Below are 57,671 nucleotides of genomic sequence, written 5' to 3'. Positions count from 1 at the left end.
TGGGCGATTCATCAAAGTTGTTGCTGTTAGTGCGCGTGATAAAGGTCGCAATCGTGGAATTGATCTTAGTGGTATAAAATGGTTTGATTCACCTGTGGAGTTGGCTGCTTCTGATGAGATTGATGTTTTTGTAGAGTTAATTGGTGGTGAATTGGATGTGGTGTATACCGCTGTTAAGAGAGCGCTTGAGGCGGGACATCATGTTGTAACAGCCAATAAAGCTCTTCTTGCTCGACATGGAGTAGAGCTGGCTATAATTGCAGAAAAAAAAGGTGTTTTTCTTCATTTTGAAGCAGCTGTTGCAGGGGGGATTCCTGTCATCAAAGCGATGAGAGAATCACTTGTTAGTAATCGCATATCGCGAATTTATGGTATTCTCAATGGAACCTGTAATTATATATTAACACGCATGTTTACGGAAGGTCTTTCATTTAAAGATTGTTTAGCAGATGCACAGAGACTTGGGTATGCTGAAGCAGATCCAAGTTTTGATATTGAGGGAAATGATACTGCTCATAAATTAGCTTTGTTGACAAGCTTGGCATTTGGAACTGCTGTTTCGTTAGATGATGTTTATGTTGAAGGAATTCATAATATTTCGCAAATTGATATTCGAGCAGCTGATGAATTGGGGTATCGGATTAAGCTTTTAGGGGTTGCATTAAAAACGGATTCTGGAATAGAGCAACGCGTTCATCCAACAATGGTACCAACATCCTCAATGATTGCACAGATAAATGGTGTAACCAATGCTCTTTCTATTCAAAGTGATTTATTAGGTGAATTACTGTTTTCTGGTCCTGGCGCCGGAGGAAAGGCAACAGCATCAGCCGTTATTGGTGATTTGGCTGATATAGCAAAAGCACGTTCTGGTTTTCAGTATGCACCTGTTTTAAGACGCCCAGCATTAGAACTTGCTCCTCATAAAAAAGCACGTATTTCGCATCATGCAGGTGGTTATTTTATTCGTTTAAATGTTCATGATCGTACTGGTGTTTTTGCCGCGGTCGCAAGGCATATGGCTGATAATCACATCTCATTGGAGTCGATTGTTCAAAGATCTTTTGTAGAAGATCAAATTGAAAAAACAATTATTTTAATTACGCATGAAACAACAGAGGTGAATGTACGACAGGCACTTGCAGAAATTGAAAAAGATGGACATCTTGTTGCAAAATCTCAATTTATTCGTATTGAACCTATGACAGAGAATTGATAACTTTCTTGATAATGACAAAAAGGAACGCTTGAGTTCTTTTATCTCTTGTGGAAAATTTTCATCTTTGCCAAAAAACTTTATTCTTAGTATTTAATAAGGACTCATATTTTTTCTGGTATTCATTCGGTAGGATTTTTTCATATGCCCACAACTCAGAAGATTTTAAATGGACTTGATCGTATTTTGACGCTTGAATTGGTACGTGTTACTGAACGTGCTGCTGTTGCTGCTGCACGCTGGCGCGGACGTGGCGATGAAAAGGCAGCGGATCAAGCTGCTGTAGATGCAATGCGGCAGGAACTTAATCGATTGCCTATTGATGGTACAGTGGTGATTGGTGAAGGTGAGCGGGATGAAGCGCCTATGCTTTATATTGGAGAAAAAGTAGGTCTTCAAAGTGGATTGGCGATCGATATTGCACTTGATCCACTAGAGGGTACAACACTTTGTGCTAAAAATATTGCCAATTCTTTGGCAGTAGTTGCAATTGCTGAAAAGGGTAATCTCCTTTATGCTCCTGATGTTTATATGAACAAAATTGCTATTGGTCCTGGTTATCCAAAGGGAGTAGTCGATATAGATGCTTGTCCTACCGATAATATACATGCTCTTGCGAAGGCTAAAGGAGTGACTGTTAATCAGATTGTTGTTTGTATTATGGATAGAGCTCGTCATGAAAAAATGGTTAATGAAGTACGAGCGACAGGGGCGTCGATTCGCTTGATTGGGGATGGAGATGTGGCTGCTGTTATTGATACAACTGATCCAGAAGAAACAGGTATTGATATCTATATGGGGATTGGTGGAGCACCTGAAGGTGTCTTAGCTTCTGCTGCTTTGCGCTGCATTGGAGGACAGATGCAAGGTCGTTTGCTGCTTGATACAGAAGAGAAAATTGCTCGTGCAGCTAAAATGGGGATTAGTGATCCCAATAAGGTTTATACAATGGAAGAAATGGCAAAGGGTGATGTTTTGTTTTCAGCAACAGGGGTGACAGATGGCAATATGCTTTCTGGTGTTAAATTTACATCTCGTTACATTCAAACGGAAACTCTCGTAATGCGCTCCCATACGGGTACAGTCCGTAATATTAAAGCAAAGCATAGAAATCATTCGAAATTTGATTAATGCTTTCTTTTTTGTCACTAAAAATAGAGGGAGTTTTTCTAGGAAAAACGCTTCCATGAATCTACTTTCATGGAAGCGTTTATAGATATGAGAATACCTTAAATATTATGAGAGCTGGACAGAATGTACCCAGCCATTTTTATCTTCTATGTTCCCTTTTTGAATGCCAACCAATTGTGTACGAAGCTGCTTTGTAGCTTCTCCAACTGTTTCATTTCCAATAATAAATTCTCCCCCTTTATATCTAAAACGACCAATTGATGTGACAACGGCAGCTGTACCACAAGCAAAGGCTTCTTTAAGGTGTCCACTCTTTGCATCATCTTGAAGCGCTGCAAAAGAATAAGGACGCTCTTCTATTTTTAATCCCATTTGTTGAGCTAACCTTAAGATTGAATCACGGGTTATCCCTGGAAGGATAGTTCCATTAAGTGGGGGGGTTACAAGTGTATTATTGTTCATAATAAAGCAGACATTCATACCACCAAGTTCTTCAATCCATTTATGTTCAATCATATCAAGGAAGAGTACTTGGCTACAATTATTTTCAGTTGCAGTTTTTTGTGCCAGTAAGCTTGCTGCATAGTTTCCACCACATTTGGCAGCCCCTGTTCCTCTTGGACCGGCACGACTATAATCTGTTTCAATCCAGACGCTGACAGATTTTTCTTCTCCTTTGAAATAGGATTCAACTGGAGAGGCTATGACACAAAAAAGATATTCTTGAGAAGGGCGGACTCCCAAAAAGTTTTCATTGCCAAACATAAATGGACGGATATAGAGGCTAGCGTTGGGCTGATCAGAAACCCATTTTTGATCAATCTTTACTAATTGATAAACGGCATCCAGAAAAATATCTTTTGGCAATTCTGGCATAGCTAAACGTTGTGCTGATTCTATAAAGCGTTGTGCATTGGCATCAGGACGGAAGAGCAAGATGCGTCCATCTTTTGCACGATATGCTTTTAAACCCTCAAAAATTTCCTGTCCGTAATGTAAAACGGTACTTGCAGGGTTAATTTCTAAAGCTTTGTATTGAGAAATGACGGCATTGTGCCAGCCTTTGTCTTCAGTCCATTGAATAGTACACATGTGGTCTGTAAAAAATTGACCAAAACCGGGACTTTTTAAAATTTCTTCATATTTTTCTTCTGACAGAGGAGATGGGTGTTTTTCTATTTTAAAGGGAAGCGATGATATGGGAGATTTCATAAAAAACCTTTTGAGTATGTTTCATTTTTATTAATAAAAATAATGAAATATTTTGATTATAACTCTATTATTAACAAAACCTTTGTGTCAATGTTTTATTATAGAATACAAAGGGGTTTATTATAGAATTCAAAGGCTAGAGTAGGGTAGATATTTTAATTCTATCCTCGCTTCTTTTTCTCAACTTTATGAAGTAAGCTGGAACTTTTGTCTATAATTATCGTTTTCTCACAATAAGTATCTGAATAATTTCATATATGCATATTTTCTAGAAATTTAAAGGTAAGGGAATTGAGAAAAGGAATCCACTATGATTGATAAAAATTATCACACATATGAAGAACGTATGGCCGCAGAAAGAAGAGGTCGTGAACAACCTGTTTCAATCGCTAAGGGTATTTTTGCTATTCTTCTTGCGATGGTTATTATCTGGTTTATTTTTGGTTTTTTAGGATCTTTTTTTGCAAAATCTCCTGAACATAGTTCGCGTTATAATACCCCAGAAACAAGCCAAAGTGTAACAACGCCCAAAAAAGATTTAAATTCGCTTCCTCCTGTACCTTATACCTATAAGGGTACGGAGTAATTTTTTCGTAAATATAATCTTTTAGATAGGGCGAAAATCGACGTAGATTAAGGAATAAAGTCAGCACAAAGACATAAAAAAGAGAGGAATGATTTTAATTTCTGAAGTTTTTGATAAGTAATTAAATGGTATGGAAATAAATAATGCAACGGTTGTTAAAACCGTTGCATTATTGGTTTAGCGTGTGATGAAGCAGCTTCCACCAGAACTTTTAATGGATTCACAAAGGATTATGGCTTCATTACGGTCTTGCGCTTGAATCCGAACACGGTAATAAGTACCTTTTCCTGGTATAAAAGCGGATTGAATATTTAAAGAACGGGCACCGATAAGGAATCCAAATTTAGATTTCATATTTTTTAAAGAATTTCTAGCGAGCTCATACGTTGGTTGAGATGCAAGTTGTACGTAATAACTTTCTGAATTTTGTGCTGCGACTCTGTTTGGTGATATGGGGCGAGACGCGGCTGGTGTTTCAACTTGTGTATTTCTTTCTGCATGAGAAGGGATAGGGATAAATTTTTCTTCAATATTTGAGCTAGAATTATTTTCTGCGATTATTTTATCAATATTATTTTTGAGATCATGATCTCTTTCTTGGTCGTTTATATCTGAATCATGCGACAAAACAAGGGACGAATCTTGAAGTTCATTAGAAGTTTGATCAATGCTTTCTTCAGATTGAGCAGCAGTTTTGCTGTTTGTTTGATGCGCAGGGGCTAGTGTAACTGTACCATCTTGATTGACAATAACAGTTTGTACTTCTCGCATTGGAATAGTATGATTTATGGCTTCTGTGACTGCATCTTCAACATCAGATTCATTTAAAGACGATGAGGAAACGCTTGAAGATTCTTCAGGGTTTAATTCTTTTAAATTTTCAGGTTGTTCAGAGTTATCAATAAGAAATTGTTGTGTATTTTCTTGTTTCTCATTTTGTTCAGTTGTTTGTTTATAGATATCTAAATTATGTGCAACATCATTTTTCGTTTCAGTTGTTTCTGGTTTGAATTTAAAAGGCGTATTATCAGCGTGGATAATGACCGTTTCTTCATTTTTTTGTGATGGCATAAAAAAATGAGAATAACCAGCAAACCCAAGTCCTATTAAAATAAGTATAAAAAAAACTTTAATGAAAGTTTTACCAAAAATAAAACTTTTTAAGGGAGGAGGAGCTGATGGAGGTGTGGGAACCTCATCTGAGTTTGTGTATGATGAATTCTCGCTAAAAGAGGGAAAATTATATTCCATATTGGCAGAAGAAAAATAGTCGGAATTTTGTTCTTTAGAGTTTATATAAACACCTTCTTTTGAATTTTGCATAGACTGATGAAAAACTTCACTAAAAACCTCGTTTTTCTGTTTTTTTTGAGAAAAATTATCCGTTGGGACATTCCCTACATTGAGTACATCAGCAAATTCTTCTTCTAAACCACCATTAGTTGGCACATCATATTCTGGCGCTTCATACGGGACTTCTGGAACCATAATAGGACCAGTTTTTTCTACGATTTCCTCTGAAAATTTATAAGTATCAACATTGGGAGGGGGAGTATCTCTGTGCGTATAGTTATGGGCAAAAAAGCCATCCGTTTGTTTTGTATTTAAAGAGGGGGATGAGGAAAGAAACTCATCTAAATTATTTTCATTATATGAAATTTCTCTATTTGGGTTAGAGGCACCTTCGGCGTTATTGATGTATTGGGCTCGAGCCTCATCATATATCGGAACTTTTTCGCCATAAGTTTCTTGTTGTGAGGGGTTTTCTGCAAAAAAATGGGGATAATTGGTTGTATGATCTTCTTGTGAAGCCCCCTTTAAATAAGATTGTCTATCAACTGGTGGAGAATCTAAAGGTGAGGAGAAGGTACTTGTTGTTTGATTTCTTGCAGTGTTTTGTCTTTCTGACACAAGATTAGAAGATGAGAAAAACTCATTTTCCTCTGTAGAAGAGGAGACATCAGGATAATCTTTTTTAATCCAATTTTCTTGATCCGCTGAAATTTTATAGGGATGGTTTATAGGAGTGTCATAGAGGTTTTGATTGTCCTCATAAGTTTTTTGTATATTCGTAGTCTCAGGTTGTTGTGAATTTATTTGTGAAAAACGATTGGTTTGTTCAACATCTTCTGGCGTCTCTCTCTTATTTTCGTGCCTTTCAGATTTATCAAAAAAGAAATTTTCTGATTCTGATTGTGACATAAGATTACTTTTTTCAAGAAAAGGATCAGCATTGGTTGCTGTTTTTTTCTGTTGATGTGATTGATTCTTTGGGATTGGTAATGGAGAAAGCTCATCTAAAATTTGTTCTTCATCATGACTGCTAGGTGAAGAATATTTCTCTTCAGATAAATTATTTTGTTTTGAATGGTTGAAAGAAGAAGATTGTGCAATATCTGAGGCTGTTGCGTTGCTGGTTGCATGCAAGTCCCATTGTTTTTTTTGATCATCAAACGGTAAGTCATGTGCTAAATTTTTTTCAAGTTCCTCTTCTAGAAAGGAGAAATCAAAATCATCATCATGGGATGATGTTTCGGGGTGAGATGTTGATCGTTCTGTTTTTAAAGAAGATTGCTCATTTTGGTTTCCGCTTTGTTTGTGCGGATTAAAAATGCGCGTAAGCCTTTCTAAAGGATCATGGTGTTCATGATCGTGTTTTGTTTCGTGTAGATTTTTGCGATCGTTATCGCTCATAGCTTTTCTCACATGATGGTTTGCACTTACGTGCAATCAATGGTTGATTTTGATTTGTTATATTAAAATTATAAATTTTCCCCCTCTCATGCAAGGATACATGAAAAAGTTTATCAATAGAGTACCTATTGTATGTATTTATAGAACTTTTTCAACGCATTTCTATGGGTGCTTCGACTCCTATGATGGTAAGCCCTGATGATAAAATATTGATAACAGCTTGTATCAATCCTAATCTTGCAAAGGATAACTCTTTATCATCAGGTTGAATAAAGCGTAAATTGAGATTTTCACTCCCTTTATTCCAATGGGTGTGAAAGCTGGAGGCAAGGTCATAAAGGTAAAACGCTAATCGATGCGGTTCTTTATGAATTACGGCCTGTTCAATGATACGTGGATATTCAGAAAGTTTGCGTATTAACAATATTTCATGGTCATCTGTTAATCGATGAAGATGGGCAATCAATGTATTATTTGAAAAGCTTTTAATATGAAGCGCTTCTTGTGCTTGACGAAAGACTGAGTGACAACGTGCACTTGCATATTGTACGTAAAAGATGGGGTTATCTTTTGATTGTTCTGTTACTTTTGCAAAATCAAAATCAAGAGGTGCTTCACACTTACGGTATAGCATCATAAAACGCACAGGATCACGCCCAACCTCTTCGACAACATCCCGTAGAGTGACAAAAGATCCTGCTCTTTTTGACATGCGTACAGGATGACCGTTGCGAAAAAGTTTTACCAATTGACACAAGAAGACACTTAATTTAGCTTTATCCCCAGAAATTGCTTTTGCCATTGCCTCTAGCCGCTTTACATAGCCAGCATGGTCTGCGCCTAGAATATAAATCATTTCATCAAAATGACGATTAAATTTATCCCGAAAATAAGCAACATCAGCAGCAAAATAAGTGTAAGAACCGTCAGATTTGACTAAAACACGGTCTTGGTCATCACCGACATTTGTTGAACGGAACAAAGTTTGTTCGCTTGGTTCCCAGTCTTCTGTATTTTGTCCTTTGGGAGGGGGGAGTTTTCCTTTGTAGATATAACCATTTAAAGTGAGGTCGTTGATGGTGTTACGAATGGCGCGTGCATTATCTGCATAAAGCATTCGCTCAGAGAAAAAGATATCATGATAAATATTAAGAGCAGCCAAATCTTCGCGAATCATGGACATCATTGCATGAATTGCACGTTCTTTCACAAGAGATAAGGCTTCATCTTTATCCATCGTGAGGAGTTGGTCACCAAACTCTTGAGCAAGCGATTGACCCAATGGTATCAAGTATTCTCCAGGATAGAGTCCTTCTGGAATTTCATTAATTTCTTGCCCAAGAGCTTCACGATAGCGCAATAGTACCGAATGGGCGAGGACTTCGATTTGTTGACCCGCATCATTGATATAATACTCTTTTGTAATGTTATAGCCCGTAAATTGTAGCAAATTGGAGAGAACATCCCCAACAACTGCTCCGCGGCAGTGTCCTACATGCATTGGTCCAGTGGGATTTGCTGAGACATATTCAACATTGACGCATTTTCCTTGTCCCATTGGAATACGACCATAAGAAGTGCCTAATTCAAGCATAGATTTTATAGCATCTTGCCAAAATAATTTTGTAAGCTTTATGTTTATAAAACCAGGACCGGCAACATCTATATTTTCGATAGAGGAATCATTTTTAAGAAGTTCTATGATTTTATCTGCAAGTGCACGTGGATTGATTCCAATAGATTTTGCAAGCACCATAGCAGCATTGGTTGATAAATGACCGTGGGAGGAATCACGCGGAGGATCAACAGTGATTTTTGATAAATCTAGATCTTCTCCATTTTTTCCTTTTATATCAGATAATTCAATTGATCTCTTAATTTTTTTTTCGAAGTTTTTAAAGATATTCATATTTAGCTTCCATGATGATGCCAAAAGCCATTAAACGAAATTATCTGTATGGTCAAATAAACGCTGATATTCACGTAGAGCGTAGTGATCCGTCATGCCTGAAAGAAAGTCAGCAATCAAACGTGCTAACTCTTGATTTTTTAAGTGCACTGTTTTGCTCTGCCAACTTTCAGGCATTGTATTTGGATTTTCATAATAACAATTGAATAATTTTTGTACAATGCATTTTGCTGCATTGCGACGACTAAGAACTTGTTCATGGTAGTAAAGATTTTTAAATAAAAAGTTTTTTAGTTCTTTTTCATAAACGGTCATTGTCGGTGAAAAGGTGACAATGGTTTGTTTTGCTTGGTGAATATCGTTTATGCTTGTTGGTTTGATGCGTGCTAAATTTTCTTGTGATTGTTTGATAACATCTTCAACCATGGTTGTTATTTGTCTTCGTACAAGTGTGTAACCGCGACGCGCTTGGTCGAGGTGGGGATGCTCATCTGTTATATCTTTTAATATTGCTGCTGTTAGTGGAACATGTTCAAATTGATCGAGTGTTAAAAATTGCGAACGTAGACCATCATCAATATCATGCGCATTGTATGCGATATCATCTGCAATAGCAGCACATTGCGCTTCTAGCCCTGCAAAACAATCGAGTGCAAGGTCTTGCTTTGCATTGTATTGTAAAATATCGATAGGAACCTCCTTATTCTTTGCGTGAGGACCTAAAAGGGGACCATTATGCTTTACTAGTCCTTCGAGGGTTTCCCATGTAAGGTTAAGTCCATCAAAATTTGCATAGCGCTGTTCTAGTTTTGTTACAATGCGTAATGCTTGTGCATTATGATCAAAGCCGCCATAATGTACCATGGCTTCATTAAGAGCATCTTCTCCTGCATGGCCAAAGGGTGTGTGTCCAAAGTCGTGAACAAGGGCAATGGCTTCGGCAAGGTCTTCATCAAGACACAGGGCACGGGCTAATGTTCTTGCAATTTGAGAAACCTCTATGGAATGGGTTAGGCGAGTACGGTAATGATCGCTTTCATCAGCAATAAACACTTGCGTTTTATGTTTAAGACGTCGAAATGCATTAGAATGGATAATACGATCTCTATCTCGTTGAAAAGGTGAGCGTGTGGTGCTCATCGTTTCATGGTATAATCGACCACGGCTTGTTTGTGGATGAGCACTGTATACTGCTCGAGATTGGTAATTGAAGTTGATATTGCCTATATCCATTGCAAGCTGTCTATTATCATCTTAAAATTGAGAGTGGTTTATGAGAAATAAACTGCTCTTTGAGTGTAGGATACTCTTTCTTGATGGTTTAATGCAAGGATATATAAAATGAATGTGAAAATTTCAGATGTTGCTGCCAAAAAAATTGCACAGATACTTTTGCGTGAACCCGATAAAATAGCATTACGTATTTCTGTTGAAGGTGGTGGGTGTTCTGGTTTTTCTTATAAATATGACTTGGTTTCTGAAATGTGTGAAGATGACCTCGTTCTCAAAAAAGACGGGGCAGTTGTGTTTATTGATTTACTATCACTTCCTTTTATGGAAGGAGCTGAGATTGATTTTGTTGATGATCTTATGGGGCAGTCTTTTCAAATCCACAATCCCAATGCTGTTTCATCATGTGGTTGTGGTGTAAGTTTCTCAATTTAAAATGATGGCTGTGTGATATTGTTTCTTGAAAAAAAGATCATGTTGGTCAACAATGCAAAAATGGGTATTCTTATAAAAATAGTGCACCGATGTGTATGGTTGTGCGTGGCGCTTTCTTTATTGACTTGGAGCCACTGTGCTTTTTCTGAAGCAGGAGAAGGGCAAGATCAGCAGCAGAGACAATCAAGGAGTTTTATTGTAAAGACTCAAGAGCAGGAGAACGAAAACTTAGCATCTCAAACACAACTCATTTTGAATGCTCGATTAACAAATAGTCATCCGGATATTGAAAAAGGGCTTGTCTGGCGGGTTTATGCTCCTATTCTAGGGATTGATAATAAGTTACCATTAGTGGCAACCTATAAGGGGGGAAGTGCACGTTTTGATCTCGAACCAGGAAATTATCTTGTTCATGTCTCATTTGGTCATATGAGTGCTGTGCGCCATATTCGTTTAGAAAATGGGCAGAGTCTTGTAAAAAACTTTAATCTTGAGGCTGGTGGTGTCATTTTAAATGCAACACTGCTCAATGGCGTAATGAATGAAAAGGAACTCCGTTTTACCATTTATGAGGATGAAAAAGAAAATGATGATACGGGAGTAATTATATCAAATGTTAAACCCCAATCAGTTGTGCGTTTAAAAGCTGGCCGCTACCATGTTGCTTCCCATTATGGTTCTATTAATGCGACGGCTCGTTCGGATATTCAAGTGGATGCGGGTAAAATAACAGAAGTTACTCTTGAACATCAGGCTGCTCAGATTGTCTTAAAGCTGGTGCGACAAGAAAGAGGAGAAGCGCTTGCAGATACAAGTTGGTCTCTTGCCAATGATTCTGGTGATATCGTTTATGAAACAGTAGGTGCGTATGTTTCACTCGTGTTAGCGGAGGGAGAGTATATTGCAATTGCTAAAAATAAAGATAAAATCTATCAAAAAGTTTTTTCAGTCGTTTCTGGTCATGATGAAGATATAAGTGTGATAGCGAATGAAGAAAATATGCAGCGAGTTGATGAAGATGTGGATTGATTGTTGTTCATGGGGGGGTAAACTATGATGAAAGACGGGGTATGAATTTTGATTGAAATTTCAACAGTTGGTGTGTTTTTTGCTGGGGCACTCTCTTTTTTGTCACCATGCGTTTTGCCGTTAGTTCCTCCTTATTTGTGCTATATGGCAGGGGTTGGTATTGATGATTTTCGTTCAGAAAAGCCTGATGAGAAAGTCTTTATCCGGTGGGCTTTATTATCTTCTGTTATTGCTTTTGTTCTTGGGTTTACGACTGTTTTTGTTGCTTTAGGTGCCAGTGCTAGTACAATTGGGAAATTCATCGGTTATTATCGTGATTGGTTTGCCCTTGCTGCTGGAATTGTCATTATTATTTTTGGTTTAAATTTTTTGGGGATTTTCAAGATCGCTTTTTTATTTCGTGAGGCGCGTTTTCAGACCCAAAAAACACCTGCTGGTCCTTTAGGCGCGTATATTATCGGTTTAGCTTTTGCCTTTGGTTGGACACCGTGTATTGGCCCTATTTTAGGTCCTATTATAACGCTTGCTGGAACAAAAGAAACTGTGGGAGAGGGAGCTGTTCTCTTAGCGGTTTATGCATTAGGTCTTGCTATTCCTTTTATGTTAGCAGCTTTATTTTCGAGCAGTTTTATGCGATTTTTAGGAGCTTTTCGTATTCATTTAGGAAAAGTTGAAAAAATCATTGGTGTTTTTCTTATTCTTACAGGGATTTTGTTTTTAACAGGTTCTATGCAGGATCTTTCATTTTGGCTTTTAGAACATTATCCTTCGTTGAGTTATATTGAAGATATTCGTTGGCACAATATTATGAATTTTTTTGGATTTTCTCGTTAGTCTTATGTGTTTTTATGGTTAGAAGTTGTCTTTCTATTGTTCTTGCCGCAGGTGAGGGGACGCGCATGAAATCGTCTCTGCCTAAGGTACTTCATAAAATTGCTGGATTGCCTCTTATATGCCATGTTCTAAAACAAATAGAATTGGCAGGCTCTTCACAATTAGTGGTTGTTGTGGGATATGGTGCTAAGGAGGTTACGCACGTTGTTCAGTCATTTGTAAAAGATGTAATGATTTTTGAACAAAAAGAGCGTTTAGGAACTGCCCATGCTGTTTTGTCTGCTCGTTTAGCTTTGCAAAAGGAGGTGGATGATGTGCTCATTGTTTTTGGGGATACTCCTCTCATTCAGCAAGATTCATTGCACCAAATGCGTGCACAGCTTGCTGATGGAGCAGATGTTGTTTTTGCAGGTTTTCATACCAAACATCCAACAGGTTATGGGCGTCTTCTCGAGAAAAATGGTCAATTGATTGCAATTGTAGAAGAAAAAGACGCTAGCGATGAAGAAAAAAAGATTTCTTTTTGTAACGGTGGAATACTCGCTATGCGTGGAAAACATGCACTTTCTCTTTTAGAGAAAGTTGGTAATAATAATGTGAAAAAAGAATATTACTTAACAGATATTGCTTCTCTTGCAACATGCGAAGGATTAGATGTGCGTGTTGTTGAAGTTCCTTTTGAAGATATTGTAGGAATTAACAACGGTCTTGAGCTTTCTGAGGCTGATTCTTTGTGGCAAAAACGTAAAGCGCGCGATTTAATGTTATCGGGTGTTACACTCTTAAAGCCAGAAACACTCTATTTTTCTTATGATACAGAAATTGCACCAGGGGTGGTGATAGAACCAAATGTTTATTTTGGGTTAAACGTAAAAGTACAATCTGGTGCGGTTATTCATGCATTTAGTTATCTCGAAGGTGCTGTGGTTGGTAGAGATGCACAGATTGGTCCCTATGCACGTTTGCGTCCTGGAACAGAGTTGGCAAAGTCCGTAAAGATTGGAAATTTTTGTGAAGTCAAACAAGCTAAGGTAGGAGAATCTTCTAAAATCAATCATTTAAGTTATATTGGTGATGCCGAAATTGGTGCACATACCAATATTGGAGCCGGTACGATTACTTGCAATTATGATGGATTTAACAAATATAAAACCATGATTGGTGATCATGCTTTTGTTGGGTCTAATACGGCACTTGTTTCCCCATTGGTAATAGGGGATGGCTCTTATGTTGCTTCAGGAAGTGTTATTACTGAAAATATTCCTATGAACAGTATGGCTTTTGGGCGTGCACGACAGGTTATAAAAGAGGGCTATGCGACAAAATTTCGAGAGCGTTTGTTAGAAAACAAACAGAAAAAATGATTATTTTCAGCTTATTCTTTTGTTTCGTGTTAATCTAACGATGGATGGAAGATTTATTCTTAAAGATTGCCGTATTCCATGTTTGAATTATTTTTATTATTTATAGTTTTAAATAAAGGCTGTTGGATTGTTTTGTAAAATTTGAATCTTAAGATGTGGGTTGGAGCTTTTTAATGTGTGGAATTATTGGAGTTCTTGGAAAGAGGTGTGTTACGTCCTCTTTGGTTGAGGGGTTAAAACGTCTTGAATATAGAGGGTATGATTCATCTGGGGTGGCAACGGTCCATAATGGGCATCTTTATCGTGTACGTGCTGAGGGGAAGCTTGTTCATTTAGAAGAAAAATTAAAAAAAACACCTCTGGAGGGAAGTTTAGGGATTGGTCATACCCGTTGGGCTACGCATGGAATTGCTGTTGAACGCAATGCGCATCCCCATGTGACTGAAAAGCTTGCGATTGTTCATAATGGTATTATTGAAAATTTTGTAGAACTGCAAAAGGAACTCATAGAGGATGGTTGTATCTTTGAAACAGAGACGGATACGGAAGTTATTGCACATTTAATAACGCGTGCATTAAAAGATGGTCTTTCTCCGCAAGAAGCCATACGTACCAGTTGGAAAAGGCTGCAGGGGGCTTTTGCTATTGCTCTTATTTTCGAAGGTGAAGATAACCTTATGATTGCGGCTTGTTCTGGTCCACCTCTGGCAATTGGTTATGGAAAAGATGAATTTTTTGTGGGGTCAGATGCCATAGCTTTGGCACCATTCGTTGATTATATTAGCTATATGGAAGATGGGGATTGGGCTGTTCTCACACGGGAAGGTGTTACAATTTATGATGCTAATAATCAACCGGTAAAACGTCCTGTGACGACATTACTTGAAGGGGCTTTATTGATTTCTAAGGGTAATCATCGTCATTTTATGCACAAGGAAATGTTTGAACAACCTGAAGTGATTTCTCATAATTTGGCGCATTATCTTGATCTTGGAAATTATGCGGTTCGACCCCTTGAGAATTTGATTGATTGGAAAAATATTCATCGTCTCCTTTTTGCGAGTTGTGGAACGGCTTATTATTCAACCTTAGTTGCGCGCTATTGGTTTGAGAAATTTGCCGCTTTAAGTGTTGATAATGATGTTGCTTCGGAGTTTCGTTATCGTGAACCTCCTATAACGTCTGATGTGTTATCGCTGTTTGTTTCTCAATCTGGTGAGACAGCTGATACATTGGCTTCTTTGCGTTATTGTCGTGAGCGGAGTGTAAAAACAGCAACAATTGTGAATGTAGAGCAATCAACAATGGCAAGGGAGGCTGATTTTATTCTCCCAACACTTGCCGGACCGGAAATAGGTGTTGCTTCAACAAAAGCTTTTACCTGTCAATTGGCAACGCTTGCTTCACTCGCTCTTAGTGCGGCTAAACAACGTGGCTATCTTTCGGCTCAAATGGAAAAGAAACTGGTTCAACAGTTGGCAGAAGTTCCACGTATTTTAAATGAGGTCTTAAAACTAGAGAGAAAAATTGAATGTATTTGTCGTGATTTGGTAAATGCAAAAAGTGTTCTTTATCTAGGACGTGGAACTTCTTATCCGATTGCTTTGGAGGGAGCCCTTAAACTGAAAGAGCTTTCTTATATTCATGCTGAAGGTTATGCGGCAGGTGAATTAAAGCATGGACCAATTGCTCTGGTGGATGAGACAATACCCGTTATTGTTGTTGCACCTTATGATCGGTGGTTTGAAAAAACTTTTTCTAATATGCAAGAAGTGGTAGCGCGTAATGGTCGTATTATTTTAATAACCGATAAAAAGGGAGCAGAAGTAGCTTGTCTTAAGACTTTATCAACGATCACTTTGCCAGATGTTCCAGAATTTATTTCTCCTATTATTTATGCACTCCCTGTTCAGTTAATCGCTTATCATACGGCTGTTTTATTAGGAACAGATGTTGATCAACCCCGTAATTTAGCAAAATCAGTCACGGTTGAATAAAAGTATATTTCTGAATCTTTTGGAGAATAATCAAGTGTAAGAAATTGATTTATAATGAAACTTATTTTTTCATTTTTCTCTGTTGAACGAGAATACTGAAGAAAGGTTTTTTATTCCTAAATCCTTTACGATAAAACGAAAAATATTTTCTTACCTATCAAAAAATAGATCAGTTATGTGAATATAATGGTAAAAAAAGACGCAATATTGCTTCTACTGTTTTAATGCAGTTGATTTGTTATTCGTTCATGAAGCATAAAGATGGTAAGAGACTGCGTAGATCATTTATGGGTAATTCTAAGAGAAAATCATATTTGAACAGAGAGGTATTTAAGTTTTTTATTAGAGGGTCTTTGTTATCCTGCTCGTAAGAGGCGTGCAGCATCGTTGTGTCCGAAAAGATAAAGGAGCAACCGTAAAGCTTGTCCTTGCTCAGAAGAAAGATGAGGATCGCGTTGTAAAAATAAACGAGCATCTTTTCTTGCCATTGACAAAAGATCGCTATGAACTGCAAGGTTTGCTATATGAAATTCAGGGACTCCGGATTGTTTTGTACCTAAAAGTTCTCCTTCGCCTCGTAGGCGCCAATCTTCTTCAGCAATTTCAAAACCATCTTCTGTATTGCGGATAATATTAAGGCGTGTTGCTGCTGTTTTAGTCAGTGGATCTTTATAGAGCAAAATGCAGGAAGATTTTTTATCGCCTCGTCCTACACGTCCACGTAATTGGTGCAATTGTGAAAGGCCAAAATGTTCCGCGTGTTCGATGATAATGATCGAAGCATCTGGAATATCTACTCCCACTTCAATGACGGTGGTTGCAACTAAAATACGTGTATTTCCACATTTAAAAGATGCCATAGCGGCTTCTTTTTCTGCTGTAGACATTTTTCCATGGATCATACCAACGTGTGCTCCAAAGCGCTCATGGAGAAATGCAAAGCGGTTTTCAATTGAAGTGAGATCAAGAGCTGTCGATTCTTCTACTAAAGGACAAATCCAATAGAGCTTTTCTCCTTTTTCTAATGCAATTGCGATTCTCTCTATAAGCTCATGAAGACGTTTCAAAGAAAGCGTTGCTGTTGTAATGGGTTGTCGTCCCATTGGTTTTTCGGTAATTTTAGAGACATCCATATCACCAAAAGCTGTTAAGACAAGTGTGCGCGGAATGGGCGTGGCGGTCATAACCAGCAGATCAGCTTTATTGCCTTTTTCTGTAAGAGCGATACGTTGATGGACACCAAAACGGTGTTGTTCATCGATAATGGTTAAAGCGAGATTATTATAAGTAACACTGTTTTGTATGAGAGCATGGGTTCCGATGACAATAGAAACTTGACCTGACAGAATATCATTCACGATATTTGTCCGCAATTTCCCTTTTTCTCGTCCTGTTAAAAGCGTTGTTTGTAATCCGACCTTTTCGGCAAGAGGAGCGATGGTGGCAAAATGTTGCCTAGCAAGCACTTCAGTTGGTGCCATTAAAGCTGATTGTCCTGAATTTTCAGCAATTTGTGCCATTGCCATCAATGCAACAACAGTTTTTCCTGCGCCTACATCACCTTGAAGTAGTCTTAGCATCGGTTCTGGTGAAGCAAGATCATTTGCGATATCTTCTACTGCTTTTTTTTGTCCGGTTGTGAGTTGAAAGGGGAGGATATTAAGCAATTTTTTAGTATAAATTCCTGTTGATGGTCGAGAAGTGCCAACAAGAGATTTAGTTTTCAAACGCACGAGTCCTAGTGCCAATTGACAAGCGAGCAATTCATCATAGGCAAGACGTTTGCGTGCTGTACTTTCTAAGGATAGATCATTGGGGTTAATGGGTGCATGGATACGGCGTAAAGCAACAGAAAAAGAAGGAAAATTTTGCTGCTTTTTTACATTTTCATCTATCCATTCTGGTAGAAGAGGAATAAAATCAAGAGCGTTTTGTATGGCGCGTCTTAGTGTCTTTACAGTTAGTCCGGCAGTAGAGGGATAGACAGGTTCGATCAGAGGTATCTGATTTGATTGTTCGCTTGGGGCAATATAGTCTGGATGCGCCATTGAAAGCTGTCCATTAAACCATTCAACTTTTCCTGATATAATGACTTTTTTTCCTTCGGGGAGTTGTTTTTTTAGCCAAAGAGGTTGAGCATGAAAAAAGACTAAATTTATTTTTCCTGTGTGATCATGGGCAATAACACGATAGGGAATTCGGTTGTGACCACGGGGTGGTGGTTGATGCTGATCGATGATAATTTCGAGCGTAACAGTATCTCCTTCTTTTGCACAAGTAATGTTGGGACGCATTCTGCGGTCTATAACGGAATGGGGCATTAATTGAAGAAGGTCAATAAGGGTTGCTTCGCGTTGTGTGGGATTAACATCTAAGAGTTTGGTCAATAAACCATAGACTTTAGGTGTAATACCAGAAAGAGTTCGGATAGAATTAAAAAGTGGGGTAAGAAGACTTGGAGGCATGAGCAAATTTAACCTGCCCTTTTTGTTTTTTCTAGACCTTTAGAAGAGCTTTTTGGGGATAAAGTCATAAAGACAAGGTTGCTTTATTTACACATTGAACTTTAGGAAGAGAAATTAATATTTAAAGAAAAATACAATTAAATGGTCAAAAATTAAAGTACTTAGATGAGGTATATTGTTTTTCTTTTTATTTTAGGTGTTTATTTGCTGTGAATAGAAGCATTTTCTTGATAGAACTCTCTTATAAATATTAATAAAATTGGGATATTGCTCCTATGTAGGATGATGAATTTATAGCTTTAAAGTTTGATGATGAACAGAAGTTTTTTCTTTTATAAGGGGTGCTGTTTAGCATTTATTTTGTAGTGGGAAATTGTGAGAGTGGTAAAAAATAAAATGCAAATGCAAGAGAACAAAAATTCTCTTCCTCGCTTTATTCATTTGAGAGTGCATTCAGCTTATTCCTTGCTCGAAGGGGCTTTAAAAATCCCCCAAATTATTCAACAGACGATTTCAGATCATGCACCAGCGGTTGCTATTACCGATACCAATAATTTATTTGGTGCTTTGGAATTTTCACAGCATTGTCTTTCTCATGGGGTCCAACCTATTATTGGTTGTCAGCTTACTGTTGATTTTTGTGATGAAAATGATCATTCACGTTTGGTTAAAGGACGTAATGCTTCTGATTTTTGCTCTATTGTTCTTTTGGCTGCTAGCGAAACCGGTTATGCTCATTTGGTTCGTCTTGTGAGTCGTGCTTATCTTGATAAGTGTGATACTGATCCTCCTCATATTAAAGCTGATTGGTTGTCAGAACACAGTGAAGGCATAATCGCTTTAACGGGTGGAAAGGGAGGACCTATTAATCTTTCTTTGGCAGAAGAGAAAAAAGAACATGCTGTTGAGCGCTTAATTTATTTGAAAAAATCTTTTGCTGATCGTCTTTATGTGGAGTTACAACGGCATGGCTCTTATGACCGGAGAGTAGAAGCTGATCTTATTGAATTGGCTTATGCGCATGAAATTCCTCTTGTAGCAACGAATGAAGCTTTTTTTCTGCAAAGAGAAGGGTATGAAGCGCATGATGCGCTGATGGCTGTTTCAGAAGGACAAATTGTCTCTAATCCAGATCGCAAACGTGTGACACCAGATCATTATTTGAAGTCACAAGATGAAATGGTTACACTGTTTTCTGATCTTCCAGAAGCTTTGGAAAATAGTGTTGAAATTGCATTGCGTTGTCATATTGCCTCGCCTCTTCGAAAACCGATATTGCCTCGTTTTATAGAACAATCTGTTAATTCAGAAACTACTATAGAAATAGAAGATAGTGAGTTATTAAATCAGGCTAAAGATGGTTTGAAGATTCGGCTTGAAACAATAGGGTTGGCTGAAGGATATACGATTGCAGATTATGAACAGCGGCTTGATTATGAAATTTCAGTTATTACGCGTATGCAATTTTCTGGATATTTTCTTATCGTTTCAGATTTCATAAAATGGGCAAAGGTTCATGACATTCCCGTTGGACCAGGCCGGGGTTCTGGTGCTGGTTCACTTGTTGCTTATGCATTGACGATTACTGATGTGGATCCCTTGCGGTTTTCTCTTCTCTTTGAACGTTTTCTGAATCCAGATCGTGTTTCGATGCCAGATTTTGATATCGACTTTTGTCAAGAGCGGCGCGAAGAAGTTATTCAATATGTTCAAAAAAAATATGGACGTGATCAAGTTGCTCAAATTATTACTTTTGGTAAGTTACAGGCACGTGCAGTTTTGCGTGATGTGGGGCGTGTTTTAGAAGTTCCTTATCGTCAGGTGGATTATCTTACAAAATTAATTCCTGCCACCCCAGGAAGTCAGGTAGAATTAGCAGATGCTATTAAGGATGAACCTAAATTTGAAGAAGAAAAGAAAAAAGATCCCGTTGTTGGACGCGCATTAGATATAGCGCTTCAGTTGGAGGGACTTTATCGTCATGCTTCAACTCATGCTGCTGGGATTGTTATCGGAGATCGTCCACTTTGGGAGCTTGTCCCGATGTATCGTGATCCTCGTTCTGATATGCCTGTTACACAATTTAACATGAAATATGTTGAACAAGCGGGGCTGGTAAAATTTGATTTTCTTGGATTAAAAACGCTTACTGTTTTGAAAATGGCAGTCGATTTTGTTGCCAGAAAGGGGATTAAAATAGATTTATCAAATATTCCTCTGAATGATGAAGCAACCTACGCTATGATGGCACGTGGTGAAACGGTTGGCGTGTTTCAGGTGGAAAGTTCTGGTATGCGCAAGGCGTTGATTGGAATGAAGCCAGACCGTATTGAAGATATTATTGCGCTGGTTGCACTTTATCGTCCAGGTCCAATGGAGAATATTCCAACCTATAATGCACGCAAACATGGGGAAGAGGAAATTGCTTCTATTCATCCTAAGATAGATCATCTGATCAAAGAAACACAAGGTGTTATTGTTTATCAAGAACAGGTGATGCAGATTGCTCAGGTGCTTGCTGGCTATTCGCTTGGGGAAGCCGATTTATTACGTCGTGCTATGGGGAAAAAAATTCATGCTGAAATGCAAAAACAGCGTACGCGTTTTGTTAATGGAGCCGTTGCAGGTGGTGTGGATAAAGATCAAGCTGATATTATCTTTGATCTTTTAGCAAAATTTGCCGATTATGGTTTTAATAAATCGCACGCTGCTGCTTATGCAATTGTTTCTTACCAAACAGCTTATATGAAAGCAAACTATCCCGTTGAGTTTTTAGCTGCTTCAATGACATATGATATGACGAATACAGATAAGCTCAATGATTTTCGGCGTGAAGCATTAAGGTTGGGTATTGAAGTTATTGCACCTTCTATACAAACATCTCATCGTGTTTTTGAGGTTGGTGATAACTGTATTTATTATTCTCTTGCTGCCATTAAAGGTGTGGGAGAAACTGTTGTAGATCATATTGTTTCTTGTCGTGGGAATAAGGTTTTTAAGGATTTGGAAGATTTTTGTGCGCGTGTTGATCCTCGTATTGTTAATAAGCGTGCGATGGAAAGTTTAGTTTGTGCTGGTGCTTTTGATTGTTTTAACATTGCACGTGAGGTTTTATTAGCCAATCTTGGAACCCTTCATGCGCGTGCACTTCGTATTCTCGATGACAATTCTAGCGGGCAGGTTGATATATTTGGAATGGCAGGCGGATTAAAAGAACCATTGATTTTATCGCAAACAACCCCTTGGTTGCCGGCTGAGAAACTTTATCGAGAATTTCAAGCTATAGGTTTTTACTTTTCTGCGCATCCTTTGGAGGAATATCAAGCTATTCTAAACAAAAAACGCATTCAGACTTGGGGTAATTTTGCCAATGCCGTTAAAGGGGGAGCAACGGCTGCACGGCTTGCTGGAACTGTTGTGGCAAAAAACGTGCGCAAAACAAAATCTGGTAAAAAAATGGGAATTATTCATTTTTCTGATACAAGTGGACAATATGAAGCAGTTCTCTTTTCTGAGGCACTCTCGGATTATGAAGAGATGCTAGAACCCGGAAAATCTTTTATTATTACGGTGAGCGCAGAAAATCGTTCTGAAGGAGTTAGTTTGCGAATTGAAACAATTCAGTCTTTGGAAAATGAATCATTACAACAGCATAAAATGATGCGTCTCTTTATAAAAACAGTTGATATGCTTCCACAAATTGAACAAAACTTAAATCTTGGGGGGAATGGAGAGGTTGGGCTTATTTTAATTCAAGAGGATGGATTGCGAGAAGTCGAAATTGCGCTTCCTAAGCGATATAAGGTAAATTCACATGTCGCAAATGCTATGAAATTAATTCAGGGTATTGTTGATGTAGAATTGAGTTAAAGAAAGATTAAAGATGGGAGCTGATTTTGAGTGGTGTTTTTGCTTTTAGGAGAGCTAAAAATGGAGCTTTTAAAATCGGATTGTAGGTTTCGAAAAATATTGCTTTTATTTGAGTAAATTATGATATTTTTTTAGTGTCATAAAATTAAAAAAAATCTCGTTCTTTCGTAATATTCAAAGTGTCGGAAGGATTTTATAAGTTTTTATCATTATTTTTTATAGAATTCATCGCATCATACATGTAAAGCCAATTGAGATCTGACATAATGCTCTCTGGTGTACGAATTTTCATCATGAGATTGCGTGCAATTGCTATGGGACCGGTTGCGTGATAGGCTAATCTATTGAAATCTCCGCGTTTTTTTACTGCTGCAATACGCGGGGTGCGTGTTGTTTCGTAAAGCGAAAGTGCTTTCGTTAATGAAAAATCTTTCAATGAAAGTGCTTTTGCTAATGTGGCAGCATCTTCGATTGCCATAGCGGCACCTTGTGCTGCAAAAGGTAAGGCAGCATGTGCGCAATCGCCAACAAATACTTGTCTCTCTAAACCGATAAAACGATTTTGTTTCATTTGAAAGAGTGGCCAATAACTCCATTCATCAATATGATCAAAGATTTGTAAGATTTTTGAATTCCAATCTTTAAAAAGAGATTTGAGTTTTTCTTTATCTCCTTTATGGGCCCATCCTTCTTTTGAATTTTCTCCATGCGTAATGGCGACAAAATTAAAAATTTTTTCTGACGATTGAATGGGGTAGACAACAAGATGATTTTTTGGTCCCATCCAAGCCGTAATTGTCTTCATATTTTGCAATGAAGAACGAAAGTTTTGAGGAAGATTATCAGATGTTGTTGTTGCACGCCAAGCAATAAAGCCACTAAAATTTGCTTTTTCATGAAAAGGAGATTGTTGCCGTAATGTTGACCAAACGCCATCACATCCGATCAGGAGGGGCGTTGAATAAAGCTGTTCTGTTGCCGTATCTGTTTTTATTGTCGTGATTTTAATGTTGGTTGCCGATTGGGTAGAAGATACAATCGTTTCGCCTGCTTTGTATTTGATCAAAGGATTTTCAATCACTGCATTATATAAAATTTTTTGTAAAGCCGCGCGGTGAATCGTCATATAAGGGGCTTTCCAATATTTTTCTGTTAGATTAATAAGATGAGCCCGTAGATGTATTTTTAAAGATAATCCATCTTTTAACTCAAGAAAATATGGGATTGTCGCGACTTCAGTGAGTTTGTTAAGAAGTTTCCAGCGAGCAAGAATAGATGTTGCATTTGATGTCAGTTGAATACCAGCGCCTATCGTTTCAAGTTGCTTACACTTTTCGATAATGGTGCTTGCAATTCCTTTATGAGCGAGTGCTAAAGCAGTGCTTAAACCAGCAATTCCTCCTCCAACGATGATGGGTGATTGTTCCACAAATGATTTCATATTAAACAAGCAGAATTAAAAGAGGGGTTATTAAGAAAGCCAAAAAACGCAATTATAATAGCTTTTCTGGATGATATAAGCATCCTGTTGGGTTTGTTTGATCGTATGATAGCGAGGGAACATAACGATAAAGGGTTGAGCAGTAAGGGCAAATTTTCTCATCTGCTGCTCCCATATCGATAAAGATATGAGGATGATCGAATGGGTGTGTAGCGCCTACACACATAAATTCTTTCACACCAATTTCGATTGTTTTATATCCAAGGTCATTTTGGAAATGAGGAATATTGTGATCAGCCATGGCATACAAACTCCAGAATAAATTTTCTCATCAGCTATGATTGGGCTCTTCTATTTTATAGGCGTGAGTTTGTAATAAAGCGTATAATAATGCAAGATGCTTTTTAAGACAAATTTCTCTTCTTTTATGCTATATTAGAATAGTTGTCTTACTTTTAGTGCTTTGCGCATAGCAATAATTCCAAGTACTTTTAAATATTAAATGGAAAAATGATGTGGGAAGTTAGGCATTGATATATTATTATGATGATAACATATTATCAAATGTTATGTGAGATATTTCGTCAAGGATTTTAGAAAATATAAAAGAAAATTATTTAGGATATATGGAACAGAGGGTGGTAGATAAAATTTCTATATCGAATATAACAATGAAAAATCCGGTACGGTTTATTAATCGAGAGTTTTCATGGCTACAATTTAATAATCGTGTTTTGATGGAAGCGGCTAATTCGAAACATCCTTTATTAGAACGTCTACAATTTCTTTCTATTTCAGCTGCAAATCTTGATGAGTTTTTTATGGTTCGTGTTGCAGGACTAGCAGCTCAAATTCGTGCTCGCGTTACAGCGTGCAGTGCAGATGGGCACACTCCACAGGAACAACTTGATATTGTATTAGCTGAGATTTCAAAGCTGCAGGCTCACCAACTACGAGAATTGAATGTTTTACGTGATGAATTAAAAAAGAATGATATTGAAATTATTTGTTCTGATGATCTTTCAGAAATTGAAAAATCATGGCTTGAAAAATATTTTCTTGAGACAATTTTTCCTGTTTTAAAACCTTTACCTGTTGATTCTACTCATCCTTTTCCATTTATTCCTAATTTAGGGCTTTCTATTGGGCTTCAATTGTCTGGAGAAACTGATCAGAATTCACACACAGTGTTGTTATCTATTTCAATGCTTTTAAGGCGTTTTATTCTTCTTCCTCAAGAAGGCAATCATTTTCGTTTTATTGCATCTGAAGATGTTATTTGCCTTTTTATTAAATATGTATTTCCTAACTATGAGGTTAAAGAAATTGGTACATTTAGAATAATCCGAGATAGTGATATTGAAGTAGAAGAAGAAGCTGAGGATCTTGTTCATTTTTTTGAAACTGCTCTTAAAAGGCGGCGCCGTGGGCAGGTTATTCGAGTTGAGTTTGACGCAAAAATGCCAGAGAGTTTACGCCAATTTATAGCGAATAGTCTCGCTGTTCCTGATAATTGTATTAATGTCCTTGACGGATTTTTAGCGCTTAATACGGTATCAGAAATTGTTTCTATTCCCCGCGATGATCTTAAATTTATTCCTTATATTTCTCGTGTTCCAGAATGTATTCGTAAACATAAAGGGGATTGTTTTGCGGCTATTCGTGAAAATGATATTGTGATTCATCACCCCTATGAGACATTTGATGTTGTTGTCCAATTTTTACGTCAAGCTGCTTGCGATCCTGATGTTGTAGAAATAAAACAAACACTTTATCGTACATCAAATGATAGTCCAATTGTTGGCGCTTTGATTAAAGCGGCTGAACAGGGAAAGTCTGTGACTGCTTTGGTAGAACTTAAAGCACGTTTTGATGAGGAAGCAAATATTCGTTGGGCCAGGGATCTTGAATGTGCTGGGGTTCAAGTTATTTTTGGTTTTATTGCATTAAAAACGCATGCTAAGATGTCATTAGTTGTGAGACGTGAGGGAAAACGTCTTCGCTCTTATGTTCATCTTGGAACAGGAAATTATCATCCCATTAATGCTAAAACTTATACCGATCTTTCTTTTTTTTCCACGGATGATGATATCGCTCATGATGTTGCGTTATTATTCAATTATATTGCGCAATATGAGCGTCCAAATGAAACAATGAAGATTGCTTTTTCACCCTTAACACTGCGTGGTCGTATCTTAGAGCATATTGAGGGAGAAATTGTTCATGCACAACAGGGAAGGTTTGCTGCTATTTGGATGAAAGTTAATGCATTGGTTGATCCTGAAATTATTGATGCTTTATATCGTGCCAGTCAAGCAGGGGTGCAAATTGATTTGGTTGTGCGGGGGATATGTTGTTTACGTCCTGGTATTCTAGGAATTTCGGATAATATTCGTGTAAAATCAATTGTCGGGCGTTTTCTTGAACATAGTCGCATTTTTTGCTTTGGGAATGGTCAAGATTTGCCTAATGAAAATGCACTCGTTTACTTAGGCTCTGCTGATATGATGCCTCGTAATTTGGACTATCGTATTGAAATATTGGTTCCGGTTTTTAATAAAATAGTGCGTCAAAAAATTCTTTTACAGATTATGTTAGCTAATATCATTGATAATCAACAAAGCTTTGATATACTTAAGGATGGAACATCAAAACGTATTACACCGCAGATAGGTGAAAGTCTATTTAATGCGCAGGAGTATTTTATGGCCAATACAAGTTTTGCGGGGGAAAATGAGTCTTTTGAGTCTTCTGTTTCGCGCTTGGTTGCGTTGCATCGGCAACAAGCCGAAATACATAAAGACTAAAATCCAATGACATATAGAGATGCTCAAGGTCGGTTAAAAGGGCGTAAGCCTGTTGCTGTTATTGACATTGGCTCAAATTCTGTTCGGTTGGTTATTTATGAGGGGCTTGTTCGATCACCAACAGTTTTATTTAATGAAAAGATTCTTTGTGGTCTCGGTCATGGTGTGGCGAAAACAGGATTTTTAGAAGAAAAATCGATGAAAATGGCGTTGCAAACACTGAAACGGTTTCGTACGCTTTGTCGACAGATTGGGGCAGATGAGGTCTATACTTTAGCAACAGCAGCAGCACGAGATGCACAGAATGGCGTAGCATTTATTCAGCATGCTGAAGATATTTTGCAAAATAAAATATATCTTCTTTCAGGAAGTGAAGAAGCTATGTATTCAGCATATGGAGTTGTGTCTACTTTTTATCAACCAAAAGGTATTTCTGGGGATCTTGGTGGTGGAAGTCTTGAGCTGATTGATATTGATCATTCTGATGTTGGTGAAGGGATAACGCTCCCATTGGGTGGTTTAAGGCTACAGTATATGTCAAATAATGATAGTGCTGTAGCTACAAAAATTGTACATGAGCAATTTTATAAATCGTCTGTTGTTCGTGCTCGTAAAGGTATAGCACGTTATTTTTATGCAGTAGGGGGGACATGGCGTAATTTGGCAAAACTCCATATGGCAATGAAACACTATCGGCTCCCTGTTATGCATGGCTATGAAGTTGATGCTGTTGAAATGGAGAACTTTTTACGTCTTGTAGCACGTGGCAATATTGATAATATGAGAGGGATTGCAGCGGTTTCTCAGAACCGTCGAAAACTTTTATCTTATGGGGCAATAGTTCTTATTGAACTCATTCAGTGTATGGAGTTTGAAAAGATAATCTTTTCTGGTGCTGGCGTTCGTGAAGGTTTTCTTTATTCACGATTGCCGCAGGCGATTCGACTTTCAGATCCTCTCATTGCAGCATGCACAGAAATGGCTATTTTACGGGCACGTTCACCAAAACAAGCAGAAGAACTCATTGATTTTACGACGAATGCTTTTGAAGTTTTTGGAATTTCAGAAACCGAAAATGAATGCCGTTATCGTCAAGCCGCTTGTCTTCTTGCGGATATTGGTTGGCGTATACATCCAGATTATCGAGGCAATGAAGCAGCAAATCAAATAGCTTTAGGATCTTATCCAGGAATTTCTCATGAAGGGCGCCTTTATGCGGCACTTGCTGTTTTTTTTCGCAATACGAGTTTATTGGTTGATAAAGAATCTCTTCCCATTTTTCAATTAGCAACTCAAAATATAATTGAAAAAGCACGTATTCTTGGCGAAACTATGCGTATTGCTCATCTTTTTAGTGCTTCTGTTGCAGGAATTTTACCTCATTTATTGTGGCATAAAAAAGCAGATCATATTATCCTGCAGATCCCAAAGAATTACGCTGGGTTATTAGGAGAACGTCCTCTTGGACGATTACAGAAGTTATCAAAAATAATAAAACAACCTCTCGCTTTTGAAATTTTTTGATTTTTTTCCTAATTTATTCGTGTTTTATGTCTTAATAATAGGGCCATTGACGAGGGATAAACTAGGTAGCCTATCATCATGAGCTGGACAATAGGACTTGTTCCATAACGCCCATGCTAGACACCACGCAAAGCATTTGTAATGCCTGAGCATTCATAAAAGAAAACATAATTTTTTATTCTGTTACTTGCATCACAGGATGGATTTTTCACTTCATAAGCTTCATGTGAAAATGAAAAGTTTTGTCCATTTTTACGTGAAAAGGTTTTCTTTTTATGCTGTGTCGTTATAACGTTTCTGTTTAGCTTGCTCGATTATCTTCATAAGATTACGATTGTAACCAACGCGATAAAAAACAAGTTTTAAAGATTTTGGGAGAGATCCATTGGTTACATGACGCTGGAATGTTGAAATACTCATATGAAACAGTTTTGCACTTTCACGGTCTGTCAAAAGAATATCATTTCAGTCATTATAAAATCCTTTCACTATAAAAAATAGAAATAAATCACAACTATTTATTAACCATGATTTTTGAATCCTTTGAAAGGTATTTAATTTATAAAAAACAGCGCTTTATCATATAATTCTTATGTGAAACTTTATGAGTCTTATTGAGACGGAGTGAGAGAATCTTACGATATTCGGAGGTCTAATTCAATATAAATAACGCTAGATTATTTTTAGAAATCAATATATTGCTTTTGTTAGGTATTTTAGTTGTTATGCTGGCTCGTTTTTGATTGTTAGATTGCAATCTCGGTAGTTTTTAATACGATATGGTGACGTGAGGCATTATATCTTTGTTTGTTCCTATTTCTAGGCTGCTATTTTTGTAATGAATGCGCTTTTATTATCAGAACTTTTTTTTTCAAAACTTTTAAATAAGGAACTGTCTGTTTTTTTAGATTATTTTTAATGGGATTTCTATTTAATTGACCTGATAAAGATTTAGCTATCATTTTAATAAGAGTTTACTATTTAATTTTTTAACTTTGTCAGAAGTAGGCTTTATTTATCCTGTTTGCGTTGGCCTATAGGGCATACCAATTGATGTAGATAATGAGTAGCGTAATGGATTTTTCAAAATGAAAATGTAAATTAAAGCTGTTTTGTGCTTATTTTTCCATCGTTAAAGTAAAACCCTATCTGGCCCTTTAGCAGTTGTTCGGCTTTTTTACCAAATATTTCATAGCGCCAGCCATTCATAGCGGGAATATTTTTCTTTATTCCTCCATTGGCAATTTTTTCTAAATCATTAGATGTTGCAATAATTTTAGGGGCAATGCTGTTTTCATTTGCAACAATTTTTAATAACACTTTGAGCAGATCGATAACAGCGGCTGTCGTATCATTGAGTGGATTATGTTTAGGAATGGGGGGTAAAGTAGAAAGATCCACCTCTAATCCTTCGTGGACAGCTTTGATTAATGATTGAGCAATTGAGAGTTTATCCCAGTTCTTATTAAGACTGCGCAACCGTTTTAATGCAGATTCATCTTTTGGTTGTTGGGTTGCTATTTCTATAAGACATTCATCTTTTATGATATGACGACGTGGCATATTGTATTTTCGTGCTTCACGTTCCCGCCAAGCTGCTATCTTTTGTAATACAGCAAGTTCACGTGGCTTTTTAATTTTTCCTTTCACTTTTTTCCATGCTTCATCTTCTGGCATATCATAGGTTTTAGGATTTAAAAGGATTGTTATTTCATCATCCATCCAGTGAGCTCTTTGATTTTTCTCTAACCTTTTTTTCAATAACAAGTAAACATCTCTTAAGTAAGTTACATCGGAAAGTGCATAGAGCAGTTGTTTTTCAGACAAAGGGCGGTAACTCCAGTCTGTAAAGCGGGAGGATTTATCAAGATGATGCCCTGTACAGCGTTGTACAATTTGATCATAGGAGATAGAATCACCAAATCCACAAATGGATCCTGCTATTTGCGTATCAAAGAGAGGGGAAGGAATAACACCTCCAAGGTGATAAATTGTTTCAATATCTTGGCGCGCAGCATGAAAAACTTTTACAACTTTTTTATCGACCATAAGGTCAAAAAATGGTTGTAAATCAATATCTGGTGCTATGGGATCAATCAAAACTGTAACATCTGGTGAGGCGAGCTGTATTAAACACAGTTGAGGCCAAAAAGTTGTTTCGCGGATAAACTCAGTATCGACTGTTACAAAATCAGAGGTACGTAGAGCGTTAAGTGCAATTTCAAGATCTGTTGTTTGTGTAATAAGATTCATCATTTTATTATAATTCGATAAATTAAATTTGTGCTTTATTGACTTTATTTTTGAGTTTTTATTCTCATATCTTGACAAATGGTTATTAAAAAGCGTTTGTAGCGCATGTGAATATTATAATCAAAGGCAAAAAACATGCACCGTTATCGCAGTCATCATTGTGCGGCTCTCCGTAGATGTGATGTAGGAACACAAGTTCGTCTTTCGGGGTGGGTTCATCGTGTTCGTGATCATGGAGGGATTCTTTTTGTGGATTTACGTGATCATTTTGGAATCACACAAATTGTTGCTGACCCTGCTTCACCAGCTTTTAAAGTTATTGAAAAAGTGCGTTCTGAATGGGTTATTCGTGTGGATGGGGAGGTATGTGCTCGTTCTGATGAGGTTATTAATGCAACGCTTCCAACAGGTGAGATTGAAATTTTTGCACAAGAGGTAGAAATTCTTTCAAAATCTGATGAGCTTCCTTTACCGGTTTTTGGTGAGCCTGATTATCCAGAAGATATTCGATTAAAATATCGTTTTCTTGATTTGCGTCGGGAAACTATGCACAAAAATATCATGCGTCGGACTGAAATTATTGCGGCTATGAGACGAGCTATGCAAAATAATGGTTTTACGGAATTTACGACGCCACTTTTGACAGCTTCATCGCCGGAAGGCGCACGTGATTTTTTGGTTCCAAGTCGTGTTCATCAGGGAAAATTTTATGCGTTACCGCAAGCGCCACAGCAATATAAACAGTTGTTGATGATGTCAGGTTTTGATCGTTATTTTCAGATTGCTCCATGTTTTAGAGATGAAGATCCAAGGGCCGACCGTCTTCCTGGTGAATTTTATCAATTAGATGTTGAAATGAGTTTTGTTGAGCAAGAAGATGTTTTAGCAACTATGGAACCTATTATGCGTTCTATTTTTGAAGAATTTGCAGATGGAAAGACTGTGACACAAAGCTTTCCTCGCATTTCCTATGATGAAGCAATGCGAAAATATGGTTCTGATAAGCCTGATCTGCGTAATCCGATCATTATGGAAGATGTTTCTCAGCATTTTTATAATTCTGGTTTCAAAGTCTTTGCTCAAATTTTAGCGAATGATGAGAATGCACAAGTGTGGGCTATTCCAGCTAAAACGGGTGGAAGTCGTGCTTTTTGTGATCGTATGAATGTATGGGCACAAGGCGAGGGGCAACCAGGGCTCGGCTATATTTTCTGGCGTGAAGAAGAAGGAAAATTTGAAGGAGCAGGGCCTATCGCCAAAAATATTGGTGAACAGAGGACTGAAGCAATCCGTATACAGCTTGGTCTTGAAAGTGGGGATGCCTGTTTTTTTGTAGCTGGCGATCCAAAAAAGTTTTCATCTTTTGCCGGAGCAGCACGCACAAGGGTAGGGGAAGAATTAGATCTTCTTGATAGAGATAGTTTCTCTTTGGCGTGGATTGTTGATTTTCCATTTTTTGAATGGAATGAAGATGAAAAAAAGATTGATTTTGGACATAATCCTTTTTCCATGCCTCAAGGGGGAGAAAATGCCCTTGCCTGCCAAGATCCTCTTACTATTAAAGCTTTTCAATATGATCTTGTTTGCAATGGTTATGAAATTGCATCAGGTGGAATTCGTAATCACTTACCAGAAATGATGCTTAAAGTTTTTGAACTTGTAGGACTTTCTAAGGAAGTTGTGAAAGATCGTTTCGGTGGTCTTTATCGTGCATTCCATTATGGGGCTCCGCCACATGGTGGCATGGCTGCGGGAATTGACCGCATTATTATGCTGTTACAAGGTGTTAAAAATTTGCGTGAAGTTGCTTTATTCCCTATGAACCAACAGGCGCTTGATCTTTTAATGAGCGCTCCGTCTGATGTTTCTCCTACACAATTACGTGATTTAGGAATCCGCATGGCTCCTACTCACAAAAATAGCTCATAAAGTTGATAATGGATTGTTTTCGTCTTTTTCTACGTAGAGTGAAGTTTTGATGCCTTTCAAGAGTCAACGGTGTGTGCGTGTACTGTTTGTGAAATTTAGATAGGCAAAACGCTATTGTGTTGATTCTTTATGAGGCATTTTTATTCCTTGTTTCTATAGTGGCTTTTCCCCTTGTGATAGGTGAGGAAATAATTATAATTGCTTGATCATGAATAAATTAGAAATAAAAGAATTCTATAATATTCGGGAGCCTCATTTTAGTTGAAAAAAAATTAATTATCTTTATATGTCAATATATTATTTATTTTTTATTGAAGTTTTTACAACGTTGTAGCAGAGAATTGTGTCTCTTCGTTTTTATGAGAATAATGTGGTTTTCCATTCTATGGACTTACTCTGAAAAGTTTAAATTTCATAAGCTTTGAACATTTTTTTGGTTTTTCGTAGAAAAACTGAATGGGGTTGTTATACAATTTATCTTTATAATAAAAGATGATGTTTGAAAGGTGCTTTTGTCATTCCAAAAAGAATGAAATAACTCTTTGTGAGCAGTTAAATTATTATCAGATTTGACAAAGCTTTCAATAAATTACTTAGGACAAGGGGGAAGGACATGTATAAATTTTTCAAATTGATATAATTTTCTGTTCATGTTCTAATTGCAGCGTTTGTTTTTATGTAATTGACTTTTAATAAAAAAGTCGACTCATAGAAGATTTCATTAAATAAATCCTATAAAATAATTTCTTATTATTGTGGGAATTGTTGTTTTAATACTATGTCTGATAAAATGAATTTACCTTTTGATAAAGAACATATTGAACCAATAGAATTACGTTCTGCTTTACAGGAACGTTATTTGGCTTATGCACTTTCTACGATTACACACCGTGCATTGCCTGATGTACGTGATGGATTGAAGCCGGTCCACCGGCGGATTGTTCATGCGATGCGTCTTCTCAAACTAAATCCTGGACAGTCTTATGCGAAATGTGCGCGGATTGTTGGTGATGTCATGGGAAAATTTCATCCTCATGGGGATGCGTCTATTTATGATGCCTTGGTGCGCTTGGCTCAAAGTTTTGCTGTTCGTTATCCGTTGGTTGATGGGCAAGGCAATTTTGGTAATATTGATGGTGATAATGCTGCTGCCATGCGTTATACGGAAGCACGTATGACTGAAGTGGCTGCATTGTTACTTGAAGGAATTAATGAGAATGCTATTGATTTTCGTTTAACCTATAATGAGGAAGATGAAGAGCCTGTTGTTTTACCAGGAGCTTTCCCTAATCTTTTAGCAAATGGTTCTTCTGGTATTGCTGTTGGTATGGCAACATCTATTCCCCCCCATAATGTTGCTGAGCTTTGTGATGCAGCACTCCATTTGATTGCGCATCCCGATGTAAATGATGAGGAATTAAATCAATTTGTTCTTGGTCCTGATTTTCCGACGGGGGGAATTTTAGTTGAACCTAAAAAAAGTATTGAGGAATCCTATCGTGTTGGGCGTGGATTCTTTCGCTTGCGTTCACGTTGGCATCAGGAATCTGGTAGCCGTGGTTCTTATGTGATTGTTGTAACTGAAATTCCCTATCAGATTCAAAAGTCACGTCTTATTGAAAAAACAGCAGAGTTATTGCTTGCACGCCGATTGCCAATGCTTGAGGATATCCAAGATGAATCAGCAGAAGATATCAGAATCGTGCTTGTTCCTAAAAATCGGTCGGTTGATCCGGAGCTCCTTATGGAGTCTCTTTTTAAATTGACTGACTTTGAAGTAAGATTTCCCCTTAATCTGAATGTTTTGTCTTTGGGAAAAATACCCAATGTCCTTTCTTTGCGAGAAAGTTTGCAGCAATGGCTTGAACATCGTCAAGAAGTGCTTATTCGTCGCTCTCATTATCGGCTTGATCAAATTGATAGCCGATTGGAAATTCTTCATGGATATCTTATTGCCTATTTAAATCTCGATGAGGTCATTCAGATTATTCGTGAAGAGGATGAACCGAAAAAGAAGCTGATTAATCGGTTTGAATTAACAGAAAATCAAGCTGAAGCTATTCTTAATATGCGCTTGCGTTCTTTGCGTAAGCTTGAGGAATTTGAAATTCGTAAAGAATTTGAAAGTTTGAAAGCTGAAAAAGAAAAGCTACAGAATTTGTTAGCTTCTCCTATAAAACAGTGGAAAATAATTTCAGAAGAAATCAAAAAAGTTCGAAACACTTTTGGGCCTGAAACACTCTTGGGGAAAAGACGTACGACGTTTGAAGAGGCACCAAGACATGATCTTGATGATATTCAACAAGCAATGATCGAAAAAGAACCGATTACTATTGTTATTTCTGAAAAGGGGTGGATGCGTGCTTTGAAGGGACACTTGAACGATTATAAAGCACTTTCTTTTAAAGAAGGAGACAGTTTAAAGTTAGCCTTTCCAGCATTTACGACCGACAAGATTGTGCTGATCAGTACGGGGGGGAAGTTTTTTGCTATTGGTGCAAATAATTTACCTGGAGGGCGGGGACATGGTGAACCTATTCGTCTCTTAGTTGATATGGATGATGAGCACGATGTTCTCACAGCTTTTGTGCATCACGCCGAGGAAAAATTTCTCTTGGTTTCATCTCACGGTAATGGTTTTATTGTTTCTTCTGCAGAAGTGATCGCCAATACACGAAAAGGAAAGCAAGTGATGAATGTGAAAGCTCCTGATAAGGTAAAGCTTTGTGTTCCGGTAAATGGTGATCATGTTGCTGTAGTCGGTGAAAACCGTAAAATGCTTATTTTTTCTATTGAACAAATACCAGAAATGAATCGCGGTAAGGGTGTTCGTTTACAGCGTTATAAAGAAGGTGGTGTTGTTGATGCCAAGACTTTTAATTTATCAGAAGGCTTAAGTTGGCAAGATACAGCTGAACGAATCTTTAACCGTCAAGCTGATGATCTCATTGAATGGATGGGAATGCGTGCGGGCGTCGGGCGTTTGGTTCCAAGAGGATTTCCAAAATCAGGAAAATTTATCAATTAAATGTATTTTATAAATGGGAAAATTCCCTATGGTTTTATGATTATGTAAGATATTAATTTATAAAGATAATTTATTATTTTTTATATTGAACGAAAGACCTAAAGCGTAAGTTTTTCTCTTATTTCGATCTTGTTCAGGTTAAATCAATCAAAACTGTTTGTTTGCCTATCATGAGATGAGAGACCAGCCCGTCTTCATAAAAACTATTGAAGAAAAGAATAAAAATATTTTTTAATAAACCGTTTCACAGACAAGAGTTGTTGCAACAATAGTATGTTTGTTTTTTTACATTATACCATTTATGGGTGCTGTCGTGAAATGATTTGATATTTCGAGAGCTGTACCTTTAAACAAACAATGTGAATGTTTAACACAAGAATGTTCTATTTGGAGATGTTTTATTTTGTCTGATAGGTTTATTTTCTTATTGTTCAAGAGAGATGTTATTAATCTTTCGTAGTAATATTTATTCGTTAGGATTACTATGATATTGTCTAAAAAGATGACCACGTTCAGCCCATAAGACGAGAAGTATGGCAGTGAGACTCAGAAAGAAAAATCCTGCTGAGTTTGGGATGGTTGTTTCATCAAATTGTTGGGCAATAAAAAAGCTAAGTCCTGCACCGATAGATGTTTGAAGAAATCCGGATACAGAAGAAGCTGTTCCAGCTATTTCTCCTACAGGTTCAAGAGCGAGTGTATTGAAATTGGCCATAATACCACCGCAGGTAAACATTAATATACAATATAACGTCATATAAAAAGGAAAAGGGATAACACCACCTGCTAAGATGGACCCAATAAACCAAATGCATGAAGCGGCACAAAAGAGCAAAAGCATAGTATGAGCAATACGCCGCATTCCAAGGCGTCCAACGAGTTGAGAGTTAAAGAATGATGATAGAGCTTGAAATGCAGCACCAACTGCAAAAGCAATAGGGAACCAAAGTCCTAGATTATAGATCCCTTCATATGTTTGTTGTGATGTATTAACGGCGGTAAAGATACAGCCTAAAATAATGGAAGTTGCAAGTGTATAGCAAAGTGTTGTGCGATTGGTTATTACAATCCATAAGTTGTGTTTAACTGAAGAAAAGGAAAGAGAGCGTTGCGTATAAAGAGTTTCAGGCAAGCGCAGTTGAATCCAAATCATCAGTCCTAAACCAATCATTGCCATGAAAATAAAAATATATTGCCAATGTCCGAGCAGTAAAATGATCTGTCCTGTTGCGGGACCAACCATTGGTGCAACAAGAAAAACCATCATAACAATAGACATAACTTCTGCCATTTTTCGACCACTGTAAAGATCACGTACGACGGAAACTGTAAGAACTCGCATAGCAGCCCCTCCAATTCCTTGCAAGATACGTAAAATAAGTAAGAGAGAAAAATCAGTTACAAAGGCACAGCCAATCGCCGTAAATGAATAAAAAGCAAGCCCGAGAAGAATAAGTTTACGTCGTCCATACCTATCGCTTATTGGACCGAAAAATATTTGAGCAATACCATAGCTAATAAGATAACTCGAAATGATATAATGTTGATCATTTTCATTGAGAACATTTAAGCCGTCTAAAATATCGGGCATAGCTGGCAGCATAATATCAACAGCTATAGCGTTAATAGCCATGAGCGAAGCAATAAGAATAACAAATTCTTTATAGCCAATTTTGTTTCTAATCGCATCTCTATGCGTTTGTTCATCGACTGAATATGACATATGGCATCCTTGAAATAAAAATTTCGTCTGAAAACAGCTCTTTTTAAGAGTCTGAATAAAATGAAAGATACCTATGATTGATTACATGGAATATTTTTTTCTTTCAAAAGTTCCTGTAACTCATTGTTTTGAAACATCTCTTTAACAATATCACAGCCTCCGATAAATTCACCTTTGATATAAAGCTGTGGAATTGTTGGCCAATTTGAGTAATCTTTAATCCCTTGACGCAATTCGTTAGAAGTTAAGATATTAATCCCTTTATAATTCAATCCTAAATAATCAAGAATTTGAACAACTTGTCCTGAAAACCCGCATTGCGGAGCGTCAGGTGTTCCTTTCAGGAATAAAATGACGTCGTTTGTTTTAATTTCGTTGTCAATAAAATCATGAACAGTGGTCATTTTTATCCCTCGATATTTCAGATTTTTATCAGTGTGTAATTTATATTCATACTGCTTTTAATCGTATTAAATGTGTGAATGCAAGAAGAAATTTTAGATTATTTTGGGACATTTGTTTGCAACATTAAGGCGTGAAGGTCATTTCCCATATTGCCTTTAAGGGCATCATAGACCATTTTATGTTGTTGAACACGGGTTTTACCACGAAAACTTTCAGAAATAACTTCTGCAGCATAATGTTCCCCATCTCCAGCAAGATCACGAATTCTTACAGTAGCATCAGGAATGCCTTCACGAATAAGTGTTTCAATTGCATGGGCACTCATTGCCATCATTATTCTCCTATGTTGTTCATTTTTTATAAAGGCTGTTTAAGAGAAAAAACAATTTTTACTCTTCACCCATAAATTGTGGAAACCAGTTTTCATAGGCTTTTGTGAGTTTGTCTACTGAAAGTGTTAATATCCCATCTATATTAAGAGAAGTACCCTCGACTTGACCTAGCTCTGTTAAAGAAACTGTATTGATTTGTGCACGCTCTTTAAGACTATTAAGAGAGTGAGGTTTGACGGCTAAAAGATAACGTCCTTGGTCTTCTCCAAAAAGTTCTGCATGATGGGGTGATTTATTGCTTAATTTTACTTTGATTCCTTTACCTGCTTTAATCACCATTTCAGCAAGTGCTATCGCTAATCCTCCGTCAGAAAGGTCATGGGCGGCGTGAATAAAACCACGATGTATGACATCTCGAACAAATTGACCATGCTTTTTTTCAAGTTGTAAATCTACAGGGGGGGGGGGGCCTGCATCAATATTTAAAATGTTACGTGCATAGATTGATTGTCCTAAATGGGAGCCGCAATTTCCTACTAAAACAAGAATATCTCCATTTTGCATACCACTTATTGTTACCATTTTAGACCAATCATTAAGAAGGCCTACCCCAGCAATTGTGGGGGTTGGAAGAATGGCTTCCCCATTTGTTTCGTTGTAAAGAGAAACATTGCCTGAAACGATAGGAAAATCAAGGATTCTACAAGCTTCTCCTATACCTTTAATAGCAAAAACCAGCTGTCCCATAATTTCAGGTTTTTCAGGGTTACCAAAATTGAGATTATCTGTAGCAGCCAGTGGTGTTGCACCTGTCGTACTAATGTTTCGCCAGCATTCTGCGACAGCTTGTTTCCCCCCTTCATAAGGGTCTGCTTCACAATAGCGAGGTGTTACATCAGAAGAAAAAGCAAGAGCACGTTTGCTGTTGTTTCCTACACGGATAACGCCTGCATCACCTCCTGGACAAACAAGGCTATTTCCTTGGATAAGGGTATCATATTGTTCATAAACCCATCGCCGAGAACTTTGATCAGCAGAATTCAATAAGCTCAGAAGCGCATCACCAAGATTTTCAACTTTTTTGACGTCTTCTGCTTTCAAGGGTGTTTTTTTTGCCGGCTCACTCCAAGGACGATCATAAACAGGCGCTTCATCACCAAGCTCTTTGATGGGAAGATTGACAACTTCTTCCCCTTGATGAAATACACGAAAACGTAAATCATCGGTTGTTTTTCCAATGATAGAAAAATGTAGTCCCCACTTATGAAAAATTGCTTCTGCTTGCTTTTCTAGTTCTGGTTTAAGGACCATGAGCATACGCTCTTGACTTTCAGAAAGCATCATTTCATAGGCTGTCATGTTTTCTTCTCGAACAGGAACTGTATCAAGATTAAGCTGTATCCCCAGATTTCCTTTTGCTCCCATTTCAACGGCAGAAGAGGTGAGTCCTGCTGCCCCCATATCTTGAATAGCAACCACGGCTCCAAGTTCCATGAGCTCTAAACATGCTTCAAGGAGACATTTTTCTGTAAAAGGATCACCGACTTGAACAGTTGGGCGTTTTTCACTGATTGAAGAATCAAATTCAGCAGAAGCCATTGTTGCTCCACCGACACCATCACGTCCTGTTTTTGCACCAAGATAAACAACAGGGAGTCCAATACCTTGCGCTTTAGAATAAAAAAGGGCGTTTGTCTTTGCAATACCGGCGACAAAAGCGTTAACAAGGATATTGCCATTATAACGCTCATCAAAATTTACTTCTCCACCAACCGTTGGAACACCAAAAGAATTGCTGTAACCACCTATTCCAGAAACAACACCAGAAACAAGATGGCGTGTTCGTGGGTGATCAGGAGCACCAAATCGCAATGCATTCATAGCAGCAACAGGACGGGCTCCCATTGTAAAGACATCACGTAAAATACCACCAACACCTGTCGCTGCACCTTGATAAGGTTCAATATAAGAAGGGTGGTTATGGCTTTCCATTTTGAAAACAACACATTGTCCTTCGCCAATATCGACAACACCAGCATTTTCACCAGGTCCTTGGATGACACATTTTCCTTCTGTCGGAAGAGTTTTTAGCCATTTTTTAGATGATTTATAGGAACAATGTTCGTTCCACATTGCAGAAAAAATTCCTAGTTCAGTAAATGTTGGTTCTCTACCAATTAACGTTAGGATACGTTGATATTCATCTTCTTTTAGCCCGTGTTGTGCAATGAGTTCTGATGTAATAGTGATGTTATTGCAAGGCTTCATGAGTATTTATCCGTCAAATTAATCGAAATTTAGTATTTTTATTTTTTTTAACCTAGCAGCTTATATTATAAACAATAATGTTGTTTAATAATAAAAATATTTATAGACAGTAAGCTGAAGATTTTGTCCGTTTGTTTGGTGGGATTTAAGACTAAAAATGGTCTTAAATAATTATGTGTTTAGAAAATAATATCCATTGTTGTTTGTGAAGAGCTTTGTTTATAGATTTACGATGCGAGAAATGGTATAAATCCTTGTTTTTTTAAATTATGGAGCGCGAGTATTTTTGCAGCATTATCCATTTACTAACTCTAAAGCACTTTGAAAAAGTAAACGACCGTCAGTACCTCCGTGGGCGGGTTCAATAAAGTTTTCAGGATGGGGCATCATACCAAGAATATTACCAGCTTTATTAACAATACCAGCAATATCTTTCATTGAGCCGTTCGGGTTTGTATTTTCTGCATAGCGAAAAACAATTTGTTCATTGTCTTCCATTTGTTTCAATGTTTCACTATCAACAAAATAATTTCCGTCATGATGGGCAACAGGACAACGAATAATTTGTCCTTTAGAATAATATCGAGAAAATTTTGTCTTGGCGTTGACGACTTCAAGCTTGATTTCACGACAAACAAATTTTAAAGAAGCGTTACGCATTAAAGTACCGGGTAATAATCCTGCTTCCAACAAAATTTGAAATCCATTACAGATACCTATAATTGTCGTACCTTCTTGTGCTTTTTCACGAATGGCTTTTAAGACGGGAGTTCGCGCTCCAATTGCACCACATCTTAAGTAGTCGCCATAGGAAAAACCACCAGGAATAATAATAACATCTACATCTGGAATTGTTGTTTCTGTTTGCCAAATTTTTAGTGGCTCAACTCCCGTTATATGATGTAATGCTGCAACCATATCTCGATCACGATTTAATCCAGGAAGTTGAATGATGGCAGTTTTCATGAGCATTTCACTTAAAAAAGTTCGATTGTATAATTTTCAATAACAGTATTTGCGAGTAACTCTTCACACATTTGTTCAAGTTTTTTCTTTGCGGTTTCAGAAGGTAGTTCATCAAGAACAATATCAAAAACCTTTCCTTGACGAATGGATTGAATGCCTTCGAAAGCTAAACTTTTTAAAGCACCGACAATTGCTTCTCCTTGTGGATCAAGAACGCTTTCTCTTAAAGTAACTGTAATGCGTGCTTTCATTTTTTGCTTCCTGCTTTTTAAAAGAACCTCTCCTTTGAAGAGGGGTGTTTGTATAAGGTGATGTTTTTTACCTTGTTTTTACTTTACGAGAACGGGACCACTTGGTCGTGTTGGTTCGTTTTCATTCATAATACCAAGACGTTTGGCAACTTCTTGATAGGCATTAATAAGCCCTCCCATATCACGACGAAAACGGTCTTTATCCATTTTTTCTTGTGTGTGCATATCCCATAGTCGTGCAGAATCAGGAGAGATTTCATCAGCAAGAACAATGCGCATTGTTTCATCTTCCCACAGGCGACCAAATTCCATTTTAAAATCAATTAATTGGATGTTAACACCGGCAAAAAGCCCAGAAAGAAAATCATTAATACGAATTGAAAGTTGCATGATATCTTCTATCTCTTGTGGGACAGCCCACCCAAAAGCTGTGATATGTTCTTCCGTTACCATAGGATCATCGAGAGAATCATTTTTATAGTAGAATTCAATGATGGATTGCGGAAGCGGGGTTCCTTCTTCCAGTCCTAAACGCTTAGCAAGAGAGCCGGCAGCAACATTGCGAACAACAACTTCCAACGGAATGATTTCCACTGCTTTAATAAGCTGTTCGCGCATGTTTATACGTTTGATAAAATGTGTTGGGATGCCCAAACGTCCAAGATGGCTAAAAATATGTTCCGAAATTCGGTTGTTTAAAACCCCCTTTCCGTCGATAATTTCATGTTTTTTTGCATTAAAGGCAGTTGCATCATCTTTAAAAAATTGAATGTAAGTCCCTGGTTCAGGTCCTTCATATAAAATTTTAGCCTTGCCTTCATAAATACGGTGGCGACGATTCATCATGATTCTCTATTTATCTTGAGAGGTTTTTAATAACATTGATAAATGATACTATCCTAATTGATAGAATTTCTCAATGATATTGCTATGATACTTTTATAATTTTTATCATTACACGTTTACCCAAAGGTGAAGATACATAAGCGATGAGAAAGAAGATCACCTCTTTTGGATCAAATTTTTGCAAGAAAGTGAGAGAGGACCATAAGCCCTTCAGGCCAAGGTCCGTGTCCGGATTCTGCGTTAATATGGCCAGAATACCCAGCATCAACAAAGAGTGATCCCCAATCATTGGCAATTTTTTCTGCTACTGAAAATTGACAAAACTCATCGTTGCGACTGGCTATGACAATAGAAGGAAAAGGAAGCTTTTGGCGATGATAGGGGCCAAATGTCATTAAATGTTTGGGACGTATTTTTTCATTGGCGACATCTGGAGGTGCAACAAAGAAAGCGCCACAAATTTTTTCTGTATTTTGTACAGTTGCATGAATAACACTGGGAACTCCTAATGAATGAGCAATAAGCATAACAGGCCTTTGAGCTTTTGCGATGGCGGTTTTAACTTTGTTAACCCACTCTTCACAAACAGGCTTTGACCAATGGAGTTGTTCAATGCGGCTGGCTGTCGACAATTTTTTTTCCCAGCGTGTTTGCCAATGATCTGGACCAGATCCTTTGTAGCCAGGAACAATAAGAATATCGAGTTGATTTGCTTTCATGAATTGTTTTCTTTGTTACAACAGATTTTTGATCATAGGTTGAATGGATTTTGGTTTTCTATGTCGCTTTATTGTTCTTCAAAAACACGTTTAAAAATCGTATTGATATGTTTGGTATGGTAAGAAAGATCAAATTTTTCGCGAAGTTCTTCTTCACTTAAAGCTTTGGTAACATCTTTGTCGTTGAGGAGTTCTTCTAAAAAATCTTTTCCTTGTTCCCAAACTTTCATCGCATTTCGTTGTACAATCCGATAAGAATCTTCACGACTAATCCCTGCTTGTGTGAGTGCTAAAAGAACCCGTTGTGAGTGAACAAGACCGCGGAATTTATTGAGATTTTTTTGCATATTTTCTGGATAGACAATGAGATTTTCAATGACAGATGTGAGGCGAGAAAGAGCAAAATCAAGTGTAATCGTCGCATCTGGAGCAATATAACGCTCAACAGATGAATGAGAAATATCACGTTCATGCCAAAGAGCTACATTTTCCATGGCTGGGAGTGCAAATGCACGTACCATGCGGGCTAATCCAGTTAAATTTTCTGTTAAAACTGGATTACGTTTATGAGGCATTGCCGATGAACCTTTTTGTCCAGGTGAGAAATGTTCCTCTGCTTCAAGAACTTCTGTTCGTTGTAAATGGCGTATTTCTATTGCTAGCCTTTCAATAGAGGAAGCAATAACACCAAGTGTTGCAAAAAACATAGCATGACGATCTCTTGGTATTACTTGGGTGGAAACCGGTTCAGCACGCATCTTCAAGGCTTTTGCTACATGTTCTTCAACGCGTGGATCGATATTAGCAAAAGTTCCTACAGCTCCTGAAATCGCGCAAGTAGAAATTTCTTCTCGTGCAGCAAGAAGACGTTTGCGACAACGGGAAAATTCAGCGTATGCAAGAGCAAACTTGATTCCAAATGTTGTCGGTTCAGCATGAATGCCATGACTCCGCCCAATGGTGATTGTCTCTTTATGCTCAAAAGCACGTCTTTTTAATGCTTCAAGAAGTTGATCTATATCCTCTAGCAAAATATCACTCGCACGCATCAATTGAATGTTCAGCGTTGTATCGAGAACATCAGATGATGTCATGCCTTGGTGGATAAAACGTGCCTCTGGTCCAATGAATTCAGCTAGGTGGGTTAGAAATGCGATAACATCATGTTTGGTAATTGCTTCAATTTCATCAATGCGATTGACATCAAATTTAGCTGCTGCCCCTTTTTCCCAAATGACTTTGGCGGCTTCTTTTGGAATAATCCCTAAGTGAGCAAGGGCATCACAGGCATGGGCTTCAATTTCAAACCAAATACGATATTTTGTTTCGGGAGACCAAATTGTTACCATTGCAGGGCGGGAATAACGTGCGATCATCATTTTTTTCCTTGTTGTGAGAGGATTGCGGCTTGGCGCAATGCACTAATACGTGTTTTGTAAAGCTCTTTATTTCCATCTTTATAAATTGCAGAGCCTGCGACAAATACATTTGCACCAGCTTTTGCAGCTATCCCAATTGTATCAACGGTGATACCACCATCAACTTCAAGATCAATAGGGCGGTTTGCAATCATGCTTTTAACGCGCTTAATTTTATCTTTTATTTCTGGAATAAAACTTTGTCCACCAAAACCGGGATTGACCGTCATGATGAGAATGAGATCTAATTGATCAAGCAAATATTCAAGTACATGTTCAGGGGTGCTTGGATTGAGTGCGATTCCTGCTTTTTTCCCCATTTTTTTGATTGTTTGTAATGAACGATGAAGATGTGGACCTGCTTCAGCATGAATAGTTATAATATCTGAACCTGCTTTTGCAAAAGCTTCTAAATAAGGGTCTACTGGTGCGATCATCAGGTGGACATCAAATATTGCTTTTGTTAATGGGCGCAGAGCTTTGACGATTTCAGGACCAAAGGTGATGTTAGGAACAAAGTGCCCATCCATAATATCAAGATGAAGCCAATCTGCACCAGCATCAACAACATCTAACATTTCTTGTCCAAGTTTAGAAAAATCAGAAGCCAAGAGAGAAGGCGAAATGAGATGAAAATGAGGCATTAAAATCTCCTTAGATTGGCAGTTTTTATCATATCGCTGTGTATACACAAATATTTTTTGTGTTATGACGGAAAAGAAAAAATATGTATTATAGGTCTTTTTATGGAAAGATTGCTTGAAATTTTAAAGCTTTATAAGTGAAAGATATGTCGAATCATAAAACATATTTGATGCCTGAACTTCAACATAAACATACTATTGCGGTTTCTTCTCAAGAATATCGAGATGCCATGAGTCTTTTTGCAGGAGCTGTGCATATTGTGACAACAAATGGTATTAAGGGAAGACGTGGGGTGACTGTTTCGGCGTGTTGTTCTTTATCTGATGATCCTCCAACCCTTCTTGTTTGTCTCATGCGCCATAATTTAAAGAATCAGGTGTTTATGGAGAATGGAAATTTTTGTGTTAATAGCTTGGCAGGAAAACATCGCTCATTAGCGGATGTTTTTTCGAGGCGTTGCAATTCTACACAAAATGAGCGTTTTGATGTTGCTCAATGGGGAGCTTTGCAAACGGGGGCGCCTAGTCTTTCAGACGCTCTAGCGTCGTTTGATTGTCGTTTGATTTGTTGGCACGAACACGCAACCCATTGTGTTTTGATTGGTGAGGTTGTTGCAATCAACTGTAATAAAGAAAAAGATGCTTTGATGTATTTGAAACGTGAATATCACACTTTGCCTTTATAAAGATTTTATTTTTTTGCATTGATGAAATGATTTATTGTTGCTTCATTTAGATTTTAAACAATGTAGAGAGTAGGGGAGGGATGGCTCTGATATCTGATATTAGATTTCCTTCTTTTTAAAGTTTTTCAATAAGCGAGAAAAATGATTCTGGATGAGATTTGATCAAGAATTCAATCTACATAAAAAAGCGATCAAACCTAAACAGTGCATTTAGATATATTCGTCGATTGTTATGAAAAAACATTTTACTCTTGTGTTGATGGGTATTGCACAATATATAGACCGCACATAGCATATGTGGAGGTTTTTTATTGCATGAGCGAAGAGATTGATGGTCAATATCGCCCTAGTGAAGATGAGCCTTTTATGAATGAGCGGCAAAAGGCGTATTTTCGTGCTAAATTGGTTTCTTGGAAGAATGATATATTAAAAGAAGCTCGTGAGACTTTGGAAAATTTGCAGGAAGAGAATGTTGGTCAGCCCGATTTGACTGATCGGGCTTCTTGTGAAACTGATCGTACAATCGAATTACGTGCTCGTGATCGTCAGAGGAAACTTATTTCAAAAATAGATGCTGCTTTAGAGCGCATTGATAATGGGACATACGGTTTTTGTGAAGAAACCGGCGAACCCATTAGTATCAAGCGTCTTGAGGCTCGGCCGATAGCCGTTTTGTCATTGGAAGCGCAAGAACGTCACGAACGACGTGAAAGAGTTTATCGCGATGATTAAGGTTATTGAGATGATAAACAAACGAAATTCGTGGTGATAAAATTGTATATTTTTATTTTTGAGGGGTAGGAATGAATAAAGATGGTTCTTGCCGCCCCTCAATTTCGGCGGTGATGGCTGAATCTTTTACCGCTTGATTCGTAAAAGGAGAGGGACTTTTATCCGATACATCGTTTCTTTCTGGAGGGGCGGAATTTAGATGTGTGTGTGTTTCTCTTTTTTGTATTTTTGATGTACCAGTAATATCGGATTCTACAACCACATCTGTTAATCCGCCAATAAGGAGCAAATGTTCTTTATTATCGCAACGGACTAAAACAAGGCGGCGTGCTCGATCTATAGAAATTACTTCACATAATGCTAATCGTGATAGACTTTTTTTTCTATTAATGCTGTATCTTCCCGTACCTAAGCGGCGTAAAAACACGATAATTACGGTAATAGCTGCGATTGTTATTATAAAAAGCAAAAAGCTTACCGTTATGTTTGCAGCAGATACACCTATCTGCTCTGATAACCAGATATACATAGATTTTCTCCCATTTTGGATGGAAATATTATTTTTTATTGAGATAAATTTATAAACATACCCTCAAAAGATTCACTTATAATGTAAGAAATAAACTTTTGAATATTAAGCGAGCTTATCTTAGATAATATCATAGTATATACTTTATAACAACATAACAACGAATATAAAGGAAGTTTTGTGACATAAGAAATAGCTATAAGCTAAGGCAAAGAGAGATGGATAAAGATTTTGAGAATAATGAAAGATCAGCGTCTTCGTTTCATCGGAGAGTTGTGATTTTTGGTGTTGTTTTTGTATTAGGTTTTCTTTTCATTGTGGGTATTTTAGGTTTTTTTTATCCACAAAACTATTTGCAACAGGCGATATCAATATCTTTTTTGATTCTAGCAATGATCGGTGTTGCAACACTCGTTTTGTGTGGAATGGGAATTTTAAGATATCATGTGTGGTCGCATGAAGATTTTGATTTTAGCATCTTTAATAGGAGCGATGATGCAATTGTAATCTCTGATCTTTCTGGTTTTGTTTATTATTCTAATCAAAACTATCGAAAAATTCTGACCTATAAGCCTGAAGTGTCTTGTTATAGGGTTATTGCGGATCTTCCAGGAGCTGGTGCACTCTCGTACCGCTTAAAGGTTGCAGCCTGTAATAATCTTGCAGCGCAAGAGGAATTGAGAGTAGAACAACCAATTTTTACCGATTCTACACCAAAAAAATCTGTTTGGTATAATATTTCCGTTCAACCTATCACAAAACAGAAAAAAAAGCTTTTATTTTGGCGTATTACTGATATTTCGCACTTACAACAAACGCGAGAAGTTTTTTTCTCGAACCTTCAAGAGGCTATCAATCACTTGGATCAAGCTTCTATTGGTTTTGTATCCGTTAATAGACAAGGAACTATTCTTTATGCCAATGCGACTTTTGCCGAATGGTTTTCAATTGATTTAGCGAATTTCTCAATTGGTCAATATAATTTTGATTCGTTATTTGATAGCGTTGGCGCTAAGAGCTCATGGAGTGATATCTGTTTACAAACCAACAGATATCAAAGTTCAGGTTACTCTTTACCTTATAGGTTTTCGTTATGTTTAAATTCACACACGACTTGTGAGAAAATATTCCATTGTCTTATATCTGTTTCTTCTCTCTTAGAAGAGGAAGCTATTTATCGTATTGTGATCATTCCACAACAAATACAAAAAGAAGAGGATGATCAATTAAAATTACCCAGTATATTAGGAGAATATTTTGATGCAAGTCCTTTTGCAATAGCCGTGGTGGATCATGCAGGGCAATTGATTCATATGAATAAAGCTTTTTCATCACTCACGGGATGTATGGACAAAGCTGTCAATTTTTATGATGTTATTTCTCGTCGTGATTGTGCGCAGTTAGAGCGTTCTTTTCAGAGAATTGCGACAAATAAAAATTATTTTGTTTCTCTAGAAACTGTTTTAGAAAAAAATGAAGAATGCCATTTACGGCTCCATATTATGTCTGTACCGCCCTATCACGGTGATGCATTGCAAGATTTGCTTATTATCTCTGTGATTGAAACAACCGAACAAAAAACTCTTGAAGATAAAATGATGCAAAGTCAGAAGATGCAAGCTGTAGGACAATTGGCTGGCGGCATTGCTCATGATTTTAATAATGTTTTAACAGCAATTTTAATGTCGTGTGATCTTCTTTTAAATACGCATCGTAGTTCTGATCCTGCTCATGCTGATCTGATCAATATTAAAAACAATGCTAATCGTGCAGCTGCTCTTGTCCAGCAATTATTAGCTTTTTCTAGAAAGCAAACACTTCGACCTGAAGAAGTTGATTTTACTGAATTTTTATCAGATATCCGCAATCTTATTTTACCACTTTTGGGGAATAATATTCAGTTAAAAATTATCCATGGAAGAGATTTGTGGAGCGTTGAAGTTGATCAAGCATCTTTTCAGCGTGTTATTATGAATTTGGTTATTAATGCGCGTGATGCCATGTTAGATGGAGGTATTGTTACGATTGCGACAAATAATATTACAAAGCAACAAAGTGCTGAATTTAATCATCTTGGATTAGCAATTGGCGAGTATGTGCAATTGACTATTTCAGATACAGGGGCTGGTATATCTGCTGCTATACAAGAAAAAATGTTTGAGCCATTTTTTACAACAAAAGAAGTTGGAAAAGGAACAGGACTTGGTTTATCAATGGTTTATGGAATTATCAAACAGAGCGGTGGATATATTTATTGTGAAAGTAAAGAAGGTGAAGGAGCAACATTTCATATTTTTCTTCCCCGTTATATCCCCAATATAAAAGGAGAAATTTCTCAAAAGATTGAAAAAGATGAAGAGAAAGATAAAAATATAGACTTAACAGGATCTGCGACTGTTTTATTAGTTGAAGATGAAGATGCGGTCAGAATGGGGGGGGTAAGAGCTCTTCAAATGAGAGGATATACGGTTTTAGAGGCAGCAAGTGGGGTGGAAGCACTCTCTATTCTTGAGGAACAAAAAGGAGAAGTTGATATTATTGTTTCCGATGTGGTGATGCCAGAAATGGATGGGCCCACTTTATTGAAGGAAGTCCGTAAAAACTATCCTGATATCAAATTTCTTTTCGTTTCTGGATATGCAAAAGATGCCTTTGCTAAAAATCTTCCACAAGATGCTGTTTTTGGTTTTTTATCTAAACCTTTTACACTCAAACAGTTAGCTGTAACAGTTAAAGAAACACTTTCATCATGAGTAAAAATTTATGCAGTAGAAAAATTGCGTATTTTAAGATTTTTTAGGCTAAATACCAGAGCATTTTGATAAATAGAGCTTATGATAATGTCATAGAATTGAATAAAGAAGAAAAATTTTAAAAATGAACTAAAATTCAAAAAAATCATATGTTTTGTGCAAAAATTTATGAAGAGATGGACTCTATTATGTCAACATTTCATAGAGATTTTCAATTGTAGATACTGAGCAAAAACTATGTGTAAAGCATTGAAATATGCTGATTAATAGATTGTTGATACACTCAAAGAGATAAAAGCTGTTGTTGCGTATCTATCATTTTGCTCTTTCCTTCAATAAATGCTTTTAAGGCTTCGGGGTAGAGTTTATGCTCTACTTTAAGAACTCTTTGTGCTAAGCACTCAGCAGTATCATGGGGATAGACTGGAACGGCTGCTTGGGCAAGGATTTTTCCTGCATCCATGTCTTCTGTAACAAGATGAACAGTGCAACCCGTGATTTTTACACCTGCTTGTAAAGCTTTTTCATGTGTGTTTAAGCCTTTAAATGAAGGCAAAAGAGAAGGATGAATGTTTAAAATTCGTCCTTCATAAAGTTTTACAAAACGTGGTGAGATAAGGCGCATATACCCTGCAAAGCAGAGAAAATCCGGTTTATATTGATTTAAAATTGTAAAAATATTTTCTTCATGCTCTTCTTTTGTTTTGTAAATTTTACGATCAACAATATAAATAGGTAAGTTATGGTTTTGCGCCTTTTCAATACCCCTTGCATGCGGATTATCGCAAATAACCGCGACGATTTCAGCAGGATATTCCGTTTGTTGACTAGCTTGAGCAAGGGCGACCATATTGGACCCATTACCAGAAATAAAAACGACAATTTTTTTTTTCATAAATGCAGTACCCCTTTATAAAGTATTCCTTTATTTTGATCTTGGCATTTTGTTAAAATGCCAAGGGGAGTTACAGTTTCTCCTTTTTTTTCAAGAGCTTGTATAATTGTTTCAGCTGCATACTGTGCTACGATAATGATCATGCCAATACCACAATTAAATGTTCTTAACATTTCTGTTTCTTCTATTTTACCTTGTTTGGCAATCCATGAAAATACTGCTGGAACATTGATGCTAGAAAGATTAATTTCAGCGCAGAGAGAGGATGGAAGGACACGTGGAATATTTTCAGGAAAGCCTCCACCCGTAATATGAGCAAGAGCTTTAATCCCTTCATATTTTCGCATGATGGGAAGAAGCGATTTTACATAAATGCGTGTTGGTGTAAGAAGTGCTATACCAAGGCTGTTTTCGGGGGAAAAAGGGGCAGGGTCATTCCATTTGAGATAATTTTGCTGGATGATTCGTCGAACAAGCGAAAAGCCATTGGAATGAATTCCAGAGGAGCTTAGACCTAATATAACATCACCTTCTATCAAATCTTTTGAAGGAAGTAGCTTGCTGCGTTCGCATGCTCCTACAGCAAAACCGGCTAGATCATAATCTCCCTCTGCATACATTCCTGGCATTTCTGCAGTTTCTCCTCCAATAAGAGCAGCACCGGCTTGTTTACATCCTTCTGCAATACCAGAAACAATCGCAGCACCTTGTTCAGGGTCGAGCTTTCCAGTTGCAAAATAATCCAGAAAAAAGAGAGGTTCAGCTCCTTGTACGAGTAAATCATTGACACACATAGCTACAAGGTCAATACCTACAGTGTTATGGTGCCCCACTTCAATGGCAATTTTTAATTTTGTTCCCACACCATCATTGGCTGCTACTAGGATAGGATCTGTAAAGCCAGCTGCTTTTAAATCAAAAAGGCCACCAAACCCGCCAATTTCTGCATCTGCTCCGGCTCGTTTTGTCGCACGTATAAAAGGTTTGATTTTTTCTACCATAGCATTACCCATATCGATGTTTACACCGGCTTTTGCGTAGGTAAGACCAGCTTTTAATTTATCCCCAGCCTTGGATTTATTATTTGTAAGATCTTGATTGCTCATTGGAGCCTTCCTTTAATGGAAAATCAGGTTTTGATATTATGCAATGCCATGATAGAGTTCTCTCTGCAAGAGATATTGATAAGAAAATAAGCAACTTTTCTTGTACCTTATTTTGAAGTTGTTTATAATTTTTTGTGAAGATTTTTTTAGGATATTTTATGAGCAAGATATCAGATAATCACGGACAGTCTTCTTGGCAACTTATGAAAAAGAAAGTGAGTGAGAATACATCTCGTGATCGTTATAAGACTTATGTGCCAGCGTATACTCAATTACCGTTGCCGAATAATATGAAAAGGCAAATCTTTTTTTGGCTTGGTACGCTGATTTTTTTCATTCTTTTTATGTTTGTTTTTGGATCGATTTTGCTTCCTTTTGTGGCAGGGATTGTGTTGGCTTATTTTCTCAATCCCATTGTTCAATTACTTGAAAAGTTTGGTATTCGTCGTGTGTTTGGGACTGTCCTTATTACCTTATTTATTGTTATTACCTTTGTTGCTGCTTTAGTTATTTTGATTCCTGTTATTAGTTGGCAAATACAGCAATTTATGAGTGATGGTTTACCTGTTTATATTAATCGTATTCAAACCTTTTTTGTTGAGCATGATTTTGATTGGTTAAGGCGCTATTTTGGAAGTGATCCAAATGAATTACGGAATAATATTAAAGGATTTTTGGGAGAAGGTTCGGATTTTATCACGTCTCTTTTGAATTCACTTTTAAAGTCAGGAAAATCAATCGTTAATATCGTTAGCCTATTTGTTGTGGCACCTGTGGTGGCATTTTATATGTTATTAGATTGGCCACGTATGGTAACAGCAATCGATTCGTTAATACCGCGGGATCATCTGGAAACCGTTCGTAGTATTTTTCATGAAATGGATAGAGCTATTGCAGGCTTTGTTCGTGGACAAGGAACAGTTTGTCTCATATTGGGAGGCTATTATGCTATTGGTTTAACGATTGCAGGACTCAATTTTAGTCTTTTGATTGGTATGTTTATTGGTCTTATTAGCTTTGTTCCTTATATCGGCACAATGAGTGGTTTGGTCCTTTCTGTTGGTATTGCATGGGTCCAGTTTTATCCCAATAATTGGGGGGGAATCATTGTTGTGATGGCACTTTTTTTAATTGGTCAATTTATTGAAGGTTATATTCTTCAACCCAAGCTTGTAGGTTCATCAGTGGGATTACATCCCGTATGGTTGATGTTTTCACTTTTTGCTTTTTCTTCACTCTTTGGTTTTACTGGTATGCTTGTTGCTGTTCCTGCGGCAGCGGCTGTTGGCGTTTTAGTTCGTTTTGCTCTTCATACTTATCTGAGTTCTCAGATGTATTCGCGAAGCGGAAATTCGGAGCCGCTAAAATGAATGGGCGTGAAACGCAATTATCTTTAAATTTTCCTTATGATCCGATTTTTCAATTTGAGGATTTAGTGGTAACGGAAAGCAATCGTATGGCTTTTCAGCTTATTGATCACTGGCCCAATTGGAGCTTACCTATTGCAGTTTTGGTTGGTAAAGAAGGATCTGGAAAAACGCATTTTTCTAATATATGGCTCCAAAAAGCAGATGCTTTCAGGATTCAGCACAATGAACTTGATCAGGCTGTTACTATGGCTTCTTTAGGCAGATCATTTTTAATAGAGGATATTGATACAGGTGAAATCAATGAGACAGAACTTTTTCATTTAATTAACAGTATTAAGCAAGCAAATATTGATGCACGACAGGCTACTTTATTGATGACGGCACAAACACTTCCTTCCGCTTGGAATTTAATGTTAAATGATCTAAAAAGTCGTCTTAATTCGGTGATGTTCGTTGAAATTAATCAGCCTGATGATGCATTGTTAACAGCTGTTGCATTTAAGCTTTTTTCCGATAGGCAACTTATTGTACATCCAGATACGGTTTATTATCTTGTAAGCCGTTGTGAACGTTCTTTATTTTCATTGAAGCGTGTTATTGATTCTGTTGATCAGTTGGCATTACAAAGAAAAAGAAAAATAACACGTGCTGTTATTGCTGAAGTTTTAAATAGAAGAAATCCGTAAATACTCCTTATCATGGCTTACTTATTCTGTCCTTCTATTATCGTTTCAATATGTGGAAGACAAGTCATTTAAATTTTCTTCTTTTGGGATATCTATATAAGAGTAAAAAATAGTGTTCTTTACTCTTATCGTGTTTTTATTTTAAATAGCTTTGAGATTTTATTGTATGATGTTGAATTCTTACCATCTTCGCATTTGAAAATTTTTCTAAAAAGAGCGCTTTATTTTATTTATAATAAAACCTTTGTGCTTTGAAAAAATGTTTGTTGTTTATGGATTTGGATTGTAGAAGATTCTAGAATTTTTAATAAAAGAGTCTTTGGGAAGATAGAAAAAGAGGGGAAAAAAGCTTAATACAGCTGAATTTTTTGGCTTATGTTCTCTTTGGGAAAGTTTTTCCATGATATTTAAGTCATTTTTTTCTAAAATTGTATCTGTGGAATGTGTTTTGATACAATGAGAGCTTGCTTAAAACAGGATAAAAATTATGAAATCCTTATAGAGAAATTCGTTATTTTTTAATATAGATTGGATTTTCTTACGGAAGTTATTTTCTACTATTTGTCAATAAATTTGTTATTGAGTAGGGGGAAAAGTTAAAAAATGTGCTTTTTTGTAAAGAAATGCAACAAAATTAAAAAAAAGTGTGTTTTTCTCTTGCACTTCTGTTGTGAAAATTTTAGGAAATGTGCATCAAGTAAATGTAAATGGCGGAGCGTAGCGCAGCCTGGTAGCGCACCTGATTTGGGATCAGGGGGTCGTAGGTTCGAATCCTATCGCTCCGACCATATTTGATTGAGTGTGTGAGAATGACCCAATTGGGTACGTGTGGTGAGAAACTATCATCCAAGCGTTGTGTAATCTGAAGGAAAAAGGCATGATCGCACGTATTTATAGTCCTGCTAAGACAGCTATGCAGTCAGGTAAGGGGAATACAGGTTTTTGGATTCTAGAGTATGAGCCAATGAAAGCAAAAATGCTTGAACCTCTTATGGGCTATACGGCAACGTCTGATATGAATAATCAGGTAAAGATTCGATTTAATAGGAAGGAAGAAGCGATTGCTTTTGCACGTAAGAATGCTATCTCTTACCGTGTAGAAAAGAAACATACATCGATTCGACGTGCTATTTCTTATTCTGATAATTTTCGCAGTGATCGGCAGCATTCTTGGACACATTGAATTGAAGATGCTATTTTGAATTGAGAAAATAATCAGTTGGGTCCCGTAGCTCAGCTGGATAGAGCAACGGCCTTCTAAGCCGTGGGTCACAGGTTCGAATCCTGTCGGGATCACCATGTTTAAATGATATTTATAGGCTATAAAAAGTTAGAGAGTTTTCCTTTTATTCTATTAGCTTATTTTTCTGTATAATCCCGAACCTTTTTGATGTTTTTTGGTTTATTTTGTTGCTACACGTTTTCTGTTGACTGTTTTAGTATAAAATGATGCTGTTTTCTCTTTTTTCAGTAAAAATTGCTTTTGATTGCTGAAACTTTAGCATTGCATATTCTTGCCGCATGTTGCTACTATATCACATGCTTTAGGAAACAGATTACAAAAACTCTTTTTTATGAGCTTCTTTTCATCTTTCTGAAAATGAATATTTTATTTCTTAGATTAGATTTAAGCATTGCGGTTAATGCTGGTGAAATTGCCAAAAAACATCTATTGTGATTTTTTTATTTTTTATGAATAATATTATTACGTTTTTTAGCATGATCTTTGGTAAGATCGATTTTGATTAGATACAAGGCATGATGGATTCGATTTAGAACAGTTTATGAAACATTGAAGAATAAAAACGATATCTGTTTATGATGAGAATTTACAGATGGCACAAGAGGTGGAAAATATCTTCTTGTCTTGGAAGCTGTGATTCATAACGAATTACTTCTTTATAGTTTTTTCGTATAAAAAGATGTCATATGTGCCGTCCAGATAAGATATTGTTTTTTCAATGAGAGACACTTGCGGACAATTTGATTTAACATGATTGTCACTGTTTCTCAGGTAGGGTTATAGGTTTCATCAATGTTTAGGTTTTCTTAGTCTTATAGGTTTAAGAATGTATACTGTATATTTATATGAATGAAGATAGATTGTATCTTAGAGTTAAATTTTTAGATTTCATATTTACATTTTCAAATGTTTTTTCTTATTTCTTTATAGTTTGTACATCATGTGAAAAGTATTTTAATATTGGATAACAATCACATTAAAATGTTATGCAGATGAGCTCTGAAGATCTAAACTCATACGGTTCAAGGTGATCATTATTTCAATAAGAATACAGTGTGAGGAGAATGCCATTTTACAGGCTTTGTTTTAAGAGATATCTCTTAAAGCTCACTTCACGCTGGCGCTCATAAATGGTACAATGATAAATCCATTGAGCTCCATCATCTTTACATTTATGAAGAAACAAACTGACATTATCATACACTTTGCCTATTTTCCAGCCCCCGATGTTGCGATAGATCTTAGCACTTGAGGTAGTTATCGGCATTTTTGTGCTTTTTTATACAATTTTTACTTAATACTAATTCCTCTTATGACGTGTAAGAGAGACGGCTTTGTTTAATTCAATATAAATAGGTTTGAAATGAGAAAACATTGCGATATTCGGATTTCTCATTCAACATGGCAAACAATAAAACATGATTATAAATCAAATGTATTTTTAGAATGAAAAAATTTGCTTTTATCGTGTTTTTTTACTCTTTTTAATATTTTATTATAATCTGTAATTGGTAAACTCAAAATACAGCTCTAAGGTTAAGTGTTTTATATCTATCGAAGTGACTGTGGTTATATCTAACTGTTTGGACAACAAGTTGTATACCAATAGACATGAAAGAATTAAGAAAAACAGGGGATAGATCAGGAAATAAACAATGTTTTTTTGAACAGAATCCTATGCTTGTAGAAAGAGTTTTAAAATCAAACTTCTAATCTGTTGCAAAATGAGGCTGTTATTACGTTTGTGATACTTTTTAGATGGCTTCCCCCAAGAGGCGCTATTAGAACGTAAAAAATATTAGAAACACTCCGTAAAGTATGCCCTTTGTAGAGACATGTTGCACAATCTTATTTCCGAATCTTTATTTACGCATCCCGTACCTTGGAAGAATACGATAATTCAATAATTTATTTATACTATAAAGTTGAATGGTGGGCGTGACAGGCAAATAAAAAGCAAGTAAAATAAAATAGTTATGTCTAATATAAGGGAATGGGTGAATCTTGATTCTATTGAGTTTTTTTGCCTCTATCCCTCATCTTTTTGAAGCTTTTTTATGGCTTCAAGAGAGAGTTTTTTACGATCTGCGCTCTTTGTGTAAAGAGATGCCATAGCATCATTTGTCCAGCCAAAAATTGCTTTGAGTTGTGATACTGTTGCACCAGAATTAGCTGCGCGTGTTGCTGCTAATTTTCTTAAGCCATGTGCTGATTTTTTGATTCCCGCTACGTTACAAGCCTCACGAAAAAGGTTGCCAAAACTTTCTTTAACTAGTTTTTTACCTTCTTTACCACAAATGAATGTTTCTTCTCCAATAGGACCAGTTTCAAGCGTTTTGGCTAATTCCGGTAAAATAGGTAGAAAGACATCTGTTTGGAATTTACTTTTCTCTGTTTTGAGATGAATAATATTGTCTTTGACATCTTTCCAGCCAATGCGAACCGCATCACCACGACGCAAACCCGTATACAAAAGGACATCAATCCAAACGCGTTCATGGGTACCATGGGACCATCTTTGATAATATTTCTCAACATCTTCTTCTGTCCAAACAGCAAACCCATCTTTGTTGTGAAGGGCTGGTCTTTTAACACCTAAGGCTGGATTATTTTCTAAAAGACCTTGGTCAATCGCCCAATTAAAAAGCCCATTAAGGGCTTTCAGAAAGTTTCTAGCCATTGCTGGTGTTTCTTTGCGTCGTTCAACGCCGGCTATGATATGTTTCTTTTCAATTGCTTTGTATGGAATGTTTCCTATGCTATCACATACCTTCATAAGGATGAGTTCTTTTTGTTTTTTTGTAGCCTTAGTGTAGCTATGCCAATTAGAGCTGTTAAAGTATTGTTTAAGCAGCCATGCAAATGACCCTTCAACAAGTTTACCGGTTTTGGATTTAGGAAGTATAAGTCCTTGTAACTCGGCAAGTGCGCTTTTGTAGTTGTCAACAAACTCTTGCGTTCCATAGGTACCGCGTATTCTAATGCGTTTGCCATGACCAATACGTACATACCATACAATTTTACCATGTTGAGTAATTTGTTTAACGAGATGAGGAGGACGTGGTTTTGGCATGGTATTTTACATCTTAGAGAGTGCGGTTTCGTAATATTCATTCTTTGACAAATCTAAAAGTTTGTCTGGGTG

General features: G+C 37.0%; 41 protein-coding genes, 2 tRNA genes and 1 pseudogene (1 of these 44 running past the window's edge). 21 read left to right on the top strand and 23 right to left on the bottom strand.

Features of this window, described 5'->3' with window-relative positions:
• Window positions 1-1,216, top strand: the 3' portion of a protein-coding gene (locus tag ACFIMA_RS06765; protein ID WP_375693255.1) for a homoserine dehydrogenase. It extends 101 nt beyond the left edge of the window; only the last 1,216 of its 1,317 coding nucleotides appear in the window; the start codon falls outside the window, past its left edge; it ends in the stop codon at window positions 1,214-1,216.
• Window positions 1,217-1,360: 144 nt separating this feature from the next.
• Window positions 1,361-2,347 carry a class II fructose-bisphosphatase gene (gene glpX / locus ACFIMA_RS06760; protein ID WP_375693254.1) on the top strand — a complete coding sequence of 329 codons (987 nt, stop codon included), beginning with the start codon at window positions 1,361-1,363 and terminating at the stop codon, window positions 2,345-2,347.
• A 105-nt stretch (window positions 2,348-2,452) separates the two neighbouring features.
• Here the strand turns inward: glpX and ACFIMA_RS06755 are convergent, their stop codons facing one another.
• Window positions 2,453-3,559: a branched-chain amino acid aminotransferase gene (locus ACFIMA_RS06755; protein WP_375693253.1), complete on the bottom strand. Its 1,107-nt coding sequence runs from the start codon at window positions 3,557-3,559 to the stop codon at window positions 2,453-2,455.
• A gap of 310 nt (window positions 3,560-3,869) precedes the next feature.
• Here ACFIMA_RS06755 and ACFIMA_RS06750 point away from each other — a divergent pair, with 310 nt between their 5' ends.
• A complete protein-coding gene (locus ACFIMA_RS06750; protein WP_375611528.1) occupies window positions 3,870-4,145 on the top strand; it encodes a hypothetical protein in 276 nt (91 codons plus the stop codon).
• Window positions 4,146-4,322: 177 nt separating this feature from the next.
• On the opposite strand, the gene ACFIMA_RS06745 is transcribed toward ACFIMA_RS06750, so the two are convergent.
• From ACFIMA_RS06745 to ACFIMA_RS06735, 3 genes are all read right to left on the bottom strand, one after another.
• Window positions 4,323-6,839 carry an SPOR domain-containing protein gene (locus tag ACFIMA_RS06745; RefSeq protein ID WP_375693252.1) on the bottom strand — a complete coding sequence of 839 codons (2,517 nt, stop codon included), beginning with the start codon at window positions 6,837-6,839 and terminating at the stop codon, window positions 4,323-4,325.
• Between the two features lie 151 nt (window positions 6,840-6,990).
• Window positions 6,991-8,748 (bottom strand): arginine--tRNA ligase, encoded by a 1,758-nt coding sequence (argS, locus tag ACFIMA_RS06740; RefSeq protein ID WP_375627798.1) that lies wholly within the window; start codon window positions 8,746-8,748, stop codon window positions 6,991-6,993.
• A 30-nt stretch (window positions 8,749-8,778) separates the two neighbouring features.
• Window positions 8,779-9,981, bottom strand: coding sequence for a deoxyguanosinetriphosphate triphosphohydrolase (locus ACFIMA_RS06735; RefSeq protein WP_375627797.1), 1,203 nt, complete (start codon window positions 9,979-9,981; stop codon window positions 8,779-8,781).
• Window positions 9,982-10,089: 108 nt separating this feature from the next.
• Between ACFIMA_RS06735 and ACFIMA_RS06730 the strand changes: the two genes are divergently transcribed.
• The 5 genes from ACFIMA_RS06730 to glmS all read left to right on the top strand — a co-directional run bounded on the left by ACFIMA_RS06730 (window position 10,090) and on the right by glmS (window position 15,637).
• On the top strand, window positions 10,090-10,413 hold the full coding sequence (locus tag ACFIMA_RS06730; RefSeq protein ID WP_273791197.1) for an iron-sulfur cluster assembly accessory protein: 324 nt from the start codon (window positions 10,090-10,092) through the stop codon (window positions 10,411-10,413).
• A gap of 39 nt (window positions 10,414-10,452) precedes the next feature.
• On the top strand, window positions 10,453-11,442 hold the full coding sequence (locus ACFIMA_RS06725; RefSeq protein ID WP_375627806.1) for a carboxypeptidase regulatory-like domain-containing protein: 990 nt from the start codon (window positions 10,453-10,455) through the stop codon (window positions 11,440-11,442).
• Window positions 11,443-11,487: 45 nt separating this feature from the next.
• Window positions 11,488-12,276 (top strand): cytochrome c biogenesis CcdA family protein, encoded by a 789-nt coding sequence (locus ACFIMA_RS06720; protein WP_375653514.1) that lies wholly within the window; start codon window positions 11,488-11,490, stop codon window positions 12,274-12,276.
• Between the two features lie 14 nt (window positions 12,277-12,290).
• The gene (gene glmU, locus ACFIMA_RS06715) at window positions 12,291-13,640 is read left to right on the top strand and encodes a bifunctional UDP-N-acetylglucosamine diphosphorylase/glucosamine-1-phosphate N-acetyltransferase GlmU (RefSeq protein ID WP_375653431.1); all 1,350 of its coding nucleotides are present in this window, start codon (window positions 12,291-12,293) and stop codon (window positions 13,638-13,640) included.
• Between the two features lie 173 nt (window positions 13,641-13,813).
• Window positions 13,814-15,637 carry a glutamine--fructose-6-phosphate transaminase (isomerizing) gene (gene glmS, locus ACFIMA_RS06710; protein ID WP_375653438.1) on the top strand — a complete coding sequence of 608 codons (1,824 nt, stop codon included), beginning with the start codon at window positions 13,814-13,816 and terminating at the stop codon, window positions 15,635-15,637.
• 356 nt (window positions 15,638-15,993) lie between these two features.
• Here the strand turns inward: glmS and recG are convergent, their stop codons facing one another.
• On the bottom strand, window positions 15,994-18,102 hold the full coding sequence (recG, locus tag ACFIMA_RS06705; protein WP_375653444.1) for an ATP-dependent DNA helicase RecG: 2,109 nt from the start codon (window positions 18,100-18,102) through the stop codon (window positions 15,994-15,996).
• A 402-nt stretch (window positions 18,103-18,504) separates the two neighbouring features.
• On the opposite strand from recG, the gene dnaE reads away from it, so the two are divergent.
• Complete coding sequence (gene dnaE / locus ACFIMA_RS06700) at window positions 18,505-21,972, top strand: DNA polymerase III subunit alpha (protein ID WP_375653521.1); 3,468 nt, start codon at window positions 18,505-18,507, stop codon at window positions 21,970-21,972.
• A gap of 193 nt (window positions 21,973-22,165) precedes the next feature.
• Here dnaE and ACFIMA_RS06695 read toward each other — a convergent pair whose 3' ends face one another.
• Together ACFIMA_RS06695 and ACFIMA_RS06690 are read right to left on the bottom strand one after the other, a co-directional pair.
• Window positions 22,166-23,413, bottom strand: a complete 1,248-nt coding sequence (locus tag ACFIMA_RS06695) for an FAD-binding protein (protein WP_375677950.1) — start codon at window positions 23,411-23,413, stop codon at window positions 22,166-22,168.
• Window positions 23,414-23,465: 52 nt separating this feature from the next.
• Window positions 23,466-23,714, bottom strand: a complete 249-nt coding sequence (locus tag ACFIMA_RS06690; RefSeq protein WP_375611536.1) for a zinc-finger domain-containing protein — start codon at window positions 23,712-23,714, stop codon at window positions 23,466-23,468.
• 325 nt (window positions 23,715-24,039) lie between these two features.
• Here ACFIMA_RS06690 and ACFIMA_RS06685 point away from each other — a divergent pair, with 325 nt between their 5' ends.
• Window positions 24,040-26,220 (top strand): RNA degradosome polyphosphate kinase, encoded by a 2,181-nt coding sequence (locus tag ACFIMA_RS06685; protein WP_375613092.1) that lies wholly within the window; start codon window positions 24,040-24,042, stop codon window positions 26,218-26,220.
• Between the two features lie 6 nt (window positions 26,221-26,226).
• Window positions 26,227-27,744, top strand: coding sequence for an exopolyphosphatase (gene ppx / locus ACFIMA_RS06680; protein ID WP_375611538.1), 1,518 nt, complete (start codon window positions 26,227-26,229; stop codon window positions 27,742-27,744).
• A gap of 273 nt (window positions 27,745-28,017) precedes the next feature.
• Here ppx and ACFIMA_RS06675 read toward each other — a convergent pair.
• Together ACFIMA_RS06675 and rnd are read right to left on the bottom strand one after the other, a co-directional pair.
• Window positions 28,018-28,203: pseudogene (locus tag ACFIMA_RS06675) on the bottom strand (helix-turn-helix transcriptional regulator).
• Between the two features lie 642 nt (window positions 28,204-28,845).
• A complete protein-coding gene (gene rnd, locus ACFIMA_RS06670; RefSeq protein ID WP_375611539.1) occupies window positions 28,846-30,000 on the bottom strand; it encodes a ribonuclease D in 1,155 nt (384 codons plus the stop codon).
• Window positions 30,001-30,132: 132 nt separating this feature from the next.
• Here rnd and aspS point away from each other — a divergent pair, with 132 nt between their 5' ends.
• Entirely contained in the window at window positions 30,133-31,926 is a 1,794-nt protein-coding gene (gene aspS, locus ACFIMA_RS06665) for an aspartate--tRNA ligase (protein WP_375613090.1), read from the top strand.
• A 778-nt stretch (window positions 31,927-32,704) separates the two neighbouring features.
• Window positions 32,705-34,954, top strand: coding sequence for a DNA topoisomerase IV subunit A (gene parC, locus ACFIMA_RS06660; protein WP_375627792.1), 2,250 nt, complete (start codon window positions 32,705-32,707; stop codon window positions 34,952-34,954).
• A gap of 466 nt (window positions 34,955-35,420) precedes the next feature.
• On the opposite strand, the gene ACFIMA_RS06655 is transcribed toward parC, so the two are convergent.
• From ACFIMA_RS06655 to rpe, 10 genes are all read right to left on the bottom strand, one after another.
• Window positions 35,421-36,677 carry a multidrug effflux MFS transporter gene (locus ACFIMA_RS06655; RefSeq protein WP_375653459.1) on the bottom strand — a complete coding sequence of 419 codons (1,257 nt, stop codon included), beginning with the start codon at window positions 36,675-36,677 and terminating at the stop codon, window positions 35,421-35,423.
• 71 nt (window positions 36,678-36,748) lie between these two features.
• Window positions 36,749-37,081: a Grx4 family monothiol glutaredoxin gene (gene grxD, locus ACFIMA_RS06650; RefSeq protein WP_375693251.1), complete on the bottom strand. Its 333-nt coding sequence runs from the start codon at window positions 37,079-37,081 to the stop codon at window positions 36,749-36,751.
• Between the two features lie 98 nt (window positions 37,082-37,179).
• The gene (locus ACFIMA_RS06645; RefSeq protein WP_375611543.1) at window positions 37,180-37,413 is read right to left on the bottom strand and encodes a BolA/IbaG family iron-sulfur metabolism protein; all 234 of its coding nucleotides are present in this window, start codon (window positions 37,411-37,413) and stop codon (window positions 37,180-37,182) included.
• Between the two features lie 58 nt (window positions 37,414-37,471).
• On the bottom strand, window positions 37,472-39,682 hold the full coding sequence (gene purL / locus ACFIMA_RS06640) for a phosphoribosylformylglycinamidine synthase subunit PurL (RefSeq protein ID WP_375693250.1): 2,211 nt from the start codon (window positions 39,680-39,682) through the stop codon (window positions 37,472-37,474).
• Window positions 39,683-39,976: 294 nt separating this feature from the next.
• Window positions 39,977-40,648 carry a phosphoribosylformylglycinamidine synthase subunit PurQ gene (gene purQ, locus ACFIMA_RS06635; protein ID WP_375613086.1) on the bottom strand — a complete coding sequence of 224 codons (672 nt, stop codon included), beginning with the start codon at window positions 40,646-40,648 and terminating at the stop codon, window positions 39,977-39,979.
• Window positions 40,649-40,659: 11 nt separating this feature from the next.
• Window positions 40,660-40,899, bottom strand: a complete 240-nt coding sequence (gene purS / locus ACFIMA_RS06630; RefSeq protein WP_273791180.1) for a phosphoribosylformylglycinamidine synthase subunit PurS — start codon at window positions 40,897-40,899, stop codon at window positions 40,660-40,662.
• A 78-nt stretch (window positions 40,900-40,977) separates the two neighbouring features.
• Window positions 40,978-41,742 (bottom strand): phosphoribosylaminoimidazolesuccinocarboxamide synthase, encoded by a 765-nt coding sequence (gene purC / locus ACFIMA_RS06625; RefSeq protein WP_273791179.1) that lies wholly within the window; start codon window positions 41,740-41,742, stop codon window positions 40,978-40,980.
• Between the two features lie 173 nt (window positions 41,743-41,915).
• Window positions 41,916-42,464, bottom strand: a complete 549-nt coding sequence (locus ACFIMA_RS06620; protein WP_375611547.1) for an RBBP9/YdeN family alpha/beta hydrolase — start codon at window positions 42,462-42,464, stop codon at window positions 41,916-41,918.
• Between the two features lie 68 nt (window positions 42,465-42,532).
• Window positions 42,533-43,840, bottom strand: coding sequence for an adenylosuccinate lyase (gene purB, locus ACFIMA_RS06615; RefSeq protein ID WP_375632257.1), 1,308 nt, complete (start codon window positions 43,838-43,840; stop codon window positions 42,533-42,535).
• Window positions 43,840-44,526, bottom strand: a complete 687-nt coding sequence (gene rpe, locus ACFIMA_RS06610) for a ribulose-phosphate 3-epimerase (RefSeq protein ID WP_375693249.1) — start codon at window positions 44,524-44,526, stop codon at window positions 43,840-43,842. Before rpe ends, purB begins: the two co-directional genes overlap by 1 nt.
• A 146-nt stretch (window positions 44,527-44,672) precedes the next feature.
• On the opposite strand from rpe, the gene ACFIMA_RS06605 reads away from it, so the two are divergent.
• Both ACFIMA_RS06605 and dksA read left to right on the top strand, forming a co-directional pair.
• The gene (locus ACFIMA_RS06605; RefSeq protein ID WP_375611549.1) at window positions 44,673-45,212 is read left to right on the top strand and encodes a flavin reductase; all 540 of its coding nucleotides are present in this window, start codon (window positions 44,673-44,675) and stop codon (window positions 45,210-45,212) included.
• A gap of 315 nt (window positions 45,213-45,527) precedes the next feature.
• Entirely contained in the window at window positions 45,528-45,944 is a 417-nt protein-coding gene (gene dksA / locus ACFIMA_RS06600; protein ID WP_015856486.1) for an RNA polymerase-binding protein DksA, read from the top strand.
• 52 nt (window positions 45,945-45,996) lie between these two features.
• Here the strand turns inward: dksA and ACFIMA_RS06595 are convergent, their stop codons facing one another.
• Window positions 45,997-46,473, bottom strand: a complete 477-nt coding sequence (locus ACFIMA_RS06595) for a hypothetical protein (protein ID WP_375693248.1) — start codon at window positions 46,471-46,473, stop codon at window positions 45,997-45,999.
• A 218-nt stretch (window positions 46,474-46,691) separates the two neighbouring features.
• Here ACFIMA_RS06595 and ACFIMA_RS06590 point away from each other — a divergent pair, with 218 nt between their 5' ends.
• Complete coding sequence (locus ACFIMA_RS06590; RefSeq protein WP_375693247.1) at window positions 46,692-49,226, top strand: response regulator; 2,535 nt, start codon at window positions 46,692-46,694, stop codon at window positions 49,224-49,226.
• 283 nt (window positions 49,227-49,509) lie between these two features.
• On the opposite strand, the gene purN is transcribed toward ACFIMA_RS06590, so the two are convergent.
• Window positions 49,510-50,121, bottom strand: coding sequence for a phosphoribosylglycinamide formyltransferase (purN, locus tag ACFIMA_RS06585; RefSeq protein WP_375693246.1), 612 nt, complete (start codon window positions 50,119-50,121; stop codon window positions 49,510-49,512).
• The gene (purM, locus tag ACFIMA_RS06580; RefSeq protein ID WP_375632187.1) at window positions 50,118-51,227 is read right to left on the bottom strand and encodes a phosphoribosylformylglycinamidine cyclo-ligase; all 1,110 of its coding nucleotides are present in this window, start codon (window positions 51,225-51,227) and stop codon (window positions 50,118-50,120) included. The genes purN and purM overlap by 4 nt, the downstream gene beginning before the upstream one ends.
• 158 nt (window positions 51,228-51,385) lie before the next feature.
• On the opposite strand from purM, the gene ACFIMA_RS06575 reads away from it, so the two are divergent.
• The 5 genes from ACFIMA_RS06575 to ACFIMA_RS06555 all read left to right on the top strand — a co-directional run bounded on the left by ACFIMA_RS06575 (window position 51,386) and on the right by ACFIMA_RS06555 (window position 54,582).
• Window positions 51,386-52,597, top strand: a complete 1,212-nt coding sequence (locus ACFIMA_RS06575) for an AI-2E family transporter (protein ID WP_375632188.1) — start codon at window positions 51,386-51,388, stop codon at window positions 52,595-52,597.
• Window positions 52,594-53,283 carry a DnaA regulatory inactivator HdaA gene (hdaA, locus tag ACFIMA_RS06570; protein ID WP_375693245.1) on the top strand — a complete coding sequence of 230 codons (690 nt, stop codon included), beginning with the start codon at window positions 52,594-52,596 and terminating at the stop codon, window positions 53,281-53,283. The genes ACFIMA_RS06575 and hdaA overlap by 4 nt, the downstream gene beginning before the upstream one ends.
• Before the next feature lie 711 nt (window positions 53,284-53,994).
• A tRNA-Pro gene (locus tag ACFIMA_RS06565) sits at window positions 53,995-54,071 on the top strand.
• An 89-nt stretch (window positions 54,072-54,160) separates the two neighbouring features.
• Complete coding sequence (locus ACFIMA_RS06560) at window positions 54,161-54,466, top strand: ETC complex I subunit (protein WP_375611556.1); 306 nt, start codon at window positions 54,161-54,163, stop codon at window positions 54,464-54,466.
• 39 nt (window positions 54,467-54,505) lie between these two features.
• Window positions 54,506-54,582: transfer RNA gene (locus ACFIMA_RS06555), tRNA-Arg, on the top strand.
• A 1,973-nt stretch (window positions 54,583-56,555) separates the two neighbouring features.
• On the opposite strand, the gene ACFIMA_RS06550 is transcribed toward ACFIMA_RS06555, so the two are convergent.
• Window positions 56,556-57,599, bottom strand: a complete 1,044-nt coding sequence (locus ACFIMA_RS06550; protein WP_375693244.1) for a tyrosine-type recombinase/integrase — start codon at window positions 57,597-57,599, stop codon at window positions 56,556-56,558.
• Window positions 57,600-57,671 lie beyond the last annotated feature (72 nt).

The organism is Bartonella sp. AP88HLJMH, from assembly GCF_042195605.1.
In the GTDB taxonomy this organism is placed as follows: domain Bacteria; phylum Pseudomonadota; class Alphaproteobacteria; order Rhizobiales; family Rhizobiaceae; genus Bartonella.
This window is presented reverse-complemented; position numbering and strand designations above follow the sequence as displayed.

Bases quoted from the DNA above. Each gene is read 5' to 3' on its own strand.
- glpX (WP_375693254.1), top strand. From the start codon at position 1,361: ATGCCCACAACTCAGAAGATTTTAAATGGACTTGATCGTATTTTGACG.
- ACFIMA_RS06755 (WP_375693253.1), bottom strand. From the start codon at position 3,559: ATGAAATCTCCCATATCATCGCTTCCCTTTAAAATAGAAAAACACCCA.
- ACFIMA_RS06750 (WP_375611528.1), top strand. From the start codon at position 3,870: ATGATTGATAAAAATTATCACACATATGAAGAACGTATGGCCGCAGAA.
- ACFIMA_RS06745 (WP_375693252.1), bottom strand. From the start codon at position 6,839: ATGAGCGATAACGATCGCAAAAATCTACACGAAACAAAACACGATCAT.
- argS (WP_375627798.1), bottom strand. From the start codon at position 8,748: ATGAATATCTTTAAAAACTTCGAAAAAAAAATTAAGAGATCAATTGAA.
- ACFIMA_RS06735 (WP_375627797.1), bottom strand. From the start codon at position 9,981: ATGGATATAGGCAATATCAACTTCAATTACCAATCTCGAGCAGTATAC.
- ACFIMA_RS06730 (WP_273791197.1), top strand. From the start codon at position 10,090: ATGAATGTGAAAATTTCAGATGTTGCTGCCAAAAAAATTGCACAGATA.
- ACFIMA_RS06725 (WP_375627806.1), top strand. From the start codon at position 10,453: ATGTTGGTCAACAATGCAAAAATGGGTATTCTTATAAAAATAGTGCAC.
- glmU (WP_375653431.1), top strand. From the start codon at position 12,291: ATGGTTAGAAGTTGTCTTTCTATTGTTCTTGCCGCAGGTGAGGGGACG.
- glmS (WP_375653438.1), top strand. From the start codon at position 13,814: ATGTGTGGAATTATTGGAGTTCTTGGAAAGAGGTGTGTTACGTCCTCT.
- recG (WP_375653444.1), bottom strand. From the start codon at position 18,102: ATGCCTCCAAGTCTTCTTACCCCACTTTTTAATTCTATCCGAACTCTT.
- dnaE (WP_375653521.1), top strand. From the start codon at position 18,505: ATGCAAGAGAACAAAAATTCTCTTCCTCGCTTTATTCATTTGAGAGTG.
- ACFIMA_RS06695 (WP_375677950.1), bottom strand. From the start codon at position 23,413: ATGAAATCATTTGTGGAACAATCACCCATCATCGTTGGAGGAGGAATT.
- ACFIMA_RS06690 (WP_375611536.1), bottom strand. From the start codon at position 23,714: ATGGCTGATCACAATATTCCTCATTTCCAAAATGACCTTGGATATAAA.
- ACFIMA_RS06685 (WP_375613092.1), top strand. From the start codon at position 24,040: ATGGAACAGAGGGTGGTAGATAAAATTTCTATATCGAATATAACAATG.
- ppx (WP_375611538.1), top strand. From the start codon at position 26,227: ATGACATATAGAGATGCTCAAGGTCGGTTAAAAGGGCGTAAGCCTGTT.
- rnd (WP_375611539.1), bottom strand. From the start codon at position 30,000: ATGATGAATCTTATTACACAAACAACAGATCTTGAAATTGCACTTAAC.
- aspS (WP_375613090.1), top strand. From the start codon at position 30,133: ATGCACCGTTATCGCAGTCATCATTGTGCGGCTCTCCGTAGATGTGAT.
- parC (WP_375627792.1), top strand. From the start codon at position 32,705: ATGTCTGATAAAATGAATTTACCTTTTGATAAAGAACATATTGAACCA.
- ACFIMA_RS06655 (WP_375653459.1), bottom strand. From the start codon at position 36,677: ATGTCATATTCAGTCGATGAACAAACGCATAGAGATGCGATTAGAAAC.
- grxD (WP_375693251.1), bottom strand. From the start codon at position 37,081: ATGACCACTGTTCATGATTTTATTGACAACGAAATTAAAACAAACGAC.
- ACFIMA_RS06645 (WP_375611543.1), bottom strand. From the start codon at position 37,413: ATGGCAATGAGTGCCCATGCAATTGAAACACTTATTCGTGAAGGCATT.
- purL (WP_375693250.1), bottom strand. From the start codon at position 39,682: ATGAAGCCTTGCAATAACATCACTATTACATCAGAACTCATTGCACAA.
- purQ (WP_375613086.1), bottom strand. From the start codon at position 40,648: ATGAAAACTGCCATCATTCAACTTCCTGGATTAAATCGTGATCGAGAT.
- purS (WP_273791180.1), bottom strand. From the start codon at position 40,899: ATGAAAGCACGCATTACAGTTACTTTAAGAGAAAGCGTTCTTGATCCA.
- purC (WP_273791179.1), bottom strand. From the start codon at position 41,742: ATGAATCGTCGCCACCGTATTTATGAAGGCAAGGCTAAAATTTTATAT.
- ACFIMA_RS06620 (WP_375611547.1), bottom strand. From the start codon at position 42,464: ATGAAAGCAAATCAACTCGATATTCTTATTGTTCCTGGCTACAAAGGA.
- purB (WP_375632257.1), bottom strand. From the start codon at position 43,840: ATGATCGCACGTTATTCCCGCCCTGCAATGGTAACAATTTGGTCTCCC.
- rpe (WP_375693249.1), bottom strand. From the start codon at position 44,526: ATGCCTCATTTTCATCTCATTTCGCCTTCTCTCTTGGCTTCTGATTTT.
- ACFIMA_RS06605 (WP_375611549.1), top strand. From the start codon at position 44,673: ATGTCGAATCATAAAACATATTTGATGCCTGAACTTCAACATAAACAT.
- dksA (WP_015856486.1), top strand. From the start codon at position 45,528: ATGAGCGAAGAGATTGATGGTCAATATCGCCCTAGTGAAGATGAGCCT.
- ACFIMA_RS06595 (WP_375693248.1), bottom strand. From the start codon at position 46,473: ATGTATATCTGGTTATCAGAGCAGATAGGTGTATCTGCTGCAAACATA.
- ACFIMA_RS06590 (WP_375693247.1), top strand. From the start codon at position 46,692: ATGGATAAAGATTTTGAGAATAATGAAAGATCAGCGTCTTCGTTTCAT.
- purN (WP_375693246.1), bottom strand. From the start codon at position 50,121: ATGAAAAAAAAAATTGTCGTTTTTATTTCTGGTAATGGGTCCAATATG.
- purM (WP_375632187.1), bottom strand. From the start codon at position 51,227: ATGAGCAATCAAGATCTTACAAATAATAAATCCAAGGCTGGGGATAAA.
- ACFIMA_RS06575 (WP_375632188.1), top strand. From the start codon at position 51,386: ATGAGCAAGATATCAGATAATCACGGACAGTCTTCTTGGCAACTTATG.
- hdaA (WP_375693245.1), top strand. From the start codon at position 52,594: ATGAATGGGCGTGAAACGCAATTATCTTTAAATTTTCCTTATGATCCG.
- ACFIMA_RS06560 (WP_375611556.1), top strand. From the start codon at position 54,161: ATGATCGCACGTATTTATAGTCCTGCTAAGACAGCTATGCAGTCAGGT.
- ACFIMA_RS06550 (WP_375693244.1), bottom strand. From the start codon at position 57,599: ATGCCAAAACCACGTCCTCCTCATCTCGTTAAACAAATTACTCAACAT.